Below are 56,679 nucleotides of genomic sequence, written 5' to 3'. Positions count from 1 at the left end.
CCGAAAGCGGCACCTCCGCCACCGGCTTGGCATCGGGGCGCTCGAAGGCGAGCGTCGCCGTCATGCCGAGGCCGATGAACTCGGGAGTGTCGACGGCGGTGAAGCGCGCCGGGTAGGTCCGGGTCACCGGATCGGCACTGGGCGACAGCTCACGCAGCCTGGCGACGTGCCGCTTGCCCGGATCGGACCACAGCTCGAAGCTCGCGCTCTCCGTCTGGCGCACCAGCTTCAGCTTGTGCTCGGGCACGCCGACCAGGATCTCGAGCTCGCTGGTGCGGGCGAGCTTCACCACCCCCTGACCTTGCGCCATGACCTGGCCGACCTCGGCCTGGACGGCGGTGACGACGCCCGGCGCATCGGCGCGCAGCGCGGTGTAGGCGAGGTTGTTCTCGGCCGTGGCAAGCTGGCTCCTTGCCTGCTCGACGCGCGCCAGCGCGGTTGCGGCGATCGCCTGCCGCTGTTCGAGCGTCTGCGGCATGAAGGCGGTGCTGCCGCGGAGCGCGAGGTAACGTTCGTGGTCGGCCTTGGCGCGGACATAGTCGGCCTCGGCGGAGGCGAGGGCGGCGCGCGCGTTGTCGACCGCAAGGCGGTAGTCGGCAGGATCGAGCTCGGCGATCAGGTCGCCGGCCTTCACCGTGGTGCCGACATCGACGACTCGGGAAACGATCTTGCCGGCGACGCGGAACCCCAGTGTCGTCTCGATGCGGGGGACGACGGTGCCGGCGAGGACAAGCGAACGGCTGCGCTGCTGGTAGACGATCTCGGTGACGCGTACCGGCCGCACGATCGGGTCGCTGCTTGCAGGCCGCGAGGCATTGGCGGCGGTCCAGGAGAGAGCGGCGAGGCCCGCGACAGCAACGGCGCCGATGCCGATGGCGGCCACCACGGCCTTTGCGGGGATCTTGCGGGGAAGCCGATTGAACGCGAGACGCATGGCGAACAGTCCTTCCGGGGTTTACAATGTTCAAAAGTTTATGAACATCGTTAACTGAACATTGATAACTTATCGTCGTTAAGCTACATGTCAAGGGGAAGGAGACAGTTTTGACCGTGTTCTCGGCAGTAGCAGCGACAGGACGGAAGCGGCGGGGCGAGGGGCATACACGCCGCGACGAAATTCTCCATGCCGCCAAGGAACTCTTCCTCGAGCAGGGCTACGATTCGACGACGATCCGTAAAATCGCCGACCGGGTCGGCATCTCGGCGCCGGCGCTCTACCTGTATTTCAAGGACAAGGAAGCGTTGATGCTGGCGCTGTGCGATCAGACCTTCGGGCACCTGATCGAGGCCATCAACGAGATCGAGAAGACCGTCTCGGATCCTCTGCAACGTGTGCGACGATTTGGCGAGGCCTATGCGCGCTTCGGCCTGACTCATCCGGACGAGTACCGGTTGATCTTCATGGGCGCGCACATCCCCGAGTCGCTGCGCAAGATCGGCCATCGCATGCCGACTGACGATCCGACCCGGCCGGGAGTCGGCGGCGCCATGGTGTTCAGCCGCCTGGTCGCGATCCTCAATCAGGTCGAAGCGTCTAGCGTCAAGCTGCGCTATCCCGCCGACACTTGCGCCGAGCTGTGCTGGATGGGCATCCACGGGGTCGTGGCCGCCATGATCATGAAGCCCGATTTCCCCTGGTCCAACCGCGACCTGCTGATCGAGGGCATGCTGGACATGGTGGCGAAGGGGATCGTACGAGGGGCGTGAGCGGCAATCAAAGGTAAAGGTCCCTCGCTGCGCTCGGGATCTTTACCTTCGAAACTTGAAGATAACCTCACCCTGAGCAGCCACGCGCAGCGTGGCATCTCGAAGGATGGGCGACAAACGTACCATATCCCACCAAGGGGCGAAGGCTACTTCGCCCGAATCGAGACGCGGCCTGCGGCCGCTCCTCAGGGTGAGGTTATTGTTGATCGCGACTCAAACTCGGAAAGTCCGCTCGGGCGTTTGCGCCTATGCGTTCTGCAGCACGTGGACGGCGCGGTTGGCGACGAGATCCTTGTTCTTCTCGCCGTAGGCCTTCATGTGCGCCGACGCGCCATGGGCCTTGAGATCGTCCATCGACGCCCACTTCTCGATCACGACGAAGGTGTCGGCGCCGAACTTCGCGAACGGGCCGCCGTCGGTGTCGATCGTGGCGCCGTACTCGATGCAACCCTTCTCGGCGTGCACGGCCGGGACGTTGGCCTTGAAGTTCTTGAGGATCTCGTCCCGCTTGCCGGGCTTGGCGGTGATGATGGCGACGACGTGAATCATGATCTTCTCCTCCTGAATTATGTCATCCCGAGCGTAGCGAGGGATCTTTATGGGACAGTAAAGATCCCTCGCTACGCTCGGGATGACAATCTCGGTGTCGGGATGACAATCTTGGTGTTGGAATGACAATCTCGGTGTCGGGGTGACAACGTTGGTCAGGCGGCGCGGCCATGCCGCAGCAGGCGACCCGGCAGGGGATCGTTGCTGGCGACGGTGTCCTTGCCGTTGCGACGGATCAGCTTGCCATTGACGATGACGGCGTCAATGCCGTTCGCTTCCGACACCAGGCGATCGGCCCCTGCGGGCAGATCGTAGACCCGCTGGAGCGGGCCGGGGCCAACCGTCTTCGGATCGAACACCACGACGTCGGCCGGCCGGCCTTCGGCCAGCAGGCCACGATCGGTGATGCCGAACATCTCGGCGGGCCGCTGCGTCAGGTTATGCACGGCCTGCTCGATCGTGAAGGTCTTGCGATCACGCACCCAGTGGCCGAGCAGGTAGGTCGCATAGCAGGCGTCGCACAGCTGGCTGGCATGCGCGCCGGCGTCCGACAGGGCGATGATGGTATGCGGATCGGTGATCAGCTCCGCCACTTCCTGCTCGTCGAAGTTCATCACGGCCATGCGGAAACGCGCCTGCAGGTCGTTGGCGAGCGCGAGATCGAGCGCCAGATCGACCGGGTCCTTGCCGAGCTTGCGCGCGGCCACGGCGAGCGGCTGCTCCTCGAGCTCGCGCGCTGACGGCGCCCAGGCGATGACCACGCGATCCCACCAGCTGCGGAAGAGGGGCGTCACCTCGCTGCGCAGCTTCTCGCGCCACGCGGGATCGGCATAGGCGCGGCGCCGCGTGCCGGGGGCCTTGGCGTCCTCGACCGCGAGCTCGTTCATGAACTTCATGACGTCGAAGATGAACGGCTCGGCGAAGGTGAACTCGAAGTTCAGCGGACGGCAGCTCACCTGCGGGATGACCAGCGCGCCCGACTTGCGCTGCTCGTCGGCGAGCGCCAGCTGCTTGCGATGGCCGCCCGGCCCGTACATGTAGGAGAGCAGGGCCGTCCAGGTGACCGGGATGCCGTATTTGCGGCTGACCTCGGCCATGTGCCGGGTCGAGAAATCGCGGCCGATCGTGACCTGCATCAGGCCACGCTTCAGCTCGCCCATGACCGAAGCCAGGGCGTCCATCTCCTCGACGGTGGCCTGGCGACTGGGGACGGGTTTGCCGGCGTATCCGTTGTGGCTCACCGCCACGGACGTGCCGAAGCCGATGGCGCCTGCGTCCATGGCCTCGCGCACCAGCTTCTTCATGGCGGCGATCTCGTCCGTCGTGGCGACACGCTCGGTCGATTCCTCGCCCATGACGTACAGGCGCAGCGGCGTATGGCCGAACAGGGCCGCGACGTTGATTGCCGAGCCGCGTTGCTCGAGCGCATCAAGATACTGCGGAAACGTCTCGAACGGCCAATCGGTACCCAACCCGGCCTGGAGCGCTTCGAGGCTCATGCCTTCGACCTTCTCAAGCGTCTGCATGATGAGCGTGCGATGGATCGCCCTGGTCGGCGCGACTCCGAAACCGCAATTGCCGATCACCGTGGTGGTCACGCCATGCCACGGCGAGATGGTCAGCATGCGATCCCACAGGATCTGCGCATCGTAGTGCGTATGCACGTCGACGAAGCCCGGCGAGACGACCTTGCCCGCCGCATCGATGGTTGTATCGGCCGGCCCGTCGGCCTTGCCGAGAGCCACGACCTTGCCGCCCTTGATGCCGAGTTCGCCGACGAAGCCCGGCTTGCCGCTGCCGTCGACGATCGTGCCGCCCGTGACCTTGATGTCGTAGCTCATGGCTGCTCCGCTGAACGATGGTTCATATTGGCAAGGGGCTCCTGCGGGGGCAATGCCGCGCACGCATGGCAAGGTCGCGGTGCGAGTGCACGTTCCGCACTGCCAGGACTATTGACCCTCTCGCGCATGACCCTCTCGCGCATGACCCTCTCGCGCAATAGTCGGTTCGGAATTGCTGTCATTCCGAGCGCAGCGAGGGATCTTTGCGGTGGCCCAAAGATCCTTCGCTGCGTTCGGGATGACAGGAGTTTCGTTGCGACGGGAGCGCGAATCGCTCTAGGTTCCGCGCCTCACACGGGAGGACCAGATGGCCAGGCACAAGATCGCACTCATTCCGGGAGACGGAATCGGCAAGGAGGTTCTGCCCGAGGGGGTGCGGGTGCTCGAAGCCGCCGGCCGCCGTTTCGGCTTCGAACTAGACTTCACCGATTTCGACTGGTCGTGCGATCGCCTGCTGCAGACCGGCAAGATGATGCCGGATGACGGCATGGAGCAGCTCAAGGCGTTCGAAAGCATCTTCCTCGGCGCGGTCGGCTGGCCGGGCGTGCCCGACCACGTTTCGCTGTGGGGCCTGCTGATCCCGATCCGCCGCGACTTCGACGAGTACGTCAATCTACGCCCAGTGCGCCTGTTCGAGGGCGTGCCGTCGCCGCTCGCCAACCGCAAGCCGGGCGAGATCGATTTCTGGGTGGTGCGCGAGAACACCGAGGGCGAGTACAGCCAGATCGGCGGCCGCATGTTCCAGGGCACCGACGCCGAGTTCGCCATCCAGGAGGCGATCTTCACCCGCAAGGGCGTCGACCGCGTGCTGAAATTCGCCTTCGAGTTCGCCAGCAAGACCAAGAAGAAGCACGTGACGTCGGCCACCAAGTCGAACGGCATCATCCACACCATGCCGTTCTGGGACGAGCGCTTCGCCGAGATGAAGAAGAACTATCCCGACATCAAGGCCGACCAGTATCACATCGACATCCTGACGGCGCACTTCGTGCGCAACCCCGACTGGTTCGACGTCGTGGTCGGCTCCAACCTGTTCGGCGACATCCTGTCCGACCTCGGGCCGGCGCTGACCGGTTCGATCGGCGTGGCGCCGTCGGGCAACATCAACCCGGAGCGCAAGTTCCCCTCGATGTTCGAGCCGGTGCACGGCTCGGCTCCCGACATCGCCGGCAAGTGGATCGCCAACCCGATCGGCCAGATCTGGTCGGGTGCCATGATGGTGCGCCATCTCGGCTACCCCGAGGCGGCCGAGGCGATCGAGCGGGCGATCGCGGCGTCCCTGGTCGAAGGCGGCCCGCGCACCCGCGACCTGGGCGGCAACGGCGACACTAAGACCGTGGGGGCCGCCATTGCGGAGCTTGTGAAGACGGTGTAGCAGCCTGCCGCCCGGCATTCGGACTGGGCAGGAGCCGCACATGAAAAGACGTAATCTGATCGCTGCCGCCACGGCGGCAGCGGGCCTCGCCGCCCTGCCGCAAGGCGCACGGGCGCAGGCCTATCCCACCAAGCCGATCACCGTGATCGTGCCGTTCTCGGCGGGCGGACCGACCGATGCTCTGGCCCGCATCCTCGGCCAGCGCATGGGCGAAATCCTCGGACAGCAGATCATCATCGACAACGTCGCCGGCGCCGGCGGCACGATCGGTGTCGCCAAGGCGACGCGCGCCGCACCCGACGGATACACGCTGCTGTTCGCCCACATGGGCACCCTTGCGGTCAACATCGCGCTCTACAAGTCGCTGCCTTACGACAGTCAGAAGGACCTCGAGCCGGTCGGCCTCGGCGGCACCAACCCGATGGTCCTGGTGGCCAGGAAGGACCTGCCGGCCAAGGACTTTCCCGAGTTCATGGCGTGGGTGAAAGCGAATCAGAAGAAGGCGCAGTATGGCATGGCCGGCATCGGCGCCGCCTCGCATCTGGGCGGCCTGATGCTGAACAGCATGATGAAGGTCGACGTGCTCGAGATCCCGTACAAGGGCACCGGGCCGGCGCTGAACGATCTTGTCTCCGGCCAGTTCGACTACATGGTCGATCAGGCCGTCAACGTGCTGCCGCAGATCCAGGCCGGCAATATCAAGGCGTTGGGCGTCAGCACCCTGAAGCGCCTGCCGCAGCTGCCCAACGTGCCGACCATCGACGAGGCGGGCCTCAAAGGCTACGAGGTCACGATCTGGAACGGCTTCTTTGCACCCAAGGGCACGTCCAAGGAGATTATCGGCAAGCTCAACCAGGCGCTGCTCACGACCCTGGCCGACGACAAGATCCGGGTGCGTTTGACCGAGCTGGCCGTCGATCTGCCGAGCGTGGCCGAAACCTCGCCGGACGCCCTGCGCGGCACGCTGAAGGCGTCGATCGACAAGTGGGTGCCGGCGGTACGCGCGGCAGGGGTCAAGCCGGAGTAGGGATCTGAAGCGAAGTTTGCTGCTTCGGTTTCCGATAGTGGCGAACGACGCCGGCGACAAAGATTCTGTCATCCCGAGCGCAGCGAGGGACCTTTAAGGCTGCGCTCGGGATGACAACTTTGCTGAATGTGCCGACCGTGCGAATTGTCGCTTGATTCGTGGGGTGGTCTGAACGACGCCTCACGCGCTGATTCCCAGGTCGTCGAAGGCGACGACCGCGGCGCGGCGGGTGTTGCCGCCCTCGTCGCGCAGCGCCAGGGTCAGCTTGCGTTCCCACCAGTCGATATCGGCGACGCCGAAATTGGCCGCCGCATAGAGCGGGCCCAGGCGATTGGGGCCGGGCTCCTTGGCCGCCCAGTAGACCATGTTGAGGCCGCTCGAGGTGACTTCGTAGAGCGGGTAGGAGCCTGGCGGAATCTCGCGATAGAGCGCGCCGACATGGCGGTCGCCCGACAGCAGCACGACGCCCTTGGCGCCGCTGTCGCGGATCGTGTCGAAAAGCTTCTGTCGCTCGAGCGGCAGGTTGCCCCAGCGTTCCCAGCCGTGGCCCTCGGCCAGCACCTGGGTGCTCGAGACGAGGAGGCGCAGCTCGGCCGGCTGGCGCAATTCCGCCGCCAGCCACTCCCATTGCTCGGGGCCGAGCATGGTCTTGGCCGGATCGGGGTCGGGGACGTAGCGCTCCTTGCCCGGGGCGCCGCGCTGGTCGGTCGGCTTGAGGGGCGAGCGGAACCAGCGCACGTCGAGCAGGATGACCTGCACGCGCATGCCGGGCGGACCGATGATGGAGGCGGTGTAGATGCCGCCGCGACCGCGCCGGACGTCGCCCGCGGGAACATCCCAGAACTTCAGGAAGAGGTCCTTGGCGATGTCCTTGTGGGCGAAGTTGCCGCCGCCGTCGTTGAGGCCGTAGTCATGGTCGTCCCACACCGCGAGGTGGGGGACCTCCCTGCGCAACCGGCTGTATCCCGTGATGTCGGAGGCGAGGTCGTAGGCACGCCGCAGGTTGATCGCGTCGGCCGAGCTGAAATCGCCGTAGACATTGTCGCCCATGAAGATGAACAGGTCGGGCTTGTAGGCCAGCACGGCGTCCCAGATGGGCTGCGGCTTGGCCTGGTCGGCGCACGAGCCGAAGGCGATGCGTGTCAGGGGCGGGCGTCCCTGCGCCTTGACAGCGGAGGGGGCGAGCGCGGCCGCCGCCATGAGCTGGGCTGCTGTGCGCCGGTTGAGGCTGGAACGACGATTTAACATTGGGCCACCGAAATGCCAGGATCGCAGGTCTAGTTTGCACTGACGTGAAACGCCATCTGAAACACGCCCTCGAACTGGCGTTCATCCCCATCGCCGCGGCGGTCGTCTTCGTCGAAGAGGTCCTGCTGCGCTACCTCGGCCTCGCCATGGCGGCGCTGGCCAGGTGGCCGCCCGTGGCCTGGGTCGAGGGCTGGCTGCGGCAGCTGCCGCCGTGGGCCGCCGTGCTGGCCTTCGCAGCACCGTCGCTGCTGGTGCTGCCGGTCAAGCTTTCCGCCGTCTGGTTCGCCTACCATCACCGCTATGGCCTCTCCCTCGCCAGTGTCATCGTCGGCAAGATGCTGGCGACGGCGTTGGTCGCGCGCCTGTACCGCGTGCTCCATCCGTCGCTTGAGAAGCTGAGCTGGTTCGTGCGCGCGGAAACCTGGCTGTTTGGCTGGCGTGACCGCATCTACGGCTTCGTGCGCGCCCTGCCGGCCTGGCAGAAGGCGGTGGCGCTCATTCGACAGCTGCGCTTCTGGGTGCGGGGCTTGGTATCGGCTGTCTGGTCGCGCTAGGCTCAGACATGCTGAACGTAGTCCCGTTGAACGGCGCCCTGGGCGCCCGCATCGAAGGTCTTGATCGGGCGCGGGCCAATGAGCCCGAGATCGCCGGCACGATCAGCCGGGCTCTCGCCAAGCATCTGCTGGTCGTCATTCCGGGTGAGCCGATGGCGCCGGCCGAGACGCGCCGGCTGGCCGAGGTGTTCGGCACGCCGCAGCGACAGCTGCTGCGCTACAAGCGCAGCGGCGAGGTGCCAGACGTGTCGATCATGGTGAGCACGCTCAAGGCCGACGGCTCGACCGACAAGACCGCCATCCGCGCCGAGGACTGGCATACCGACGATTCGTATTTCGCGACGCCCGCCAAGGCGACCTTGCTGCACGCCATCGAGATCCCGAGCCATGGCGGCTCGACCTGGTTCTGCAACATGCACAGCGTCTACGAATCGCTGCCCGAGGCGATGCGCAAGCGGATCGACGGCCTGCGGGCCATCCACGGCTACGACACGCCACGGGCGCGCAACCGGCCGTCGGCGCGCACGCCGCAGGAGATCGCCGAGACGCCCGATGTCGAGCATCCGCTGGTGCGCACGCACCCGGAGACGGGGCGCAAGGCGCTCTATCTCAACCCCAACCGCCTCGACCGCATCGTCGGCCTGGAGCGGGCGGAGAGCGACGCCCTGCTCGACGAGCTGGCCGATGCTGCCCGCCAGCCGCAGCACCATCACGGCCATACCTGGACGAAGGGCGATCTCGTGGTGTGGGACAACCGCGCCACCATGCACCGCGTCGTGATCGACTACCCGGTCGGCGAGAACCGCATCATGCAGCGCGTGCTGATCGAGGGGGACAGGCCGTACTAACGCTAACTCATGCACCTCCCCACTTCGGGCAGGGCATTCGCATATCTGGAGAGGCTAGCCCGATTTCTCAGAGGTGGGGTCGGCTCGTCAGTCCAGCAGCATGCGGGCGTCGACGATCGTGCAGCCATCTGCATTGAGAATGACCGGGTTGAGATCGATCTCGCTGATCTCCGGATAGGCCAGCGCAAGCCGCGACACGTCCAGCAACAACGAAACGAGCTTCTCCCGATCGACGGGTGGCCGGCCCCGTGTGCCGTCGAGCAGCGCCCGGCCATGGATCTCATCCACCATCGTCGCAGCTTCCTGTCGATCGATTGGCAGCGTCCGGAAGACGACGTCCTTCATCACCTCGACGAAGATCCCGCCGAGGCCGAACATCAGGACGCGCCCGAATTGCGGGTCATTGGTGACACCGATGATCACCTCGACGGCGGCCTTGGCCATAGGTGCGACGAGCACGCCAACGATATCGGCGTCCGGACAGGTCATGCGAATGTGCTGCAGCAGCGCCTCGCTCTGCGCTTCGATCGACGGCGCTCCGCGAACGCTCAGCCGGACTCCGCCGACGTCCGATTTATGCAGGATGTCCTTTGACACGATCTTGAGCGCGACCGGCCCCTGTTCGAGCATCGGTGCCAGGGATCGCGCGTCGGACGGCGCATGCAGCACGGCAAAGGGCGGCACGGCCACGCCCTCGGAGGCCAATAGCTCCAGGGCTTCCGGCTCCAGCAGGCTCCGCCGTCCGCTCGCGCGGGCCCCGGCGATCAGCTTCGCCGCCGTTTCGCGGCGTCGCGACAGTGGCGGAAGAGACGCGGCCGGCAGGGGGCCACTGGCCACGCGATGAAAGCGGTTGGCGCCGGCGAGGCAAGCGGCCGCAATTTCGATCGAGCGTACCACGACGATGTCAGCCGCCCGCAGGATGTCGATCGCCCCGGTCGCGAACTCGGCATAGTGGCACTGCACGATCACCGGCTTGCCCGATTGCCGGGCGAGATCCACCAGCTCGCGCGCCGCCGTGTTCTCGGCTTCGGCCAGCGCGCTGCCGTAGCGGACCTGGTAACCACCGAAATATCCGACGATCAGCAGCGCATCGACCGACGGGTCGGCCAGGATCGCTTCGGCGCAAAGGGGGAAATATCGTGGATGAGGATCCGTGCCACCCCCCGCGTCGACGGGATTGTCGAGCTGCGTGGCGTTCGGCGTGATCTTCTTCAGTCGCGCCTCGGTATCGGCGGAAAGCCGGGGCAGCTCCAGGTCGCGCTCGGCCAGCGCGTCGACGGCTTGCGAGATCGGCCCGCCACCTTCGGAGAGGATGGCGACGCGCCGTGTCGGGCGTCCGGCGGTGCGCGACGCCATGTCTGCGACCGCGAACACCTCGTCGGACCGTTCGACCACGATCGCCCCGGCCTGGCGCAAGGCCGCCTGCGCGACCGCGTAGTTGCCGGCCAGCGATCCGGAATGCGAGCGCGCGGCGCCTTCGCCCTTGCCGGTGCGGCCGGCCTTGTAAACGACGACGGGCTTGCGCACGGCGACCTCGCGCAACGCGGCGAGGAACGCGAGGCCGTCCTTGAAGCCTTCGACATAGACGATCACGGCGCCCGTATTCGGATCCTCGCCATAGAACCGGAGATACTCGTGGAAGCGGATATCGCCTTCATTGCCGACGCCGACGAAGGTGGTGAAGCCGGCATGGCCGTTCTTCTGGCTCTGCGCCAGGAAGCCGATGGCGACATTGCCGGACTGACAAAGCACGCCGATCTTGCCGGGATAGACGCCGGGCCAGCCGACAAGATTGCAGCCGGTGTAGGCGTCGAAGAGGCCGGCGGTATTGGGACCGATCACGCGCACGCCGCCTTTTTCGGCCGCCGCCATGCTGCGCGCTTCGAGATCCGCGCCCTCGGATCCCGCTTCGCTGAATCCGCCGGCCAGAACCAGCGCCGCCCGGACGCCGCGCGCGCCACAGGAGCCGATGACGTCCGGCACGGACCGCGCCGGAGTGCAGACCAAGGCGAGATCGATCTCGCCGGGCGCCGAGGCGAGGTCGGGATAGCAGGCGAAGCCCAGTATCTCCCTTTCCTTCGGGTTGATCGGCAGAACGTGCCCCGCATAGCCGCCGTCGATCAGCGTCTTGATCGCCCGGTAGCCGCGCTTCATGGGGTCGCGCGAAGCGCCGATCACAGCCACAGTGCGAGGCTTGAGGAAATCCAAAGCAGTTTTCACGTCGCTTATTCCACGGGAATCTTCGCGTCGGCGATGAGGGTGCGGAAGTCCGCGACCTCGCGCGCGATGAAGGCGCTGAACTCGGCCGGCGTCGAAAGCTTGATCCGGAGGCCAAGATCGACCAGCCGCTTGGTGATGGCCGGATCGGCGACCGCCTTGTGGACGGCCGCATTCATCTTGTCGATGATCGATTGCGGCGTGCCAGCCGGCGCCATCACGCCCAACCAGCCCCTTGAAACGAAACCCGCCAGACCGGCTTCGGCTACGGTCGGCACGTCGGGCAACTGGCCAGAGCGTTCCTCGACGGTGACGGCAAGCGCGCGGAGCTGGCCCGACTGGATGTAGGGAAGCGAGTTGGGGATGGTCTCGAACATCAGTTGAATCCGTCCGGCCACGAGATCGGCCATGGCTGGGCCGCCGCCCTTGTAGGGTACGTGGATCATCTCGATGCCGGTGCGGCTCTTGAACATCTCCGCCGCCAGGTGCTGGGAGGCCCCGATCCCCGAGGAGCCGAAATTGAGCTTGCCCGGGTTGGCCTTGGCGTAGGCGATGAGCTCCGTCACCGACTTCACGGGCAGCGAAGGATTGACCATCAGCACGTTGGGCTGCATCGCCACGAGCGAGATCGGCGCGAAATCCTTCAACGGATCGTAACCGATCGAGCGGTAGAGGCTGACATTGACGGCCAGGGTCGAACTGGCCATCCCCAGCGTGTAGCCATCGGGCTTCGCCTTGGCCACGGCCTCGAAGCCGATATTGCCGCCCGCGCCGGCGCGGTTTTCCACGACGACCGACTGGCCCAGATCCTCACTCAGCCGCTGCGACAGGATGCGGGCAACGATGTCGACGCTTCCGCCCGGCGCAAAGGGCACCACGAGCTTGATCGGCTTGCTGGGATAGTCGTCGGACTGGGCCGCCGGGCTGAACAGGAGCAGGAGGGACAGGGCGGCAGCACCCACAAATTTCCACATGACGCGCGCCCTTTCGGTCCGAAGTGCGGTACGCGGATGCTAGGAAGCGCCCTTTTTCATATCAAAGCCTATCTGATGCAGGATACTGATGCGGATTCGGCATGATTCCTGCGCGCGAGTGTTGCATGACGCGGTCGTCGTTATCTCAGCTTCCCAATCTGTCGATCAGGCAGCTCAGAGCCGTCGCCGCCGTGGCGAAATATTCAAGCTTCATTGCCGCGGCGTCGGAGATGGGGCTTTCCCAGCCGGGCCTCTCGCGCATGATCCGCGCAGCCGAAAGGGAATTGGGAAGCGCCCTTTTCGAGCGGACCACACGGCAGGTCAGCCTCACCAGCGTCGGCGTGGAATTCGTCCCCTTGGCGGAACGCATCCTCCACGATCTGGAACTGAGCTCGAACGCCATCCGGGAACTCAGCGAGCAGACCCGCGGCCATCTCGCGATTTCCTGTCCAATGGCCTTTGCGACCAACATGCTCGCGGACCTGATCACCAGCTACAAGCGCCTCAACCCGAACGTCATCCTTCACATCCACGAAGGCATCCAGAGCAGTACGCTTGGGCTGATTCGATCGGGACAGGTCGACTTCGGCATCGGCGCCTTGAGTGAGCCGAACGACGACCTGCTGGTCGAACATCTGTGCCAGAACTGCTATCATGTCGTCTTTCACAAGCGCCATCGTTTTGCCCGTCGGGACGAAATCAGTCTCGCCGATCTCAAGGGCGAGCCGCTGGTTTCCATGCCGCCATCCTCCAACCTCCGGCGGATATTCGACGGCGCAGCCGCCAATGCGGGCTTCCGACTGAATCACACCATCACGCTCAACACCTACAGCGCGCTGGCGCAGTTCGTGCGGCGCGGCGTGGGCGTCACCATCCTGGCCAGCACTTCGCTGCCCAACGATCCGCTGCTGCGGTCACTGCCCATCGATCCCGGGCTGTTCAATGGCAGCCTGGCCATGATGCGCCTGAAGGGACGGCCGATCTCGGCAGCCGCCAGCGGATTCCAGGACCTGGTGAGGCGTCGCTTCTCGGAGGCACCGCCGGCTGGACCAGGGGCTCGACCCTCATAGGCGCTAACTTCAGAACTCCTGACACAGGCCAGTGTGGGAATGTCCGGCGCTACCGGGAGCGGACACGTTTGGGTCCGCAGCCGATGTTGCAAAATCGCAGTGATTCCGCGGCCGACCCCTCGTTCAACGGAAAAAACCGGACAAGTATTGGTCCGCACCCGCACCAACGAGAACGCCCCTGTTTTCGGGCTTTTTGCCGGGTTGTGTCAGGAGTTCTGAACTTACTCAGCAGTCAGTAATATAGGCAACACTCGGATGTCTGAAGAATGATCGGACCAGGCTGGGTCTCCTGCCGATATCGGCGAGCTGGGCAGCCACCCGTTGCTCGAGGCGTTCGCCTTTGAGCAGTGGCCGGCGCGCGTTGCCGGTTCGTTTGGCATGGCTCCAGACGAGCTCGTCGGGATTGAGGTCCGGGGCATAGCCGGGCAGGAAGTGCAATGTCAGCTTGCCGTCGAGTTGGTCGACGTAGTCGCGCACGTCACGCGTCCTGTGTGCGGGCAGGCCATCGACGATCAGATGTAACGGCCGACGGCGCCCACGCATCATGCGGCGTAGCAAGCTGACGAATAGTGCGCCATTCAGGCCACCGGCGTAGGTGGCGAACCAGAACGCCCCCTTGGCACTGACCGCCGAAGCGGCGCTGATGCTTTGACGTTGGCCCGGCACCGACACCACCGGGGTCTGCCCTTTGGCGCCCCACGTCGTGCCTTTCACCGCATCGGCGCGAAAGCCCGACTCATCCCAGAAGTAGATATCAGCCTTGTCCCGCTTGGCTTGCTGGGCAATCGCCGGGTAGGTTTCCCGCTGCCAGCGCGCGATCGCCTCGGGGTCACGCTGATAAGCGCGCTGGAGCGGTTTCTGCGGCGTCAATCCCACCCGCGCCAGCAACGCTCCCACCGAGGCCAGGCTCAGCCTTACCGCAAACCGCTGGGCGATGAGGTCGCGCGCGACCTGGCGCGTCCACAGGCCAAAGTCGAAGCCGTACTGCATCGGGTTCTTGCCATTGATCCAACGAAATACCTGACGCTCCTGCGCTGGGCTCAGCGCGCGCGGCCGCCCGGTCGCCGGCTTCGAGGCAAGCGACTTCAGCCCCTTGCCGCGGCCCCGCGCAGCCTTCAGCCACCCGTAGATTGTGCAGCGATGCATGCCGAAACTGGCGATCACCTCGCTCGGCCGTTCGCCTTCGCGGACACGTTGAACCGCCATCTTACGGATGGTTTCCAGCGTCCCATGATCGAGTGTCCGGCCGTCGCGCTTCATCGTGACCCGAATACTCGCACATCTTCAATTTGTTGTCTAACTTTCTGATCTATGAGTAAGTTAAGTTGGCGCCCATGGTACGACCCATGACCCCTGCTGCGGCGTAAGGCGCCGACGCCTCTTCACTTCGTGGGCGGGAGAAGAGCTATCGGGCCGCCCCCGAGGCCAGCATGCCGTCGATGTCGGCCTCGCCGTAGCCGGCTTCCTTCAATATCTCGCGGGTGTTCTCGCCGAGCCGCGGGGCGTGGCGCTCGTGCTGGCGCTCCCCGCCGGAGAAGATGTTGGCGCGCCGGGTGCGGCGGATGCGGCCTTCACTCGGATGATCCTCCGGCTGGAAGAAGCCGACATCGGCAAGATGCGGGTCGCTCAGGAGATCGTCGATCGAGTTGTAGCGGGCGGCCGGCACATCGAGCTTGTCGAAAATCTCCAGCCACTCCGCCGTGGTCTTCTGGGCGAGGCCTTCCTTGCGCACCTCGAAGTAGGCGGCGGCGTTGACGGTGCGGTGGCCCGGCGTGTCGAAGCGCGGGTCGGTCTTGAGCTCGGGCCGGCCGATCGCGTCGAAGAAGGCGAAGGCCTGCGGATTGGTGTTGGGACCGACCGTGATGTAGCCGTCCCTGGTCGGCAGCGGCCGGTAGTCGGGACTGAGCAGGCGGCCGTCCCCGCTTGGGCCGACCGGCGGGTCGAAGGTCATGGCGCCCATATGCTCGCTCGACACGAACGACGCCATGTTCTCCAGCATCGGCACGTCGATTGCCTCGCCGCGACCGGTCTTCTCGCGGCGGTAAAGAGCGAAGCCGATGCACTGGGCGGCGATCAGGCCTGACGTGTGATCGCTCATCACCATGGGCACGAAGCGCGGCTCGCCGGTCGCCCGCGCCAGCGTGCCGGCGACTCCCGACAGGCTCTGCACGATCGGGTCGTACGCAGGCCGGTTGTAGTAACGGCCGCCGCGCCCGAAGGCCAGGATCGAGCAGTGGATCAGCCGCGGGTTCCTCGGCGCCAGGCTGGCGTAGTCGAGGCCGGCGCGCGCCAACCCCTCCGGCCGCACGTTGCTCACGAACACGTCGGCGCCGCCGATCAGGCGGTGCACGGCCTCGAGCGCCGCGGGCTTCTTGAAGTCGAGCACGATCGAGCGCTTGTTGCGGTTGAAGTTGATGAACTTGCCGGACATGCCGGGATTGCGGCTGCCTTGCGCCATGGTGCGCAGCAGGTCGCCGCCCGGCGCCTCGATCTTGACGACGTCGGCGCCATAGTCGGCCAAGGTGCGCGTGCAGATCGGCCCGACGACGACCGTCGTCAGGTCGATGATGCGCACGCCGGAGAGAGGGCCGTCGCTCACGATGCGAACTCCAGATCCATCTCGCCGCACAGCACGCCGTTCTTGTCGGCCGCCCAGATCGAGAGGCGGCCGTCCTCCTGCTCGCGGCCGCGCACGTCGATCAGGTCGCCAACCCAGATCGGATGGACCAGCCGGGTCGTGTAGTTGGTCAGCGTTCCCCGGCCGTGGCGCAGTGCGGCGTCGGTCATGAGATGCATGGACAGGCCGCCGTTCGAGACCAGCGCCGGATAGCCTTCCTCGCTGCGCGTGTAGTCGCCGTCGTAGTGGATGCGGTGGGCGTTCCAGGTGAGCGACGAGAAGCGGAAGTTGAGCGTGTTGGTGACGTTGGTCTTGTCGCTCCAGGCGTGATCGGTGCGCGCCTGAGTCGCGACCGTGGCCGTGGTCTTCTGGCCGGGCGGCACCGCCGGGCGATAGATGGCATCGTTCTCGTCGATGGCGATCACCTTGCCGTGCTGCTCGATCGTGTGACGCATGGTGAGAATGAAGATGTCGCCCGAGCGGCCGCTCTTGGGGACGATATTGGCGACCTCGGCCTTCTTGACCGCGGGCTCGCCAGCGCGCAGGCGGCCCTTGACCGTGACCCGGCGTCCCGCACCCATGCGGCGCGGCATCGGGATCGGCGGCAGCACGATGCCCTTGTTGGGATGGCCGTCGGGACCCAGCTCGCTCTGCACGATGGTCTCGGCGAAGAACAGCGTGAACCAGTGCGGCGGCAGCTCGGTGCCGCGCTCGAAGCTTGCCGGATCGAGATTGAAAGTGCTGGCGGCGCGCCGCACGGCCATGAGGCCGACATCGTCCTCGACGATGCGCACGCGCCCGATCCAGGGCTTGAGCTCCTTCATCGCCTCGTCCATCCAGCCTGACATCGCGCTCGTCCTCTTGTTAGCGGATCGGCGGAGACTTGCACGCACAGGCCAAAAGCAGAAGGGCCCGCTTTCGCATTCAGATTCCTCCCCGGCTTTGCCGGGGAGGTGCCCCGGCCAGATAGGAAAAGGGGGCCCGAAGGCCCCCTTGGCGATGATCTTCCGGCGATGCTCAGATGCTGTAGTACATCTTGTACTCGATCGGCGCCGGCTGGTGCTCCCAGTTGTAGACCTCTTCCCACTTGAGCTCCATGTAGGCGTCGATCTGATCGTCGGTGAACACGCCGCCCTTGGTCAGGAAGGTGCGGTCGGCGTCGAGGGAGTTCAGCGCCTCGCGCAGCGAGCCCGCGACCGTCGGGACCTTGGAGAGCTCCTCCGGCGGCAGGTCGTAGAGGTTCTTGTCCATCGGATCGCCTGGATGGATCTTGTTCTGGATGCCGTCGATGCCGGCCATCAGCATCGCCGCGAAGGCGAGATACGGGTTGGCCGACGGGTCGGGGAAACGGACCTCGACGCGCTTGCCCTTGGGCGAGGCCGAGTAGGGGATGCGGCACGAAGCCGAGCGGTTGCGCGAGGAGTAGGCCAGCAGCACCGGCGCCTCGAAGCCCGGGATGACGCGCTTGTAGGAGTTGGTGCTGGCGTTGCAGAAGGCGTTGAGCGCCTTGGCGTGCTTGATGATGCCGCCGATGTAGTACAGAGCCGTCTCCGACAGGTCGGCGTAGCCGGAGCCTGCGAACAGTGGCTTGTTGTCCTTCCAGATCGACTGGTGGGTATGCATGCCCGAGCCGTTGTCGCCATAGAGCGGCTTCGGCATGAAGGTCAGGGTCTTGCCGTAGCTGTGGGCGACGTTGTGCAGCGTGTACTTGTACTTCTGCACGTTGTCGGCGGTCTTCACCAGCGTGTCGAAACGGAAGCCGAGCTCGTTCTGGCTGGGCGCCACCTCGTGATGGTGGATCTCCATGACCAGGCCCATGTCGGTGCAGACCGACATCATCTCGGCACGCAGATCGTTCATCGAATCGACCGGCTGCACCGGGAAGTAGCCGCCCTTGACGCCGGGACGATGGGCCATGTTGCCGCCGTCGAACTCGGCGCCGCTGTTCCACGGCGATTCGCTCGAGGTCAGCCGATAGAAGCTGCCCTGCATCTGGACGTCGAAACGGACGTCGTCGAACACGAAGAATTCGAGCTCGGGGCCGAACACGGCGGTATCGCCGATGCCGGAGGACTTCATGAAGGCCTCGGCGCGCTTGGCCGTCGAGCGCGGGCAGCGGGCATAGAGCTGGCCGGTCGAGGGCTCGACCACGTCGCAGCTCACGATCAGGGTCGTCTGGGCGGCGAACGGATCGAGGACCGCGGTCGAGGGGTCGGGCATCAGGATCATGTCCGACTCGTTGATCGCCTTCCAGCCGGCGATCGAGGAGCCGTCGAACATCACGCCATCCTCGAAGGTGCCCTCGTCGGTGGCCGACGCCATGCGCGCGGTGTGCTGCCACTTGCCGCGCGGGTCGGTGAAGCGGAAGTCGACGAACTTGACGTCCTTCTCCTTGATCAGCGCGAGAACTTGCTTGGCATCCATCTGTCGTACTTCCCTCTCTTGTGGTTACCGTCCTCATGCCCCCAAAAAGGCCGAGGTCTCATACGGCTGCGTCTCCGCGCTCGCCAGTACGAATTCGAATTGCGTCGTCGATGTGCGACACGAAGATCTTGCCGTCGCCGATGCGGCCGGTGTGCGCCGAGCTGCGGATGGCCTCGACCGCCTTCTCGACCATGTCATCCTCGATGACGAGCTCGATCTTCACCTTGGGCAGGAAGTCCACGACATACTCGGCGCCACGATAGAGCTCGGTGTGACCCTTCTGGCGGCCGAAGCCCTTGGCCTCGAGAACGGTGATGCCCTTGAGGCCGATCTGGTTCAGGGCATCCTTCACCTCGTCGAGCTTGAAGGGCTTGATGATGGCTTCGATCTTCTTCATTTCCTTCCGGCACTTTCGCACGCAAACTCAGGCGCTGCCGTGGTGGCAGTCGTCGTACATCCTGCGGCAAGCAGCTTTCATGCCAGAGTTATCCACACTCTTGGGAAGTGGAACGGTGAGTCGAGTGGTCGAAAAATGAACCAGTTGGTCAAATAACATTCACAATGTTGCCCATAAATAAGTCAATCGAGATCGACGCATGAAGCTGGCCAACTCAACGATGACCGCCCTCGGCACCACCGTATTCGAGGTGATGTCGGCGCTCGCCCGCGAGCATCGATCGGTCAACCTCGGACAGGGCTTTCCCGACGACAAGGGACCCCAGGCCGTCCGGGCTGCCGCCGCCGAATACCTGATGGAAGGACACAACCAGTACCCGCCGATGATGGGCATCCCGGAGCTGCGCCAGGCGGTCGCCGATCACGCCAGGCGCTTCCAGGGCCTCGACGTCGACTGGCAATCCGAGGTGATGGTGACATCGGGGGCAACCGAGGCCTTGGGCGACTGCCTGTTCGGCTTGATCGAGCCGGGCGACGAGGTCGTGCTGATCGAGCCGCTGTATGATTCCTACCTTCCGATCGTGCGCCGGGCAGGCGGTGTTCCTAAGCTGGTGCGGCTTGAGCCGCCGACTTGGCGGCTGCCACGCGACGAACTGGCGGCGGCGTTCAGCGGGCGGACCAAGCTGATCCTGTTCAACACGCCGATGAACCCCTGTTCCAAGGTGTTCGATCGCGAGGAACTCGAGCTCATTGCCGGGCTCTGCGTGGAGCACGATGCCTACGCGGTGTGCGACGAGGTCTACGAGCACATCGTCTTCGACGACCGCGAGCACGTATCGATCATGGGCCTGCCGGGAATGCGGGAGCGGAGCGTCCGCATCGGGTCGGCCGGCAAGAGCTTCAGCCTGACCGGCTGGAAGGTCGGCTACGTCACCGCGGCCCCCGACCTCATGCGGCCGATCGCCAAGACTCACCAGTTCATGACCTTCACGACACCGCCGAACCTGCAATGGGGGGCCGCCGTCGGGTTGCGCCTGGGCGACGACTATTTCTCGACCCTGGCGCGCGACATGCAGGCGAAGCGCGACCGCCTGGACGGCGCCTTGCGGCAGATCGGCTTCGACGTGCTGCCCGCCCGTGGCACCTACTTCGTCACCACGGATTTCCGCCCGCTGGGGTTCAACGGCACCGATGAGGATTTCTGCCGCCACATCACCATCGAGGCTGGGGTCACGGCGGTGCCGGTCAGCGCCTTCTACGATCAGCCGGGCAGGGCGCCCCGTCATTTCGCGCGGTTCTGCTTCTGCAAGCACGATGCGACGCTGGACGACGCGATCGATCGGTTGCAACGGCACTTCCGCCGGTAAGATATCGAACCGAAGCGTGAGGGCGATCCGAACTGGTGCGGGATGGCTTGGCTTGTACGGGCGAGCGCCTATACTTGCTGCAGTGTGATTGCCAAATTCGGTGACCTGGTCACGCCAAGGCGGTCGGATCGGTGGCAACCAAAGCGGTGGTATCGGTGGCAAAGGGTACAGCTGACCTAGATTCCAACGACGCCTCGGGGCGTTCGGCGTCGCCGCCCCGGCCGACCCGCATCGACGGTCGTCGCCTGCGCAGCGAGCGGACGAAGCAGCTCATAATCGAAGCCTATCTGGCTCTCGTGCGCGAAAAGCCGGTGGTGCAGATGCCGACCGCGGCGCAGATCGCGGAGCGCGCCGGCTACTCCGTCCGCTCGATCTTCGAGCGCTTCCCCGATCTTAGCAAGTTGCGGGTGGCCGCGGCCGACTACAGCCTCGCACAGGCCGCAGCGCTCGCGCCGGCGCGCAATGTCGATGGCGACCGCGAGGCCCGGATCCGCTCCCAGGTCGAAACGCGGGCAGGAACCTGCGAGCGTGGCACCGCCTTGTGGCGCGTGCTCGTGTTCAGCGCACCGGAAGACGCCGAGTTGCGCCAGCGTGTTCGCCTCGCCCGGGAACGTACCGTCGATCGCTTCAGGGTGATGTATCGGCCGGAGCTCGCGACCCTTTCGGACCGCGAGCGTGAGCACTTGCTGATCGCGCTGGAGGCGATCACCGACCACGAGAGCTGGGCGCGCATGCGCGACCAGCATGGGTTGTCGATCGAGGAAGCCTGCTCGGTCTGGATCGAAGCCATCGATCGTCTCCTGCCGCCGACGCCGGGAGCTTCCGACCCGGGAGCTTCTGACTAAGGTATGCATCGGAAACTGTGGCGCCGCCGCTTCGTTCCAAGTAGGATTTGCCTTCCCGCGCTGGCGGTAATCCTGCTCCGGCATCACAGGCTTGATCTGGCCCGGTCCATCGCCGGCCGATGGTGTCGAAGCGGTTACCGGCAGCAGTCGACCGTATAGTTCATTGACCTCGAAGCAGAACCCCAAGTCCGCCCGGATCGACGGTCGTCGCCTGCGCAGTGCGCGCACCAAGCAGCTGATCGTGGAGGCGTATATTGATCTGCTGCGCAAGGACCCCAGAATCCCGACGGCAGCGCAGATCGCCGAGCGGGCGGGGGTCTCCGTGCGCTCGGTGTTCGAACGCTTCAGCGACCTGCACGAACTCAGGGTCGCAGCGACAGATCACACCTTCCTGCAGGCAGCGACGCTGGCCACCGGTGCCGACACGGAGGGCGATCGGGCGACCCGCTTGAAGAACCACATCGAGAGGCGCGGGGCGATCTGCGAGGCGTGGCTGCCCTTGTGGCGCGCCATGATGGTCAACAAAGGCGAGTCGCTGGAGCTGAACACCCGGGTGCTGCTGGCGCGGCAGGCAATCATCAAGCGCATCGAGATAATGTATCGCCCCGAGCTGTCGACTCTTTCCGAGGAGCGTCAGCGGCGTCTCCTGGTCGTGCTCGAGTCCCTGATCGATTTCGAAAGCTGGGCGCGCATGCGCGAGGACCATGGGCTGTCGTTCGCCGAGGCCTGCGAGGTCTGGACCAAGGCCATCGACCGGCTGCTGCCGCCGACCCCGCCGGTTTCTTGACGCTCCGGCTGGCCAAGCGTAGGAAAGCGCCCGTCGTCGGGAGCGACCTGTGATGGCGGCCGTAGCTCAGGTGGTTAGAGCGCCAGATTGTGATTCTGGATGTCGCCGGTTCAAGTCCGGTCGGCCGCCCCAGTCGCTCCCGCGTCGTCACTCCTGAAGCGCGGAAGCCCCGTGCGCGACCTTAGCGCCAGCAACGATCTCGTCCTGCTGCGATGCGCCGAGATGGCCGAGGCCGACGCTGGCGCCATTGCGCGGGGCATTCCGGGCACGCAGCTCATGGAGGCCGCCGGACGGGCGGTCGCGGCCGCGGTTGCGACTCACCATCGTCGCCGTCCGCTCGCAGTGCTGTGCGGGCCGGGCAACAACGGTGGCGACGGGTTTGTCGCCGCTCGTCACCTGCAGGAAGCAGGCTGGCCGGTTCGGCTGGCGTTGCTCGGGCCGCGTGAGGCCTTGAGAGGGGACGCGGCCTGGGCAGCACAGGGCTGGAAGGGCCCTGTGGAGGCGCTCTCGCCAGCCTTGCTGGAAGGCCGTCCGCTGGTCGTCGATGCCCTGTTCGGTGCCGGCTTGTCGCGACCCATCGAGGGACTCGCCGGCGAGGTCATCGACCGCATCAATGCCGAAGGGCTCGCCGTCATCGCCGTCGACGTGCCGAGCGGCCTGTATGGCGACAGTGGGCAGGTGATGGGTCGGGCGCTCTTAGCCGAGCGCACGGTAACCTTCTTCCGGGGCAAGCCCGGCCACTACGCGGTCGAAGGGTTGCGGCGCTGCGGCTCGCTGCACCTGGTCGATATCGGCATCCCCGCGGCGGTGCTCGACGCCATCGCGCCGCGGCTCTGGCTGAATGGGCCGTCCTTGTGGCGGCCATCGCTCGAGCGCGACGGATTGGCGGATCACAAATTCGCCCGCGGTCATCTCACCATCCTGGGCGGCGCTGCGGCGACCGGTGCGGCCCGCCTTGCCGCGCTGGCCGCCCGCCGTGCCGGCGCGGGACTCGTCACCATTGCCGCCCCGCGTTCGGCAATGCCGGTCTACCAGGCGGCCGAACCAGGCAATCTGATCGTCGAGAGCGAGGAGAGCGCCGCGTTCGGCAAGCTGCTCGGCGACCCGCGGCGCAATGCCGTGCTGCTGGGCCCGGGGTCCGGCGTCGACGACCGGACGCGAGCGGCCTGCCTGTCAGCCCTCGCCCTGCGACGTGCGGTGGTGCTCGACGCCGACGCCATCACCGCCTTCGCCGACGCACCGGGGCGGTTGTTCGAGGCCATTGCCGGTCCAGCCCTGATGACGCCGCACGAAGGCGAATTCCGCCGGTTGTTCGCCGACCTGGCCGACCTGCCGGACAAGGTCGAGCGGGCGCGACAGGCAGCGGCGCGCAGCGGCGCGACGATGCTGTTGAAGGGACCCAATACGGTGATTGCGGCCCCCGATGGTCGGGCCGTTATCAACGTCCACGCTCCCGCCAGCCTGGCGACGGCCGGCTCGGGCGATGTGCTGGCCGGCATCGCCGGCGCCTTGATGGCGCAGAACCTGTCGCCTCTGGCGGCAGCGGCGGCGGCCGCGTGGTTGCATGGCGAGAGTGGCTTTCGGTTCGGCCGGCGCGGCCTGATCGCCGAGGACCTGATCGCGCACTTGCCCGATGCTTTGCACGCGGCGCTTGCGATCAATTGACCGCTCGCCGGGCACAAGCTAAGAGGCCCGCGATTCGGCCCTCGCGGCGCGGTTCGCCGGCGCTGGCCCGAGAGACCGACAAGAGGGCCTCTCATTGGGCGGGCGTGGTGGAATTGGCAGACACGCGAGATTTAGGTTCTCGTGCCGCAAGGCGTGGGGGTTCGAGCCCCTCCGCCCGCACCAGAGGATCCAAATAACTGATTCCGAAGGCTTTTTGCCCACGAACATGGCGCAAGGCTTTCTCGGCTCAAGCAAGGACAGGGCTTGATGTTGCAGATGCTCCAACGAGTTCATGAACGTCTGGATCGGGCGGAGGTACGCTTGGAGCTGCGGGACCCGTAGCCATGTCTGCGCCCCTTTGTCTGCTTTAGGTTGACGTACTCCGCGAGCATGACCCTTGTGTCTGGACGCCAGTTCGGTCTAGAGCACGCTGCGATTTTGGGCGTGGGAAGGCACTGGCACCAAGGTTGGCGGGTGCCCGAGTGAACAAGCCGTTCCGCCCGCACCAATACAGAAATGGAAGTGTGACGATGCAAGTGACGGAACTCCCGGCCGAAGGCTTGAAGCGGCAATTCAAGATCGTGGTTCCTGCCGGCGACTTGGCGGCCCAGGTCGATTCTCGCCTGGCCGACATGGCGAAGACCGCCCAGATGCCGGGTTTCCGCCAGGGCAAGGTGCCGGTCGGGCTCCTGAAGAAGCAGTATGGCCAGGCGCTGTTCGGCGAGGCGCTCGAGCAGGCGGTCAATACGAGCACGGCCAAGGCGATCGAGGATCGCGGGCTGAAGCCCGCGCTGCAGCCCCGCATCGACCTGAAGCAGCTCGAAGAGGGCAAGGACGTCGAGTTCGAGGTCGCGATCGAGGTCCTTCCCGAGATCGGCAAGCTCGATTTCTCCGAAGTTGCGCTCGAGCGGCTGAAGGCCGTTGTGCCCGACAGCGATGTCGAGGAAGCGGTCAACCGGATCGCCAAGGCCAATCGCGAGCAGAAGCCGGTCGAGCCGCCGCGGCCGGCGCAGAAGGGCGATGCCCTCAAGATCGATTTCGTGGGCTCGGTCGACGGCGTGGAATTCCCGGGCGGCTCCGCCCAGGACTACATCCTCGAGATTGGCTCCGGGTCCTTCATCCCGGGCTTCGAGGACCAGCTGGTCGGCGCCGAGGTCGGCAAGGTGGTCGAGGTCAAGGTCACGTTCCCGGCCGACTACGGCAATGCCGAGCTGGCGGGCAAGGACGCCGTCTTCAAGTGCACGATCAAGGAGGTCCGCGAGCTGGTCGACCGGCCGGTCGACGATGAGCTGGCCAAGGCCAACAATTTCGAGAACCTCGACACCATGCGCAAGGCGGTCGCCGACCGGATCGGCCAGGATTACACCCGCATCTCGCGCTCGATGATCAAGCGGCAGCTGCTCGACAAGCTCGCCGAGGCGCACAAGTTCGCCGTTCCCGAGGGACTGGTCGAAGGCGAGTTCAACGCCATCTGGCAGCGCATCGAGGAGGCCAAGAAGAGTGGCCAGAAGCTCGAGGATGACGAGGAGAAGATGCGCAAGGAGTACCGCGACATCGCCGAGCGCCGGGTCCGCCTGGGCCTGCTGCTGGCCGACGTCGGGCGGTCGAACGGCATCGACGTCACGCCGGAGGAGCTGAACCAGGCGGTCGTGCGCGAGGCCATGCGCTATCCCGGCCAGGAGCGCCAAGTGATGGAATTCTACGCCAAGAACACCGAGCTCAAGGAGCAGCTGCGGGCACCGATTTTCGAGGACAAGACCGTCGATTTCATACTCGAGCTGGCCAAGGTCGGCGAAAGGTCGGTTACGCCGGAGGAACTGGTGAAGGCCGCCCGTGAAGCCGAGGAGGACAAGCCTGCGGAAGAGGGGCTCGCGAAAGAAGCAACGGCGAATTGATGCGTCGGCGGCGGTCTTGAACCGGACCGTCGGCGCTGCCACTTTCATTGTACAGTCACCAAGGGGGCCCGCGATGAGTCGCGAACGCGATCCGCTGGAAGTCTACAACAACTACTATGTGCCGATGGTCGTCGAGCAGTCGGCCCGCGGCGAGCGCGGCTACGATATCTGGTCGCGCCTGCTCAAGGAGCGGATCATCTTCCTCAATGGGCCGATCGAGGACAACGTCGCCGGCCTGGTCTGCGCCCAGCTGCTCTATCTCGAGGCCGAGAACCCGACCAAGGACATCGCCTTCTATATCAACTCGCCGGGCGGCGTCGTGACCTCGGGCCTCGCGGTGTACGACACCATGCAGTACATCCGCCCGCTGATCTCGACCCTGGTGTTCGGCCAGGCGGCGTCGGCCGGTTCGCTGCTGCTGATGGCAGGCGCCAAGGGCAAGCGCTTCTCGCTGCCCAATGCACGCATCATGATCCACCAGCCGTCGGGCGGCGCCCAGGGCCAGGCGACCGACATCGAGATCCACGCCCGCGAGATCCTGCTGACGCGGGCACGGCTCAACCAGATGTACGTCAGCCACACCGGCCGCACGATCGAGGAGATCGAGCGGGCCATGGAGCGTGACAAGTTCTTCTCGCCGGCCGAAGCCAAGGAGTTCGGCTTGATCGACGACGTGCTCGAAAAGCGGCCCACTCCGACGATTCAGGCGGCGGCTTCCTGAGAAATCACGACCAATTGTTTCTTTTTGACCGGCCTACACACCATATTTTGATGTTGTAGCGATCCGGGGGGCGAGTTTAACATAGAACAGCGAGCGGGCCCGCCGGAGCGGGCCACGCAAGCGGAGGTGCGTTACCGTCATGCCAGCCGCCAAGTCCGGGGGCGATTCCCGCAATACCCTCTATTGCAGCTTCTGCGGCAAGAGCCAGCACGAAGTCCGCAAGCTCATCGCCGGACCGACCGTGTTCATCTGTGATGAATGCGTCGAACTCTGCATGGATATCATCCGGGAGGAGAACAAGACCACCCTGGTGAAGTCCAAGGACGGCGTGCCGTCGCCGAAGGAAATCCGCCAGATCCTCGACGACTACGTGATTGGCCAGGACCAGGCCAAGCGAATCCTCGCCGTTGCGGTGCACAATCACTACAAGCGTCTGAGCCACGGTGGAAAGGCGAGCGACGTCGAGATCGCCAAGTCGAACATCATGCTGATCGGCCCGACCGGCTGCGGCAAGACGTTGCTGGCGCAGACCTTGGCGCGCATGCTCGACGTGCCCTTCACCATGGCCGACGCCACGACGCTCACCGAGGCCGGCTACGTCGGCGAGGACGTCGAGAACATCATCCTGAAGCTGCTGCAGTCGGCCGACTACAATGTCGAGCGGGCGCAGCGCGGCATCGTCTATATCGACGAGGTCGACAAGATAAGCCGCAAGTCGGACAACCCGTCGATCACGCGCGACGTATCCGGCGAAGGCGTCCAGCAGGCCCTGCTCAAGATCATGGAGGGCACGATCGCTTCGGTACCGCCGCAGGGGGGCCGCAAGCATCCGCAGCAGGAGTTCCTGCAGGTCGACACGACCAATATCCTGTTCATTTGCGGCGGTGCTTTCTCCGGCCTCGACAAGATCATCGCCATGCGGCGGCAGGGCACGTCGATCGGCTTCGGAGCCGAGGTGCGCGGGCCGGACGATCGCCGCACCGGCGAGGTGCTGCGCGATCTCGAGCCGGAGGATCTGCTGAAGTACGGCCTGATCCCCGAGTTCGTCGGTCGTCTTCCGGTTGTCGCCACGCTGGAGGATCTCGACGAGGGCGCCCTGATCGAAATCCTGACGCGGCCGAAGAACGCACTGCTGAAGCAGTACCAGCGCCTGTTCGACATGGAGAGCGTGAAGCTCAAGTTCTCCGAGGACGCGCTCAGGGCTGTCGCCCAGAAGGCCATCCTGCGCAAGACGGGCGCGCGTGGCCTGCGTTCGATCATGGAAACCGTCTTGCTCGACACGATGTACGACCTGCCGTCGCTCGACGGCGTCGAGGAGGTGGTGATCAATCGCGAGGTCATCGAAGGGCGTGCGCAGCCGCTCTATGTGCACGGTGAGCGCAAAGAAGGAATTGCGGCCGCGCCGGCATGAGTTTTGAAAGGCCGTCGGTGGCAGCCGCCGCCGGCGGCTTGGTGAAGAGGTCTTGAACTACCCCCTGTTCGGGCCAATTTCTGTGAAGAGTGCGCGAGCCTGCGGGCCGTGAATTGCCCGTACGGGAATCGCGGTCCGGAGTTCGGGTAGCTCTAACAGCGTAAGTTGCGAGGCATCATGAACGCCCCCACTCTTGGCACTACCTATCCAGTCCTGCCGCTGCGTGACATCGTCGTCTTCCCCGGCATGATTGTTCCGCTCTTCGTCGGTCGCGAGAAGAGCGTGAAGGCTCTGGAAGAGGTCATGAAGGACGATAAGCAAATCCTTCTGATCGCCCAGAAGAACGCCAGCCAGGACGATCCCGGCCCCAACGACATCTATGACATCGGCACGCTCGGCACCGTGCTGCAGCTCCTCAAGCTGCCCGACGACACCGTGAAGGTGCTGGTCGAGGGTGGCCGGCGCGTCAAGATCGTCGGCTACACCGGCAAGGCCGAATTCTTTGAAGCCAATGCTGTCGATATGGAAGAGGTGGCCGGCGAACAGGCCGAGCTGCAAGCGGCGGCGCGGACGGTCGTCTCGGAGTTCGAGAACTACGTCAAGCTGAACAAGAAAGTGCCGCCCGAGGTCGTCGTCTCGATCAACAAGATCGAGGAGCCGGCCAAGCTCGCCGACACGATCTCGGCCCATCTGGCCCTCAAGGTCGCCGAGAAGCAGCAACTCCTCGAGCTCGACTCGGTCTCCAAGCGGCTTGAGCGCATTCTCGGCCTGATGGAGGGCGAGATCGGCGTCCTGCAGGTCGAGAAGAAGATCCGCAATCGCGTCAAGCGTCAAATGGAGAAGACGCAGCGCGAGTACTATCTCAACGAGCAGATGAAGGCGATCCAGAAGGAGCTTGGCGAGACCGAGGACGGTCGCGACGAGCTTTCCGAGATGGAGAAGCGCATCAAGAAGACGCGTCTCAGCAAGGAGGCGCGCGAGAAGGCCAATGCCGAGCTGAAGAAGCTCCGGACCATGAGCCCGATGTCGGCCGAGGCGACGGTGGTGCGCAACTACCTCGACTGGCTGCTGTCGATCCCGTGGCGCAAGCCGACCAAGATCATCAAGGATCTGAAGTACGCCGAGGACATTCTCAATGCCGATCATCACGGCCTCGAGAAGGTCAAGGAGCGCATCCTCGAGTATCTCGCCGTGCAGCAGCGCGTCGACAAGATGAAGGGCCCGATCCTCTGCCTGGTCGGTCCTCCGGGCGTCGGCAAGACCTCGCTCGGCAAGTCGATCGCCAAGGCGACGGGCCGCAACTTCGTCCGCATGTCGCTGGGCGGCGTGCGTGACGAGGCCGAGATCCGCGGCCATCGCCGGACCTATATCGGCTCGCTGCCGGGCAAGGTCATCCAGAGCATGAAGAAGGTGAAGTCGTCGAACCCGCTGTTCCTGCTCGACGAGATCGACAAGCTCGGCGCCGATTTCCGTGGCGACCCGTCGTCGGCGCTGCTCGAGGTCCTCGATCCGGAGCAGAACTCGACCTTCAACGACCACTATCTCGAGGTCGACTACGACCTGTCGAACGTGATGTTTATCACCACGGCCAACTCGCTGCGCATGGCGCAGCCGCTGATGGACCGCATGGAGATCATCCGTCTGGCGGGCTACACTGAGGACGAGAAGCTGGCGATCGCGCGCAAGCACCTGATCGTCAAGCAGATCGAGGCCAACGGCCTCAAGGACGGCGAGCTCGACATCCACGACGATGCCGTGCGCGATCTCGTGCGCTACTACACGCGCGAGGCCGGCGTGCGCAATCTCGAGCGCGAGATCGCCAACCTGGCGCGCAAGGCCACCAAGGAAATCCTCATGAAGGGGACGACCAAGGTGAAGGTGACGCGCAAGAACCTCGACAAGTACGCCGGCGTGCGCCGCTTCCGCTTCGGCGAGGCGGAGCTCGAGGACCTGGTCGGCATCACGACCGGCCTGGCGTGGACCGAGGTCGGCGGCGAGTTGCTGCAGATCGAAGCCGTGCTGGTGCCCGGCCGCGGCCGCATGTCGGTGACCGGCAAGCTCGGCGACGTGATGCAGGAGTCGGTGCAGGCGGCCAACGCCTATGTCCGCTCGCGCGCCCATTCGTTCGGCATCAAGCCGGTGCTGTTCGAGAAGCGCGACATTCACATCCACGTGCCCGAGGGCGCCACGCCCAAGGACGGCCCGTCGGCCGGCGTGGGCATGATCACCTCGATCGTATCGGCGCTGACCGGCGTCGCGGTGCGCAAGGAAGTCGCCATGACCGGCGAGATCAGCCTGCGCGGCCGCGTGCTGCCGATCGGCGGCCTCAAAGAGAAGCTGCTGGCGGCCCTGCGCGGCGGCCTCAAGACCGTGCTGATCCCCAAGGAGAACGAGCGCGACCTGCCTGAGATTCCCGACAACGTGAAGAAGGGGCTCGAGATCGTGCCGGTGTCGACGGTGGACGACGTGCTGGCGCGCGCGCTGGTCAAGCCGCTGGTCGCCATCGAATGGCCCAACGACCTCGACTCCGTCACGGCCGCCAAGCCGGCGGAAGGCGCCGAGGTCCGGGCGCACTAGATTAGCCCGCCCTGGAACTGCTGAGGCGAAGCCCCGGAGGGAGACCTCCGGGGCTTTGTCATGTTTGGCCCTATGTATGTGGCTTCGTGCTCGGCAAGAATACAAAATGTGGTATTGTTGGTTGACGCCGTTTTCCTGGCGCCCGTAGACTTCCACCTGCCGGACCTTGCTGGGGTTGACCCGTGAACAAGCACGATTTGATCGCCGCCGTCGCCGCCTCGACCAACCTCACCAAGACGGACGCCGCCGGCGCCGTTGATGCGATGCTGACCGTCATCACCAAGTCATTGAAAAAGAAAGAGAAAGTTCTTCTGGTCGGATTCGGGACGTTCCAGGTCTCCAAGCGCAAGGCGGCGGAGGGGCGCAATCCGCGAACCGGCGAGAAGATCAAGATTGCAGCCGCCAGCGTCCCCCGCTTCAAGGCGAGCAAGCAGCTCAAGGACGCGATCAACTAGGGCGAAGCACCTGTCATCATCGACTTAACCTGTGCTACCACCAGCTCCGGGCGATTAGCTCAGCGGTAGAGCATTCCCTTTACACGGGACAGGTCGGCGGTTCGATCCCGTCATCGCCCACCAGCCTGCGCTCGCGAAGCGTGCGTAGGCTGCCGCGCCGAAGCCCGCAGGGCGAAGGCGGGCTGTGCGGCCAGCGAGCTACGGCTCGGCAAGCCGGGGACGCGCCTATGAACTACGTCCATATCCTTCGGAGTGTTGAGAAGCCCGAACGTCACTATGTCGGCGTGACGGTTGACCTGCGAGCGCGGCTAAAGAAACACAATGCCGGCGAGGTCTCCCATACGTCCAAGTATGCACCCTGCGGCCTCAAGACCTACATCGCATTTTCCGATGAAGGCCAAGCGTTCGCTTTCGAGAAGTACCTCAAATCGGCTTCGGGCCGGGCCTTTGCGAAGAAGCGCTTGTAGCATCGGAGGCACGCGAAGAAAGCTGCACAGGTCGGCATTTCTGCAACGTCGCGTGGTCCTATATCTCTCGCGCGCCGTTGGGGGCTATTGCGGGCGTAGTTCAGTTGGTTAGAACGCCGGCCTGTCACGCCGGAGGTCGCGGGTTCGAGTCCCGTCGCTCGCGCCAGCCCCAACGCTGGCCGCCCAAACAAAAAATCGGGCGCAAAAGGGGTGACGATGGAAGATCTTCTCAGGGAATACCTGCCGATCCTGATCTTCCTCGCCCTGGCACTCGGCTTGACGGGCGCCATGATCGGCGGTTCTTACCTGGTGGCCCGGCAGAATCCCGATTCGGAGAAATTGTCACCGTTCGAATGCGGCTTCGCGCCCTTCGATGACGCCCGTGGGCAGTTCGATGTACGCTTCTACCTGGTCGCCATTCTGTTCATTATTTTCGACCTCGAGGTGGCCTTTCTGTTCCCATGGGCCGTTGCGCTGGGGGATATCGGCCTGTTCGGCTTCTGGTCGATGATGCTCTTCCTGGCCGTCCTGACGGTCGGCTTCATCTACGAATGGCGCAAGGGAGCCCTGGAATGGGAGTGACCACCCAAGCCAAACCAAGCGCTGCTGCCGAAGCGGCGCTGTCGCGCGCGTTGAACGACGAGCTCGCCGACAAGGGCTTCATCGTCGCCCAGCTCGACAAGCTGATCACCTGGGCGCGCACCGGCTCGATGTGGGGCCTGACCTTCGGCCTGGCCTGCTGCGGCGTCGAGATGATCCATTGCTGGATGAGCCGTTACGATCTCGATCGCTTCGGCTTCGCGCCGATGCCGAGCCCGCGCTCGGCCGACGTCATGATCGTCGCCGGCACGCTCACCAACAAGATGGCGCCGGCGCTGCGCAAGGTCTACGACCAGATGGCCGAGCCGCGCTACGTGATCTCGATGGGCTCGTGCGCCAACGGCGGCGGCTACTATCACTACAGCTATTCGGTGGTGCGCGGCTGTGATCGCATCGTGCCGGTCGATGTCTATGTGCCGGGCTGTCCGCCGACCGCCGAGGCGCTGCTCTATGGCGTCCTGCAGCTCCAGAAGAAGGTTCGCCGGACGGGAACACTGGTGCGCTGATGGCGGTATCGCTTCAGGAGCTCGGCCAGCATATCAGCCAGGCCACGGCTGGCGCGGTCGTCGCCTCGAACGTTCGTCTCGGCGAGCTGATGCTAGAGACGACCCCGGAAAAGGTCGTCGGCTTGCTCACCTTCCTGCGCGACGACCCCAAGTGCCTGTTCAAGCAGCTCGTCGACGTTTGCGGCGTCGACTGGCCGGAACGCGAGAAGCGCTTCGACGTCGTCTACAACCTGCTCAGCCTCAAGAACAACCAGCGCATCCGCGTCAAGGTCGCGACCGACGAAGCGACGCCGGTGCCGTCGGCTGCGCCGGTCTACAGCGCGGCAGGCTGGTTCGAACGCGAGACCTACGACCTCTACGGCGTGTGGTTCTCCGACCACCCGGATCTGCGGCGCATCCTCACCGACTACGGCTTCGAGGGACATCCGATGCGCAAGGATTTCCCTCTGACCGGCTTCGTCGAGGTGCGCTGGGACGACGTTCAGAAGCGCGTGGTGTACGAGCCTGTCAAGCTTACCCAGGAGTTCCGGCGCTTCGACTTCCTGAGCCCCTGGGAGGGCGATCATCGTCCCCTGCCGGGCGACGAGAAGGCCGGGGAGAAGGGCAAGGCCAGCTGACATGTCCGACGTCGAGATCAAGACTCTGACGATGAATTTCGGGCCGCAGCATCCGGCGGCCCACGGCGTGTTGCGCCTGGTCGTCGAGATGGACGGCGAGATCGTCGAGCGCTGCGATCCGCATATCGGCCTGCTCCATCGCGGCACCGAGAAGCTGATCGAGTACAAGAGCTACCTGCAGGCGGTGCCCTACTTCGACCGGCTCGACTACGTCTCGCCGATGAGCCAGGAGCATGCCTACGCGCTCGCCGTCGAGAAGCTGCTGGGCATCACGGCGCCGGAGCGCGGCCAGTACATCCGCGTGCTGTTCGCCGAGATCACCCGCATCCTCAACCACCTGCTGAACGTCACGACGTTCGCCATGGACGTCGGCGCGCTGACGCCGCCCTTGTGGGGCTTCGAGCAGCGCGAGCTCCTGATGGAGTACTACGAGGGCGTGAGCGGCTCGCGCATGCATGCGGCGTACTTCCGTCCCGGCGGCGTCCACCAGGACCTGCCGGCCGGCATGCTCGATTCGATGGATGGGTGGCTGAAGCAGTTCTACCCGTTCCTCAAGGACATCGAGAAGCTGCTGAACGAGAATCGCATCTTCCGCATGCGCACGGTGGACATCGGCGTCGTCGACCAGCAGCAGGCCTTGGATTGGGGCTTTTCGGGGCCGCTGATCCGCGCCTCGGGCATTCCCTGGGATCTGCGCAAGTCGCAACCGTACGACGTCTATGACCGCATGGATTTCGACATCCCGGTCGGCAAGACCGGTGACTGCTTCGCCCGCTACCTGGTGCGGATCGAGGAGATGTACCAGAGCGCGCGCATCATGGAGCAGTGCGTGGCCGCCCTGCGCAAGGTGGAAGGCCCCGTTCGCATCGACGACCGCAAGATCTCCCCGCCACGGCGCGGCGAGATGAAGGGCTCGATGGAGGCCCTGATCCATCATTTCAAGCTCTATACCGAAGGCTACAAGGTGCCGGCCGGCGAGACCTATACCTCGGTCGAGGCGCCCAAGGGCGAGTTCGGCGTCTATCTCGTGTCCGACGGCACCAACAAGCCGTATCGCTGCAAGATCCGCGCGCCCGGCTTCCCGCATCTGCAGGCTCTCGACATGATGACCAAGGGACATCAACTGGCCGACATGTCGGCCAACATCGGCTCGCTCGACATCGTGTTCGGCGAGATCGATCGGTAGGAGACGCTTCGATGTCGATGGTCACCGCCGATCCCAAGGACGTGCCGCAGGTCGCGCATTTCGCTTTCACGCCGGAGAATCTCGCCAAGGCGCAAGCCCTGATGGCCAACTATCCGCCCGGCCGGCAGGCCAGTGCGGTGATCGGCGTGCTCGACCTCGCGCAGCGCCAGCAGGGTTGGCTGCCGCGCGTGGCGATGAACGAGGTCGCGAAGCTCCTCGATATGGCGCCGATCCGCGTCTACGAGATCGCGACCTTCTACACGATGTTCCAATTGCGGCCGCGCGGAAAGCACCTGCTGCAGGTCTGCACCACGACGCCGTGCTGGTTGCGCGGCTCGGACGCGATCATGAAGGCGTGCGAGCACGCGGCGGACGGCGAGACCTTCAGCGTCCAGGAGGTCGAATGCCTGGGCGCCTGCGTGAATGCGCCGGTCGTGCAGATCAACGACGATTTCTACGAGGACCTCGACGAGGCTTCCTTGAAAAAGGTGCTCGATGCATTTCGTCGCGGCGAGACACCCAAGCCGGGACCGCAGGTTGATCGTCAGACATCCGCGCCCGAGGGCGGCCCGACGACGCTCAGGAGCGAGTAGCGATGCTTGCCGACAAGGACCGCATCTTCACCAATCTCTACGGCTATCACGACTGGCGGCTCGACGGCGCGCGCAAGCGCGGCGCCTGGGACGGCACCAAGGCGCTGATCGAGCGCGGCCATGACGCCATCATCGAGGAGATGAAGAAGTCCGGCCTGCGCGGCCGCGGCGGCGCCGGCTTCCCGACCGGCCTGAAATGGTCCTTCATGCCCAAGGAGGTCAAGGACCGGCCGCACTATCTCATCGTCAATGCCGACGAGTCCGAGCCGGGCACGTGCAAGGATCGCGACATCATGCGGCACGATCCGCACCTTCTCGTCGAAGGTTGCCTGATCGCGGGCTTCGCGATGCGCGCCAATGCCGGCTACATCTACGTGCGCGGCGAGTTCTACAACGAAGCCCAGCATCTGATGGCGGCGATCCGCGAGGCCTATGACGCAGGCCTGCTCGGCAAGAACGCCTGCGGCTCGGGCTGGGATTTCGATCTCTACGTCCATCGCGGCGCCGGCGCCTATATCTGTGGCGAGGAGACGGCGCTGCTCGAAAGCCTCGAGGGCAAGAAGGGCATGCCGCGGCTGAAGCCGCCGTTTCCGGCCGGCGCCGGCCTCTATGGCTGCCCGTCGACGGTGAACAACGTCGAATCGATCGCCGTCGCGCCCACCATCCTGCGCCGCGGCGCGCCGTGGTTCGCGGGGATCGGCCGGCCGAACAACACCGGCACCAAGCTGTTCTGCATCTCGGGGCACGTGAACAAGCCCTGCAATGTCGAAGAGGAGATGGGCATCCCGCTGCGCGAGCTGATCGATCGGCATTGCGGCGGCGTGCGCGGCGGCTGGGACAATCTGCTGGCGGTGATCCCTGGCGGGGCGTCGGTGCCGCTGCTGCCCAAGTCGATCTGCGACACCGTCCTGATGGATTTCGACTCGCTGCGCGACCAGAGGTCGGGTCTCGGCACGGCAGCCGTCATCGTCATGGACAAGTCGACCGATGTCGTGAAGGCGATCGCCCGGCTCAGCCAGTTCTACAAGCACGAGAGCTGCGGCCAGTGCACGCCGTGCCGCGAAGGCACCGGCTGGATGTGGCGCGTCATGGAACGCATGGTGACGGGCAATGCGCGCCTCGACGAGATCGACGCGCTGGAGGACGTCACCAGGCAGGTCGAAGGCCACACGATCTGTGCGTTGGGGGACGCCGCGGCGTGGCCGATCCAGGGGTTGATCCGGCATTTCCGGCCCGAGATGGAGCGCCGTATCCGCGCGCGCACCGAAAAGCTGGCAGCCGAGTAGGGCAGGGAGCAGTCAATGCCCAAGATCAAGATCGACGGCGTCGAGATGGAGGTGCCGGCTGGCATCACCATCCTGCAGGCCTGCGAGCTGGCCGGCCTCGAAGTGCCGCGTTTCTGCTACCACGAGCGCCTCTCGATCGCCGGCAATTGCCGCATGTGCCTGGTCGAGGTGAAGCCCGGCCCGCCCAAGCCGCAGGCGAGCTGTGCGCTGCCGGTCGCCGACAAGCAGGAGATCTTCACCACGACGCCGATGGTGCAGAAGGCGCGCAAGGGTGTGATGGAGTTCCTGCTGATCAACCATCCGCTCGACTGCCCGATCTGCGACCAGGGCGGCGAGTGCGATCTGCAGGACCAGGCGATGGGCTACGGCTTCGACCGTAGCCGCTTCCACGAGAACAAGCGCGCCGTGCCCGACAAGGAACTGGGTCCGCTGGTCAAGACGTCGATGAACCGCTGCATCCATTGCACGCGCTGCATCCGCTTCGCCACCGAGGTGGCGGGCGTCGAAGAGCTGGGCGCGACGGGCCGCGGCGAAAGCATGGAGGTGACGACCTACGTCGAGCATGCGCTGAGCACCGAGCTGTCCGGCAACCTGGTCGACCTTTGCCCGGTCGGCGCGCTCACCTCCAAGCCCTACGCCTTCGAGGCGCGCTCGTGGGAGCTCACCAAGACCGAATCGATCGACGTCCTCGATGCGCTGGGCAGCAACATCCGTATCGATACGCGCGGCGCGCAGGTCATGCGTGTCCTGCCGCGGCTGAACGACGATGTGAACGAGGAGTGGATCTCCGACAAGACGCGGCACGCGATCGACGGGCTGCGCTATCAACGCCTCGACCGGCCGTACCTGCGGCGCGGCAACAAGCTGGTGGAAGCGACCTGGGCCGATGCGTTCGGCGCCATCGCAGCCAGGCTCGAAGGCCTCGACGGATCGCGGATCGCGGCGATCGCCGGCGATCAGTGCGACGCCGAATCGATGGTTGTCCTCAAGGACCTGATGGCGGCCCTGGGCTCGCCCAATATCGACTGCCGTCAGGATGGTGCGAAGCTCGAGGCGGGCGTGCGCGGCAGCTACATCTTCAACGCCGGCGTCCGCGGCATCGACCAAGCCGACGCCATCCTGCTGATCGGCACGGACCCGCGGCGCGAATCGCCGGTGCTGAACGCCCGCATCCGCAAGCGCTACTTGCACGGCCAATGTGCCATCGGCAGCGTCGGCCCGGTTTCGGATCTCACCTATCCGGTCGAACGGCTGGGCGCTGGCCCGGCAAGCCTGCGCGACCTCGTCGACGGCAAGTCGAGCTTCTCGGACAAGCTCAAGGCGGCCAAGCACCCGCTGATCGTCGTCGGCATGGGCGCACTGGCGCGCGACGACGGCGCCGCCGTGCTGGCGCTGGCCCGCGAGCTCGCCGACAAGCTGGGCGCCGTGCGGGCCGATTGGAACGGCTTCGCCGTGCTCCACACGGCTGCGGCGCGCGTGGGCGGCCTCGATCTCGGCCTGGTGCCGGGGCCCGAGGGCCGCGATGTGGCCGGTATCCTGGGCGGCTGCGAGAAGAAGGAGATCGACTTCGTCTATCTCCTGGCGGCCGACGAGATCGACACCAGGCGGCTCGGCAAGGCGTTCGTGGTCTATCAGGGCCATCACGGCGATGCCGGCGCGCAGCGTGCCGACGTGATCCTGCCGGGGGCAGCCTACACCGAGAAGCCTGCGACCTACGTCAACACCGAAGGCCGTGTGCAGCGTGCTTTCCGCGCCGGCTACCCGCCGGGCGAGGCGCGCGAGGATTGGGCGATCCTGCGTGCCCTGTCGGAGCGCCTCGGTAAAAAGTTGCCGTACGATTCGCTCGATCAGGTGCGCGCCCGGCTGGCCGCCGTCAACAAGAGCTTTGCCGACGTCGATCAGCAGGCGGCTGGGGCGTGGGGCGACTTCGGCAAGGCGGGCAGCCTTTCCGATGCGCCGTTCGTCTCGCCGATCGCGAATTTCTACATGACCTGCCCGATCAGCCGGGTGTCGCGGACGATGGCCGAATGCACGGCCTCGCGCGCCCAGCTCCTGGCGGCGGCGGAGTAGGGCATGAGCGCCGACCTGATCCATTTCTTCACCACTAACTGGCTGGGCCAGGCGATCGTGATCCTGGCCGAGTGCCTGTTGGTCACCGTGCCGCTCCTGCTGGCCGTGGCCTACATGACCTACGCCGATCGCAAGATCTGGGCGTCGATCCAGCTGCGCCGGGGCCCCAATGTGGTCGGCCCATTCGGGCTGCTGCAGCCCATGGCCGACGGTCTGAAGCTGGTGCTGAAGGAAACCATCGTCCCGTCGAGCGCCAACACCGTGCTGTTCCTCGTGGCGCCGATGATCACCTTCATCACGGCCTTGATCGCCTGGGCGGTGGTGCCGTTCGACGACGGCTGGGTCATCGCCGACATCAATGTCGGCATCCTGTACCTGTTCGCCATCTCCTCGCTGGGCGTTTACGGCGTCATCATCGCCGGCTGGGCGTCGAACTCGAAGTATGCCTTCCTGGGGGCGTTGCGGTCGGCGGCCCAGATGGTGTCTTACGAGGTCTCGATCGGCTTCGTGCTGATCACCGTCCTGCTCTGCGTCGGTTCGCTCAATCTTTCGAAGGTGGTGATGGCGCAGTCGGGCTGGTTCTGGAACTGGTTCTGGCTGCCGCTGCTGCCGATGTTCGTCATCTTCTTCGTGTCGGCGCTGGCGGAAACCAACCGCACGCCTTTCGACCTGCCGATGTCGGAGGCCGAGCTGGTCCAGGGTTTCCAGACCGAATATTCGTCGATGCCCTTCGCCCTGTTCTTCCTGGGCGAATACGCCAACATGATCCTGCTGTCGGCGCTGGGCGCGGTGCTGTTCCTGGGCGGCTGGATGTCGCCGATACCGTTCGCGCCCTTCACCTGGATCCCGGGCCTCGTCTGGTTCGCCCTCAAGATCGCGTTCCTGCTGTTCGTGTTCAGCTGGACCAAGGGAACGCTGCCCCGCTACCGCTACGACCAGCTGATGCGGCTGGGCTGGAAGGTCTTCCTGCCCGTGTCGCTGGGCTGGGTCGTCCTCACCGCCGCTGTCCTGCAGTTCGGCGGCTGGGTTCCGAAACTCTAGGGAGATCGCATCATGGCCTCTCTCGACCGCACCGCACGCTCGTTCCTGCTCTCCGAGCTGGTGACGGGCTTCGTCCTCACCTTGAAATACATGTTCAAGCCTAAGGTGACGGTGAACTATCCCTACGAGAAGGGACCGCTCAGCCCGCGCTTCCGCGGCGAGCATGCGCTGCGCCGCTATCCCAATGGCGAGGAACGCTGCATCGCCTGCAAGCTCTGCGAGGCGATCTGCCCGGCCCAGGCCATCACCATCGAGGCCGAGCCGCGCGACGACGGCAGCCGGCGCACGACTCGCTACGACATCGACATGACGAAATGCATCTACTGCGGCTTCTGCCAGGAGGCCTGCCCGGTCGATGCCATCGTCGAAGGCCCGAATTTCGAGTTCTCGACCGAGAACCGCGAGGAGCTGATGTACAACAAGGAGAAGCTGCTCGCGAACGGCGACCGCTGGGAGCCGGTGATCGCAGCCAATCTCAAGTCTGACGCAGCGTATCGCTGAGCCGGGGCGGTAGGGGGAGAACATGCTGCTCCAGGCTTTGGCCTTCTACGTCTTTGCGTTCGTCGTCATGACGTCGGCGACCATGGTCGTCGTATCGCGCAATCCGGTCTATTCGGTCCTGTTCCTGATCCTGGCCTTCTTCAATGCCGCGGCGCTGTTCATCCTGATCGGCGCCGAGTTCATCGCCATGATCCTGGTGATCGTCTATGTCGGCGCGGTGGCCGTGCTGTTCCTGTTCGTCGTGATGATGCTCGACATCAACCTGACGCAGCTGCGCGAAGGCTTCCTGAAGTATCTGCCGGTCGGCGCGCTGATCGGCCTGGTGCTGTTTCTGGAGATCCTGTTCGGGATCGGCGTGCTGGGCAGCGATTCGATGGCCATGGCGGGGCTCAGCAAGGCGGGGCCCCAGATCGGCACGATCGACAACACAAGGGCGATCGGCCGGGTGCTCTATACCCAGTATTTCTATCTCTTCCAGGCAGCCGGCGTGGTGCTGCTGGTAGCCATGATCGGCGCCATCGTGCTCACCCTGCGCAGCCGGCCGGGCGTGCGGCGCCAGCGCATCGACGAGCAGCTTTATCGCCCCAAGGACCAGACCATCACCGTGGTCAAGGTGCCGACGCGGGAGGGCGTGTGATGACCATCGGGCTCGGCCACTACCTCTTCGTTGCCGCGGTGCTGTTCACCCTCGGCATCCTGGGCATCTTCCTGAACCGCAAGAACGTCATCGTCATCCTGATGTGCGTCGAGCTGATGCTGCTCGCGGTGAACATCAACCTGGTGGCCTTCTCGATCTTCCAGGGCAACATCGTTGGCCAGGTCTTCGCCATGCTGGTCCTGACCGTGGCGGCCGCGGAGGCGGCCATCGGGCTTGCCATCCTGGTGGTCTATTTCCGCAACCGCGGAACGATCGAAGTCGAAGACATCAACGCGATGAAGGGCTAGGGGCGCGCAGCCATGGATCTCGCCATCAAGCTGATCGTCCTGCTGCCGCTGCTGGCGGCGGCCATCGCCGGACTGTTCTGTCGCGTCATCGGCGACCGGCCGGCCCAGTTCGTGACCTGCGCGGCGCTGCTCATTGCCGCCGCCCTCTCGATCTTCGTCTTCATCCGCATCGGCTTTGGTCCCGAGAATGCCAAGCTGGTCGTCGTCAAGCTGTTCTCCTGGATGGACTCGGGGACCCTGGCAGTCACCTGGTCGCTCCGCGTCGATACCCTGACCGCGGTCATGCTGATCGTCGTCACCGGCGTGTCGTCGATGGTCCATGTCTACTCGGTGGGCTACATGGCCGAGGATCCCAGCATCCCGCGCTTCATGGCCTACCTCAGCCTGTTCACCTTCTTCATGCTGATGCTGGTGACGTCGGACAACCTGGTGCAGCTGTTCTTCGGCTGGGAGGGGGTCGGCCTCGCTTCGTATCTGCTGATCGGCTTCTGGTACGACAAGAAGTCGGCCAACGACGCGGCGATGAAGGCGTTCATCGTCAACCGGGTCGGCGATTTCGGCTTTGCGCTCGGCATCTTCGCGGTGTGGATGCTGAGCGGCTCGGTGAACTTTGCCGATGTCTTCGCCAAGGGTCCGGAGATGGCCCAGGCGCGTATCCATTTCCTCGGCATGGACCTGCCGGCGCTCGAGACCGCCTGCCTGCTGCTGTTCGTCGGCGCCATGGGCAAGTCGGCCCAGCTCGGCCTGCACACCTGGCTGCCCGACGCTATGGAGGGCCCGACCCCGGTGTCGGCCCTGATCCATGCCGCGACCATGGTGACGGCGGGCGTGTTCATGGTCTGCCGCCTGTCGCCGATCTTCGAGCTGGCACCGATCGCGCTGCAGGTCGTCACCCTGGTCGGCGCGGCCACGGCGTTCTTCGCCGCGACTGTCGGCCTGACCCAGTTCGACATCAAGCGCGTGGTCGCCTATTCGACCTGCAGCCAGCTCGGCTACATGTTCTTCGCTGCCGGCGTCGGCTCGTACTCGGCGGCGATGTTCCATCTCACGACCCACGCCTTTTTCAAGGCGCTGCTGTTCCTCGGCTCGGGCTCGGTCATCAACTGCCTGCATCACGAGCAGGACATGCGCAAGATGGGCGGCGTCAAGGAGAAGGCGCCGCAGACCTTCTATCTCATGTGGGTCGGCACGCTCGCGCTGTCGGGCATTGGCGTGCCGTTTCTCCTGGGCAACGGCATCGGCTTCGCCGGCTTCTACTCCAAGGACATCATGCTCGAATCGGCCTACGGGGCGCATTCGGTGGTCGGCATGATCGCCTTCTGGCTGGGCACGATCGCCGCCTTCATGACGGCGTTCTACTCGACCCGCCTGATGTTCATGACCTTCTACGGCAAGTATCGCGGCGACCATCACACCTGGGACCACGCCCACGAATCGCCGGCGGTCATGCTGATCCCGCTCTACGTGCTGGGTATCGGTGCGGCGCTGTCTGGCCTGGTGGCCTACGACTGGTTCGTCGGCCACGACTGGAAGCACTTCTGGGGAACCGCGTCGATCGCTGTGAAGTCGACCGAGGAAGTGCTGCACCACGCTCACGAGGTGCCGCTGTGGGTGAAGCTCGCACCGCTGGTCTTCGCGCTCTCGGGCATTGCGCTCAGCTACTACTACTACATCGTCCGCACCGAGCTGCCGGCGCTGACGGCGAAGCGTTTCCCGGGTCTCTACGACTTGTTCTACAACAAGTGGTACTTCGACGAGCTCTACGACGCGATGTTCGTCAGGCCGGCGCTGCGCCTCGGCCAGGCTTTCTGGAAGAAGGGCGACGAGGCCACGATCAACGGGCTGGGGCCGGACAACATCGCTGCGCGTGCCCAGGACATGGCCGGCGTGCTGAGCCGCTTCCAGAGCGGCTATCTCTATCATTATGCGTTCGCGATGCTGGTCGGCGTGGCCGGCCTCGTGACCTACTTCATGCTGTCGGCGAGGTAAGGCCCGATGTCGAGCTGGCCGATCCTGTCGCTGGTCACCTTCCTGCCCCTGGTCGGGGCGCTGTTCTGCCTTGTAGTGAACGGCCCGAAGGAGGCCGTCGAGCGCAACTGCAAGAGCATCGCGATCGTCACGTCGCTGGTGACGTTCCTGATCTCGCTGCTGCTGTGGGCGCGCTTCGACGTCACCAAGGCGGGCTTCCAGTTCGAGGAGAAGGCCGACTGGGTGCCGGCGCTGCATGTCGGCTATCACATGGGCATCGACGGCATCTCGCTGTTCTTCGTCCTGCTGTCGACCCTGCTGACGCCGATCTGCATCCTGGCGAGCTGGGAAGCCATCCATGTCCGCGTCAAGGAGTACATGGTCGCCTTCCTGGTGCTCGAGACCTTCATGGTGGGGATGTTCTGCGCCCTCGACCTGGCGCTATTCTACATCTTCTTCGAAGGCGTGCTGATCCCGATGTTCCTGATCATCGGCGTGTGGGGCGGCCCGCGGCGCGTCTATGCTGCCTTCAAGTTCTTCCTCTACACGCTGCTCGGCTCGGTGCTGATGCTGCTCGCCATCATTGCCATCTACTGGCAGATCGGCACGACCGACATCGTGACGGCGATGGAGAAGCTCGAGCTGCCCTTCATCTGGCAGTGCTGGCTGTGGCTCGCCTTCTTCGCCTCGTTCGCCGTAAAGGTGCCGATGTGGCCGGTCCATACCTGGCTGCCCGACGCCCACGTCGAGGCGCCGACCGCGGGCTCGGTCATCCTGGCCGGCGTGCTGCTGAAGATGGGCGGCTACGGGTTCCTGCGTCTGTCGATCCCGCTGCTGCCCGAGGCGACTCAGTATTTCGCCCCGCTGGTCTTCGGCCTGTCGATCGTGGCGGTGATCTACACCTCGCTGGTGGCGCTGGTTCAGGAGGACATGAAGAAGCTGATCGCCTACTCGTCGGTGGCGCACATGGGCTTCGTGACGATCGGCGCCTTCGTCCTCAACATGCAGGGCGTGCAGGGCTCGCTGTTCCAGATGCTGAGCCACGGCATCGTCTCGGCCGCGCTGTTCCTCTGCGTCGGCGTGGTCTACGACCGCATGCACACGCGCGAGATCGCGGCCTATGGCGGCCTGGTCCATCGCATGCCGCGCTATGCCTTCACCTTCATGTTCTTCACCCTGGCCAGCGTCGGCCTGCCCGGCCTGTCAGGCTTCGTCGGCGAGTTCCTGGTCCTGCTCGGCACCTTCAAGGTCAACACCTGGGTGGCGGCGCTGGCGGCGACCGGCCTGATCCTGGGCGCGGCCTATGCGCTGTGGCTCTACCGCAAGATCGTCTTCGGCGAGCTTACCAAGTCCTCGCTGCAGGCCATCCTCGACATGAACCGGCGCGAGATCGCGGTGTTCCTGCCGCTGGTCCTGCTGACCCTGTGGATGGGTATCTATCCCAACTCCTTCCTCGATCCGATGGCGCCGGCGGTCGACAAGCTGGTTGCCGATTATCAGAACGCAATCAAGCTCGCCCGCACCGCGGCGCTGGCGCCGTGAGCGGGCGGGAGTGACGGACATGATCATCGGTCTCGAATCCTGGACGCTGGCCCGGCCCGAGCTCTTCCTGGCGGCGGCGACGGCACTGCTGCTGGTCTACGGCGTGGTGCGCGGCGAGGTCGCCACCAACTTCGTGTCGCTGGCGACGTCGGCGGCCCTGCTGGTGACGGCGGTGCTGCTGTTCGTGCCCTACCGGGAGGGCACGGCCTTTGCCTCGCTGTTCATCGTCGACCGGCTGACGGCGACCATGAAGGTGCTGGTCCTGGTCGGCGCCTCGATCGCCATCCTGATGTCGCGCGCCTATTTCGAGCAGGTGAAGGCTTGGCGCTTCGAGTATCCGCTGCTGGTCGCCCTGGCGACGCTCGGCATGATGCTGATGATCTCGGCCAACGACCTGATGGCGCTCTATGTCGGGCTCGAGCTGCAGTCGCTGGCGCTCTACGTCGTCGCCGCCTTTCAGCGCGACACGGTCCGCTCGACCGAGGCTGGCGTGAAATATTTCGTCCTGGGCTCGGTCGCGTCGGGGATGCTGCTGTTCGGCGCCTCGCTGATCTACGGCTTCTGCGGCGGTACGGCGTTCGTGCAGATTTCGCGCGCCTTGCTCGACGGGCGAGGCGCCGAGCTCGGCACCGTGATCGGCCTGGTGTTCGTGGTCGCAGGTCTCGCCTTCAAGGTGTCGGCGGTGCCGTTCCATATGTGGACGCCCGACGTCTACGAGGGCGCGCCGACGCCGGTCACGGCATTGTTCGCCGTTGCCCCCAAGATCGCCGCGCTGTCGCTGATGGTCTCGGTCCTGATGGGGCCGTTCAAGCCGCTGTTTGCCCAGTGGCAGCAGATCGTCGTCGTCGCCTCGGTGCTGTCGATGGCGCTGGGAGCGTTCGCCGCGCTGCGCCAGCAGAACATCAAGCGCCTGATGGCCTACTCCTCGATCGGCAACGTGGGCTACATCCTGCTGGGGCTGGCGAGCGGCAGCGAGAAGGGCATCCAGTCGGTGGTGTTCTATCTCGCGATCTACATGGTCATGACGCTGGGCGTCTTCGCCACCATCCTGATGATGAAGCGGCGGGACGTGATGGTGGAGAACATCGACGATCTCTCCGGCCTGGCGCGCAACCAGCCGATGATGGCGTTCGCCCTGCTGATCTTCATGTTCTCGCTGGCCGGCATCCCGCCGCTCGCCGGCTTCTGGGGCAAGCTCTACATCTTCATCGCCGCCGTCGAAGCCAAGCTCTACGTGGCCGCCGTGCTCGGCGTGCTGGCTTCCGTGGTTGCGTCGTACTACTACATGCGCATTGTCAAGGTGATGTACTTCGACGAACCGGCCGAGGCGCTCGACCGGCCGGTGTTCGGCGTCAATCGTGCCGTCGCCCTGGCCGCCGCCCTGCTGGTGGCGGTGTTCTCGCTGGCGCCGCAGCCGCTCAGCTTGGTTGCCGCTGCAGCGGCCAAGGGCCTGTTCCCGTGAGCTCGCCGCCCGTCCTGCCGGACGGGTGGACTTTGGTCGCCCTTGAGACCGTCGGCAGCACCAACGACGAGGCCGCCCGTCTCGCCGATTGCGGCGCGCCGGAAGGCACCGTCGTGTGGTCGCGCGAGCAGACCGGTGGCCGCGGCCGGCGCGGCCGGCGCTGGTCCTCGCCGATCGGCAATCTCTACAGCTCGACCATCCTGCGGCCGGAGTGCGCCGCCGCGCAGGCGGCAGAGCTGGGATTCGTTGCTGCCCTGGCCGTCGCCGACATGGTGCCGCCCGGTCGGCAGGTGCGGGTGAAATGGCCGAACGATGTGCTGGTCGACGGCGGCAAGATCGCTGGCATTCTCCTGGAGAGCGCGGTGGCGAACGGCGGGAGGGTGCTGTACGTCGTGGCCGGCATCGGCGTCAATGTGGGCTTTGCACCGCAACTGCCGGAGATGCGCTATCCCGGCGCCGCCTTGGGCGGCACGGTCGAGACCGCGCTCGAGACGCTCGCGGCCGCGCTGGCTCGGCGCCTCGCCGACTGGCGGCGCGACGGCTTCTTTGGGGTGCGCGAGGCGTGGCTTGCCCAGGCCGGTCCGCTCGGCGCCGAGGTCGACGTGAAGTTGGGTGACGGCCTGGTGCGCGGCCGCTTTGCCGGCATCGACCAGGAGGGGGCCCTGTTGCTCGACACCGCCGACGGCCCTCGGCGGATCGTGTCGGGCGAGTTGCTGGGCCGGGCGGCCTGAGAGAGGGACAAGGGATGCTGCTTGCCATCGATGTCGGCAACACCAACTCGAAGTTCGCCGTGTTCGACGGCGACAACCTCGTGTCGCAGTTCCGGTTGCGCACCGAGGCCAAGCGCACTGCCGACGAGTATGCCGCCTGGCTCACCCAACTGATGCACCTGCAGGGCTTCGATCCCCGGTCGATCAAGGGGGCGATCCTCGCGAGCGTGGTGCCGGCGGTGAACATGCACCTGCGCCGCCTGTGTGAGACTTACTTTCACACAAAGCTGCTGGTGGTCGGCGAGCCTGACTGCAAGCTCGGCATCAAGGTCCTGATCGACCGGCCGCAGGATGCCGGCGCCGACCGGCTGGTCGGCGTGATCGCCGGCTTCAAGAAACATGGCGGTCCGCTGATCACTATTGATTTCGGCAGCGCCACGACCTTTGACATGGCCGACAAGGACGGCAATTTCGTCGGCGGCGTGCTGGCGCCCGGCGTCGAGCTGACGATCGAATCGTTCTATCTGATGACGGCGCGCCTGCCACGTATCCGGGTGGAGAAGCCTGCGAACGTGATCGGCAAGTCGACCGTGCCGGCCATGCAGTCCGGCATCTTCTGGGGCTATGTCGGGTTGATCGAAAGCTTGATCAAGCGTATCCGCGCCGAGTATGGCGAACCCATGAAAGTCGTCGCAACCGGTGGCCTGGCCGAGGTGTTCAAGGATGAGATCGGGCTGTTCGACGCGATTGAGCCGGACCTGATGTCGCTTGGCCTTCTGGAGATCTGGCGGCGCAACCGCTCATGACCGTTCCATCCCACGACGAGCTGTTGTTCCTGGCCCTTGGGGGGGCCGGGGAGATCGGCATGAACCTCAACCTCTACGGCCACGCCGGCAAGTGGTTGATGATCGATCTCGGCATAGGCTTCGCCGACGGGACGATGCCGGGCATCGAGGTGGTGATGCCCGATCCGGCCTTCATCGAGGAACGCCGTGACCAGCTGGTCGGCATCGTGCTGACCCATGCACACGAGGACCATCTCGGTGCCGTCGCCGATCTGTGGCCGCGCCTGCGGGCCCCGGTCTATGCGACGCCGTTCGCCGCCTCGGTGCTGAAGCGCAAGCTGACGGAGGCGGGCCTCGTGGAAACCGTGCCGGTCACCGAGATCCCGCTGAGCGGCCGTTTCAGCCTGCCGCCCTTCGAGCTCGAATTGATCACCATGACCCATTCGATCCTCGAGCCCAATGCGCTGGCGATCCGCACGCCGCTCGGGACCGTGTTCCATACCGGCGACTGGAAGATCGATCCCGAGCCGCTGCTGGGAGACGTGACCGACGAGGCGGTGCTGCGGCGCATCGGCGAGGAGGGGGCCCTCGCCATGGTGTGCGACAGCACCAATGTCTTCGTCGAAGGCGAGGCGGGCTCCGAATCGACGGTGCGTGCAAATCTCGAGAAGGTGGTCAAGGCTGCCAAGTGCCGGGTCGCGGTGACATGCTTCGCCTCCAACCTGGCCCGCGTCGAGAGCATTGCACTGGCGGCGGTGGCGGCTGACCGGCATCCCGTGCTGTCGGGACGGGCGCTGGTGCGGATGGTCGAGGCGGCCCAGGAATGCGGCTATCTGCTGGACTTCCCGGCGTGCATCCCGGAGAGCCAGGCAGGGTTCCTGCCGCGCGACAAGGTCGTGCTGATCTGCACCGGCAGCCAGGGCGAGCCGCGCGCGTCGATGGCCAAGCTCGCCAAGGGCGATCATCGCGACCTCGTTCTCGAAGCCGGCGACACGGCGGTCTTCTCCTCGCGTGTCATCCCCGGTAACGAGCACTCGGTGGGCCGGCTGCAGAACGCGCTGCTGGCGCGCGGCGTCGAGATCGTCACCGACAGCGACGTGAACGTGCACGTCTCGGGCCATCCGGCCCGCGACGAGCTGGTGCAGGTCTACCAGTGGATCCGGCCGAAAATTGCGGTCCCCGTGCATGGCGAGCTGCGGCACATGGTGGAGCATGCCAGCCTGGCGCGTGCTTGCCAGGTTCCCGAGACCATCGTGGCGCCGAACGGCACGCTGGTTCGCTTGGCGCCGGGACCGGCCGAGATCGTCGATCATGTCCCGGCCGGGCGGCTGGCGCGCGACGGCGACGGGGTGGTGCCGATCGACGGCGCGTCGCTGCGCGAGCGGCGCAAGCTCCTGTGGAATGGCGCGGCCGCGGCGACCCTGGTGGTCGACGGCAAGGGCCAACCGATGGCGCCGCCCAAGGTGACGCTGCGCGGGTTCGAGGACGAGGAGGGTGTGCTCGGCAAGGCCGTGGTGGCCGGGCTCGAGGAGATGCTGGGCGACCTCAAGGCGGCGGACCGGGCCGATGACGAGCGGCTGGAGCAGGCGGTGCGCACGGTCGTGCGGCGCGTTGTCCGCACGCACCTCGGCAAGAAGCCGTTGACGGACGTTCATATCGTCCGCATCTAAAGCGCATGATCGGACGCCTGAACCACATCGCCATCGCCGTGCCCGACCTTGCCAAGGCGGCCAATCTCTATCGCGACGTGATGGGCGCCAAGGTGAGCGAGCCCAAGCCTCAGCCAGCGCACGGCGTGACCGTGGTCTTCGTCGAGCTGCCGAACACCAAGATCGAGCTGCTGCATCCGCTCGGCGAGAAGTCGCCAATCGCCAATTTCCTGGCCCGAAACAGCGACGGCGGTATTCATCACGTCTGCTACGAGGTCGAGGACATCTACGCCGCCCGGGACAAGCTGAAGTCGCAGGGCGCCCGCGTGCTGGGCGACGGCGAGCCCAAGATCGGCGCCCACGACAAGCCGGTGCTGTTCCTGCATCCCAAGGACTTCACCGGAACGCTGATCGAGCTCGAGCAGGTTTGAGGTACCGCCCATGAGCTGGGCGACCGGCCTCATGGTCTACATCGTGATCTGGTGGACCGTGCTGTTTGCCGTCCTGCCGCTCGGCGTGCGCCGCGTCGACAAGCCCGGCCGCGGCGAGGACCACGGCGCCCCGGAACGGCCCGAACTCCTGCGCAAGGTGATCATCACGTCGGCAGTCGCCGCCGTCGTTTGGCTCGGCTTCTTCGTCCTTCATCAGCTCGACGTGTTCAGCTTCCGCCGGCTGGTGGAGTGAAACGATGACCAGCGGACAATCGCATCAGACCGATGTCGTAATCGTGGGTGCCGGCCCGGTCGGCCTGTTCGCCGTGTTCGAATGCGGCATGGTGCGGCTGCACTGTCACGTCATTGACGTGCTCGCCGACGCTGGCGGCCAATGCACGGCGCTCTATCCGGAGAAGCCGATCTACGACATTCCTGGCTTCCCACGCATCGACGCGGCCGAGCTAATCGTTCGCCTCAAGGCGCAGGCTGCGCCGTTTCGCCCGGTCTATCACCTCGGCGAGCAGGTTCAGGCGCTCGAGCCCTTGAGTGGCGGCTCTTGGCAGGTGACGACCGCCAAGGGGACCGTCGTGCGGGCGAAGGCGGTGATCATCGCCGCGGGGGTCGGCGCGTTCGGCCCGAACCGGCCACCGTTGCCCGGCATCGAGGCGTACGAAGGCACGAGCGTCTTCTACTACGTGACGCAGCGCGAGAGTTTCCGCGGCAAGCGGATCGTGATCGCAGGTGGCGGCGACACCGCCGTCGACTGGGCGCTGTCGCTGGCCGAGATCGCGGCGCATGTCTCGGTGATCCACCGCCGCAACAAGTTTCGCGCAGCGCCCGAGAGCGAGGCGCGACTGAAGGAACTCGCCAAGGCGGGCAAGATCGAGCTGGTCGTTCCCTATCAATTGCACGGCCTCGAAGGTGTCGGCGGCAAGTTGGAGGCCGTGGTCGCAGCGACGCTCGATGGTGGGCAGAGGCGCGTCGAAGCGGATGCGCTTTTGCCGTTCTTCGGCCTGTCGATGTCGCTCGGTCCGATCGCGGAGTGGGAGCTGGCACTCCACCAGAACCAGATCGCCGTCGATGCTTCGACGACGGCAACCAGCAGGCCCGGCATCTTAGCCATTGGCGACGTGGTCACCTATCCTGGCAAGCTCAAGCTCATCCTCACCGGCTTCGCCGAAGCGGCTATTGCGGCACGCTCGGCCTACGCTCTGGTCCATCCCGAGACGCCGCTGCACTTCGAATACTCGACAACGTCGGGCGTGCTGTCGGGGTGATTCATGATCCTCCTCCCCAGCGAAGCTGGGGAGGAAGGCGAATCAAGCCGCCGCGAGCTTGCGCAGCGCCGCCAGGCGGCGTGCATAGGGTGGCTCCGCCTCGGAGACGAGGGTGGGAGCGGTGATGCTTTCGGCGAAGTGGCAGGCCACGATCTGGCCCGAGGTGCCGATGGGGCGCAGGGCGGGCTCCTCGGTCCGGCAGCGTTCCTGGGCGTGACTGCACCTTGTGTGGAAGCGGCAACCGGGCGGCGGATTGAGCGGGCTGGGCACGTCGCCGGCCAGTCGGATTCGGGCGCGCTGGGCGGCCGGATCGGGAACTGGCACCGCCGAGAGGAGGGCCTGCGTGTAGGGATGGCGCGGCATCGCGAACAGGGAGCGCTTGGGGCCGAGCTCGACGATCTTGCCGAGATACATGACGGCGACGCGATCGCTGATGTGGCGCACCACGGCGAGATCGTGGGCGATGAAGATGTAGGCGAGGCCGAGACGACGTTTGAGGTCCTGAAGGAGATTGATTACCTGCGCCTGGATGGAGACGTCGAGCGCCGAGACCGGCTCGTCGCACACGATCAGCCGCGGCCGCGAGGCGAGGGCGCGGGCAATGCCGATCCGCTGGCGCTGGCCGCCCGAGAACTCGTGCGGGTAGCGCAGGGCGTGCCAGGGCGAGAGACCGACCTCGCCGAGCAGCTCGTCGATGCGCCGGCGCAGCGTCGCCCCCGACGCCAGGCCATGCAGGCGCAAGGGTTCAGCGAGGGCGTCGCCCACCGAAAGGCGCGGATTGAGCGAGGCGAAGGGGTCCTGAAAGATGATCTGCATGTCGCGGCGAAGCTCGCGCAGCGCGCCGCGGTCGAGGCCGCGAACGTCCCGGCCGGCGAACTGGATCGTTCCCGCGGTCGCCTCGATGAGGCGCAGGACCAGACGCCCGGTCGTGGACTTGCCGCAGCCCGATTCACCCACGAGCGCCAGCGTCTCGCCCGGCGCCACGTGGAAGCTCAGGCCATCGACGGCGCGGACGGTGCCGACGATGCTCTGGAAGATGACGCCGCGCCTGGCCGGGAAATGCTTGGCGAGGTCGGCGACGGACAGGAGATGGGCGGTCATGGTTTGGCCCGGACATCCAAGGCGTCGTCGATGGGCGCTTTCCAGCAGGCGGCGCGATGGCCGGGGCGGAGGTCGCGCAACGCGGGGACTTCGTTGCGGCAGCGGGCGTCAGCCAGGGCACAGCGCGGGCTGAAGCGACAGCCTGGTGGCAGAGCGAAGGGATTGGGCACGACGCCCTCGATCGCGGTCAGCCGCTCGTCGCCGTCGCTGCCGAGCCGCGGGATCGAGCCCAGCAACCCGAGCGTATAGGGATGCTGTGGATCGGCGAACAGCGCGTCGACCGGCGCCTCCTCGACGATGCGGCCGGCATACATGACGATCACGCGATGAGCGAGCTCGGCGACAACGCCGAGGTCGTGGGTGATCAGCATGATCGCCGTTCCGGTGCGCTCGCGCAGATCGCGCAGCAGGTCGAGGATCTGGGCCTGGATGGTGACGTCGAGCGCGGTGGTCGGCTCGTCGGCGATCAGGATCTTGGGGTCGCAGGCCAGCGCCATGGCGATCATCACGCGCTGGCGCATGCCGCCGGAAAGCTGGTGCGGATACTCGTCGAGCCTCGTCTCGGGCGAGGGGATGCGCACCAGCTTCAGCATCTCGAGCGCACGCGCCCGCGCCTCTGCCGACGCCACCGGGCGATGCAGGCGGATGGCCTCGATGATCTGCTCGCCGACCGTCTGCACCGGATTGAGGCTGGTCATCGGCTCCTGGAAGATCATCGACACGGTGTCACCGCGCACGGCGCGCATGTCGCTTTCCGGGAGATCGAGGAGATTGCGGCCCTGCAGCCTGATCTCGCCCGCCGCGATGCGGCCGGGCGGCGACGGCACCAGCCGCATGATGGAGAGCGACGTCACCGACTTGCCGCAACCCGATTCGCCCACGATGCCCAGGGTCTCGCCCTCGGCCAGCGAGAAGCTCACGCCGTCGACGGCGGCGAACACGCTGCCGCCGGACCGGAACTCGGTGCGCAGGTCGCGGATCTCGAGGAGGGGAGTCATGCGTTGATCTTTTCCTCCCCAGCTTCGCTGGGGAGGTGTCGCCGTCTTACGGCGACGGAGGGGTCATGAGTCATGGGTTCCGCCGTGTCTCATGACCCATGACCCCTCCGTCCGCGAAGACGCGGACACCTCCCCAGCTCTGCTGGGGAGGGAAATGAGGAGGCCGTGTCCCAGCCCTGATCCATCACGTCACCGGCCTCGACTGCGGCAGGCGGTCCTTCTTGCCGTAGACCGGCGGGGCGAGCTGCTCGGCGGTGCGGCCGGCCCAGTCGCGCTTGCTGACGGTCGCCAGGCGCTTGCGCTGGCCCTCGATCAGGCCGGCGGTCGCCGCCTCGACATCGACCGTCAGCACCTTGCCGTCCTTCACGACCTGGACGCCGTCGACATAGACGTGACGGATGGCACGCTCGCTCGCCGAGTAGATCAGGCTGCGTACCGGCTCGTGCGCCGGCTGCATGTAGGGATGATCGAGGTCGACCAGGGAGAAGTCCGCCTTGCTGCCCGGCGCAAGCCGCCCGAGGTCGGGGCGGCGCAGGATCCTGGCGCCACCAATGGTCGCCGCCTCGAAGGCATGCCGCGTCGTGCCCATCTTGTAGTTGCTGGTGAACACGCGGGCGACGTAGCAGGCGAGCCTGATCTCATCGACCATGTTGTGCGGGAAGGTGTCGGTGCCGATGCCGACCGTGATGCCGGCATTCATGTAGCGGCCGATCGAGTTCAGGACCATGCCGCGGCGGGCGAACACGGTCGGGCAGTGCGCCACGGCCGCGCCCGAGTCCCGGAGCCTCTCGAAGTCGTTGGTGTGCGGATAGTGGATCTGCGGGTGGTCGTTCAGGAAGATGCCGTGGCCGATCACCAGGTCGGGTCCGAGCACGCCGATCGAGTCGAGCCATTCGATCGGCGTCTTGCCGTGGCGATGGACCATCTCATAGAACTCGACGACGGCCTGGCAGGCGTGCGTCTGCATCGGGATATTGCGCCGCCTGGCTTCCTGGTGCGCCTCCTTGAAGTAGCCTTCGCCGCAGGTATCGATCTGCGACGGGCCGACCATGGCGGAGATGCGGCCGCTCGGATGCTTCATCGCCTCGTCGATGGTCTTCATCGCCGCCGCGAAGGCCTTCTCGCCGGCCTTCTCGTCCCACGCGTACTCCACCGTGTGGCCGTTCTTGGTGTACCAGTGGCCCTGCCGCATCATCGGGCAGACGACGGCGCGGATGCCGATCGCCGCGAGATCGTCGACCCAGCCATCGCGGCTCATCGACAGGTCGGAGATCGTGGTGACGCCGCTCTTCAGCAGCTCCGACATCGCCACCATGGTCGACGGACCTGCATCCTCGGGATCGAGGCCGAACACCGGCAGGTACTCGTAGAGCGAGCTCTGGCCCAGCTTGTCGCTGCCGTACTCCTCGGTGAGGCCCTTGTTGGCCGGCTCGGAGAAGGGATGGCTGTGCACGTTGACGAAGCCCGGGATCGCCATGAACCCGGCGCCCTCGATCGTGGCGTCGACCGGGCCGGTGTAGGCCGGCCCGACATGGATCACCTCGTTGCCGCGGAACACGAGGTCGCTGTCGTCGAGATAGACATGGCGCTGCTCGGCCTCGTCCCAGGCGACGACGTGATCGAGCCCGGCGATTCTGGTTGTTCTTGTCATGGTGAGAGTCTTCCCGTGTTGATGAGGCGGTCATCATTCTCCTCCCCAGCTCTGCTGGGGAGGTGTCGCCGTCTTACGGCGACGGAGGGGTCATGAGCCTCAGACTGAGGCCTATGACCCCTCCGTCCGCGATTACGCGGACACCTCCCCAGCAAAAAGCTGGGGAGGAAGAAAGAGGCCTACTTGAACGCGATGCCCAGCCCCTTGTAGAGGCCGCAGCCGTAGTTGCCGTGCGCCTTGATCGGCTTGAGCTTGGGGCCGGCGACGACGAACAGCGGCTCGTGGTACAGCGGGATCCAAACGGCGGCGTCGTGCACCTTCTTCTGGACGGCGGCATAGGCCGCGCTGCGCACGGCCGGGTCGAGGGCGGTCGAGCCCTTGTCGAGAAGCTCGTCGGTCTCCTTGTCCTTCCAGTTCATGCGATTGGGCGTCGGCGTATTGGCCGAGCGGAAGTAGAGGTTGAGGGCGTCGCCGGCGCTGACATAGGGGAAGCTCATGCCGAAGGCGTCGAACTCCTGCGTCGCGAGCTTGCCCCAGGCGACCGTCGAATCGAACAGCTGGATCTGCAGGTCGATGCCGACCTTGCGCAGGTCGCCTTGCACCGCTTCGGCGATCTCCTTGAAGGCGCCGTTGATGCCGTAGACGATGGGCGCCAGCTTCTTGCCGTCCTTGTAGCGGAAGCCGTCGGAGCCCTTCTTCCAGCCTGCCTCGTCGAGCAACCGTTCGGCTTCCTTGACGTTCTCGCCGTAGATCGCGCGATCGACGTTGGGATTGAAGTCGAGCACGCCGGGCATCAGCATGGTCGAGGCCGGCTCGGCGAAGCCGAAGGTGACGGCTTCGGCGATCGCCTTCTGGTCGACCGCGAGATTCATCGCCCGGCGGACGCGGACGTCGTTCATCAGCTCCTTGTCGACCTTGAAGCCGATGAAATAGGTCCAGAAGTAGTTCTCGGCCTTGGTCACCGAGAGCGACTTGTTGGCCATCAGCTGCTTGATCGACCAGTAGGGCACGTACTGGCTGGCGTCGGCCTGGCCGGCCTCCAGGGCGGTCACGCGCGTATTCTCCTCGGGCACGACCTTCCAGATCACCTTGTCGACTTGCGCTTCGGTCGCGTCGTAGATCGGCGGCCCCCACTTGTAGCCTTTGTGCTTGCTGAGCACCGTGGAATCGCGCGGCGTCCAGCTCTCGAAGCAGAACGGACCCGTGCCGTCGATCCCCTTGATGCCGAAATCGGCGCCGAGCTGCTTCGCCTGCTCGACGTTGAGGATCGTGTGGAAGTACTGCGTCATCTGGTAGAGCAGCTCGGAAAACGGCTTCTTGAGCTTGTACTCGACCGTGTAGTCGTCGAGCGCCGTGATCTTGTCGACGTCGCCCATGCGCCACTTTACCAAGCCCTTGGTCTCGGGATCGGCCCAGCGTTCATAGGTCGTCACGACATCCTTGGCGGTCATCTTCTTGCCGCTGCAGAAGGTGACGTCGTCGCGCAGCTTGAAGACGTAGGTCAGGCCGTCTGGCGACACCGTCCAACTCGTCGCCAGGCCCGGCTTGAGCGTCTTCATGTCGTAGTCGAGGTTCACCATCGTGTCGCCGATCATGTACATGACCTCGGCGCCAGATCGCGACGTCGATCTGTGCGGATCGTAGCGGTCGGTATCGATCTCACGCACTATGGTCACGGTCTTCTGCGCCATGGCCGGCGTCGCCATCGTGCCGATCGCCGACGCGGCGAGCAGCGCCGCCGCCCATCTCACCCGTCTACGTGTCATCCGGTTGGTCATTCACACACCTCCTATTGCCTGAGCTTGGGGTCGAGGGCGTCGCGCAAGGCGTCTCCCAGGACGTTGAATGCGAGAACGATGAGGAAGATCGCGGCGCAGGGCAGCGTCGATACCCAGGGCGCGATCTGCAGGAACTTGCGGCCGTCGGCGGCCATGCTGCCGAGCTCCGCCGTCGGCGGCTGGGCGCCGAGGCCGAGGAACGACAGGGCGGCGCCGAGCAGGATCGCCTGGCCGAGCTGCAGGGTCATGTAGATCAGGATGGTCGGCCAGCAGTTGAGCGCCAGATAGCGCCACAACAGCGCGCCATCGCCCAGCCCGACGGCGCGGCCGGCCTCCATGTATTCCTGCTGCATGATCGATTGGGCGGCGCCGCGGGCTATGCGGGCGATTGACGGGATGGCGGCGACGCTGAGCGCGATCACCAGCGACACCAGGCCGGTTCCCATCACGGCGGCGATGGCGAGCCCGAAGAGGATCGAGGGGAAGGACAGCAGCACGTCGACCAGCCGCATCAATGGCGTGTCGAGGCGCTTGAAGTAGGCCGCGCTCAAGCCGATCAGGGCGCCGAGCCCGCCGCCGACGGCGACGGCCAGGACGCCCATGCCGAGTGTCGCGCGCAGGCCGAAGATGATGCGACTCAGCATGTCGCGACCCTGGTTGTCGGCACCCAGCAGATACGCCGTGCAACGTTCGCCGCCTGGCGGGCAGAGGCGCAGCCGCATGGCGTTGGCATAGGGATCGAAGGGAGCGACCCACGGGGCGAAGACCGCCGCCAGCACGACGATCAGCAGGAACAGGGCGGCCACCGCCGCCGGCGGATCGCGCAGGATGCGCCGCCACACGGCATTCTTGCGCCGCAGTGCCGCGATGGCCTTCCGGTCGGCCTCGCTTTGCAGGGTCAGGGCGGCGTCGGTCATGTTCCTCCGGACCGCTGGGGGCGCG

At 65.5% G+C, this 56,679-nt stretch carries 52 protein-coding genes and 4 tRNA genes (1 of these 56 only partly in view); 40 read left to right on the top strand and 16 right to left on the bottom strand.

Annotation, left to right across the window (positions count from 1 at the left end; all coding sequences use genetic code 11):
- Positions 1–934 carry the 5' portion of an efflux RND transporter periplasmic adaptor subunit gene (locus ACILR9_RS15440; protein ID WP_395710829.1) on the bottom strand. The gene continues 221 nt to the left of window position 1, outside the view, so only the first 934 of its 1,155 coding nucleotides appear in the window; the start codon lies at positions 932–934; its stop codon lies beyond the left edge, outside the window.
- A gap of 116 nt (positions 935–1,050) precedes the next feature.
- Here ACILR9_RS15440 and ACILR9_RS15435 point away from each other — a divergent pair, with 116 nt between their 5' ends.
- Positions 1,051–1,707, top strand: coding sequence for a TetR/AcrR family transcriptional regulator (locus tag ACILR9_RS15435; RefSeq protein WP_395710828.1), 657 nt, complete (start codon positions 1,051–1,053; stop codon positions 1,705–1,707).
- A 246-nt stretch (positions 1,708–1,953) separates the two neighbouring features.
- On the opposite strand, the gene ACILR9_RS15430 is transcribed toward ACILR9_RS15435, so the two are convergent.
- Both ACILR9_RS15430 and ACILR9_RS15425 read right to left on the bottom strand, forming a co-directional pair.
- The gene (locus tag ACILR9_RS15430) at positions 1,954–2,256 is read right to left on the bottom strand and encodes a putative quinol monooxygenase (RefSeq protein ID WP_395710827.1); all 303 of its coding nucleotides are present in this window, start codon (positions 2,254–2,256) and stop codon (positions 1,954–1,956) included.
- A 155-nt stretch (positions 2,257–2,411) separates the two neighbouring features.
- On the bottom strand, positions 2,412–4,097 hold the full coding sequence (locus ACILR9_RS15425; RefSeq protein ID WP_395710826.1) for an amidohydrolase family protein: 1,686 nt from the start codon (positions 4,095–4,097) through the stop codon (positions 2,412–2,414).
- A 307-nt stretch (positions 4,098–4,404) separates the two neighbouring features.
- On the opposite strand from ACILR9_RS15425, the gene ACILR9_RS15420 reads away from it, so the two are divergent.
- Together ACILR9_RS15420 and ACILR9_RS15415 are read left to right on the top strand one after the other, a co-directional pair.
- Positions 4,405–5,472, top strand: a complete 1,068-nt coding sequence (locus ACILR9_RS15420) for a tartrate dehydrogenase (protein ID WP_395710825.1) — start codon at positions 4,405–4,407, stop codon at positions 5,470–5,472.
- 40 nt (positions 5,473–5,512) lie between these two features.
- Positions 5,513–6,499 carry a tripartite tricarboxylate transporter substrate-binding protein gene (locus ACILR9_RS15415; protein ID WP_395710824.1) on the top strand — a complete coding sequence of 329 codons (987 nt, stop codon included), beginning with the start codon at positions 5,513–5,515 and terminating at the stop codon, positions 6,497–6,499.
- 180 nt (positions 6,500–6,679) lie between these two features.
- Here the strand turns inward: ACILR9_RS15415 and ACILR9_RS15410 are convergent, their stop codons facing one another.
- Positions 6,680–7,699 carry an alkaline phosphatase D family protein gene (locus ACILR9_RS15410; RefSeq protein ID WP_395710823.1) on the bottom strand — a complete coding sequence of 340 codons (1,020 nt, stop codon included), beginning with the start codon at positions 7,697–7,699 and terminating at the stop codon, positions 6,680–6,682.
- 92 nt (positions 7,700–7,791) lie between these two features.
- Between ACILR9_RS15410 and ACILR9_RS15405 the strand changes: the two genes are divergently transcribed.
- Both ACILR9_RS15405 and ACILR9_RS15400 read left to right on the top strand, forming a co-directional pair.
- Positions 7,792–8,301, top strand: coding sequence for a hypothetical protein (locus ACILR9_RS15405; protein ID WP_395710822.1), 510 nt, complete (start codon positions 7,792–7,794; stop codon positions 8,299–8,301).
- An 8-nt stretch (positions 8,302–8,309) separates the two neighbouring features.
- A complete protein-coding gene (locus ACILR9_RS15400) occupies positions 8,310–9,149 on the top strand; it encodes a TauD/TfdA dioxygenase family protein (RefSeq protein ID WP_395710821.1) in 840 nt (279 codons plus the stop codon).
- Positions 9,150–9,236: 87 nt separating this feature from the next.
- Here the strand turns inward: ACILR9_RS15400 and ACILR9_RS15395 are convergent, their stop codons facing one another.
- Both ACILR9_RS15395 and ACILR9_RS15390 read right to left on the bottom strand, forming a co-directional pair.
- The gene (locus ACILR9_RS15395; RefSeq protein WP_395710820.1) at positions 9,237–11,369 is read right to left on the bottom strand and encodes an acetate--CoA ligase family protein; all 2,133 of its coding nucleotides are present in this window, start codon (positions 11,367–11,369) and stop codon (positions 9,237–9,239) included.
- A 5-nt stretch (positions 11,370–11,374) separates the two neighbouring features.
- The gene (locus tag ACILR9_RS15390) at positions 11,375–12,340 is read right to left on the bottom strand and encodes a Bug family tripartite tricarboxylate transporter substrate binding protein (RefSeq protein ID WP_395710819.1); all 966 of its coding nucleotides are present in this window, start codon (positions 12,338–12,340) and stop codon (positions 11,375–11,377) included.
- Between the two features lie 125 nt (positions 12,341–12,465).
- On the opposite strand from ACILR9_RS15390, the gene ACILR9_RS15385 reads away from it, so the two are divergent.
- Positions 12,466–13,410, top strand: a complete 945-nt coding sequence (locus ACILR9_RS15385) for a LysR family transcriptional regulator (protein WP_395710818.1) — start codon at positions 12,466–12,468, stop codon at positions 13,408–13,410.
- A 225-nt stretch (positions 13,411–13,635) separates the two neighbouring features.
- Here the strand turns inward: ACILR9_RS15385 and ACILR9_RS15380 are convergent, their stop codons facing one another.
- The 5 genes from ACILR9_RS15380 to ACILR9_RS15360 all read right to left on the bottom strand — a co-directional run bounded on the left by ACILR9_RS15380 (position 13,636) and on the right by ACILR9_RS15360 (position 18,848).
- Entirely contained in the window at positions 13,636–14,670 is a 1,035-nt protein-coding gene (locus ACILR9_RS15380) for an IS630 family transposase (protein ID WP_395710817.1), read from the bottom strand.
- 145 nt (positions 14,671–14,815) lie between these two features.
- Positions 14,816–16,009, bottom strand: coding sequence for a CaiB/BaiF CoA transferase family protein (locus ACILR9_RS15375; protein ID WP_395710816.1), 1,194 nt, complete (start codon positions 16,007–16,009; stop codon positions 14,816–14,818).
- On the bottom strand, positions 16,006–16,875 hold the full coding sequence (locus ACILR9_RS15370; RefSeq protein WP_395710815.1) for a hypothetical protein: 870 nt from the start codon (positions 16,873–16,875) through the stop codon (positions 16,006–16,008). Before ACILR9_RS15370 ends, ACILR9_RS15375 begins: the two co-directional genes overlap by 4 nt.
- A 169-nt stretch (positions 16,876–17,044) precedes the next feature.
- Positions 17,045–18,451: a type I glutamate--ammonia ligase gene (glnA, locus tag ACILR9_RS15365; RefSeq protein ID WP_395710814.1), complete on the bottom strand. Its 1,407-nt coding sequence runs from the start codon at positions 18,449–18,451 to the stop codon at positions 17,045–17,047.
- 58 nt (positions 18,452–18,509) lie between these two features.
- Entirely contained in the window at positions 18,510–18,848 is a 339-nt protein-coding gene (locus tag ACILR9_RS15360; RefSeq protein ID WP_395710813.1) for a P-II family nitrogen regulator, read from the bottom strand.
- A 199-nt stretch (positions 18,849–19,047) separates the two neighbouring features.
- On the opposite strand from ACILR9_RS15360, the gene ACILR9_RS15355 reads away from it, so the two are divergent.
- The 34 genes from ACILR9_RS15355 (at position 19,048) to ACILR9_RS15190 (ending at position 50,209) form a co-directional block, all read left to right on the top strand.
- A complete protein-coding gene (locus ACILR9_RS15355; protein ID WP_395710812.1) occupies positions 19,048–20,214 on the top strand; it encodes an aminotransferase in 1,167 nt (388 codons plus the stop codon).
- A 131-nt stretch (positions 20,215–20,345) separates the two neighbouring features.
- On the top strand, positions 20,346–21,059 hold the full coding sequence (locus ACILR9_RS15350) for a TetR/AcrR family transcriptional regulator (protein WP_395710811.1): 714 nt from the start codon (positions 20,346–20,348) through the stop codon (positions 21,057–21,059).
- A gap of 163 nt (positions 21,060–21,222) precedes the next feature.
- Positions 21,223–21,846, top strand: coding sequence for a TetR/AcrR family transcriptional regulator (locus ACILR9_RS15345; protein ID WP_395710810.1), 624 nt, complete (start codon positions 21,223–21,225; stop codon positions 21,844–21,846).
- Between the two features lie 55 nt (positions 21,847–21,901).
- Positions 21,902–21,978, top strand: a tRNA-His gene (locus tag ACILR9_RS15340).
- A 90-nt stretch (positions 21,979–22,068) separates the two neighbouring features.
- A complete protein-coding gene (locus tag ACILR9_RS15335; protein WP_395710910.1) occupies positions 22,069–23,511 on the top strand; it encodes an NAD(P)H-hydrate dehydratase in 1,443 nt (480 codons plus the stop codon).
- 98 nt (positions 23,512–23,609) lie between these two features.
- Positions 23,610–23,694, top strand: a tRNA-Leu gene (locus ACILR9_RS15330).
- Between the two features lie 347 nt (positions 23,695–24,041).
- Complete coding sequence (gene tig, locus ACILR9_RS15325; RefSeq protein WP_395710809.1) at positions 24,042–25,406, top strand: trigger factor; 1,365 nt, start codon at positions 24,042–24,044, stop codon at positions 25,404–25,406.
- A 73-nt stretch (positions 25,407–25,479) separates the two neighbouring features.
- The gene (locus ACILR9_RS15320) at positions 25,480–26,127 is read left to right on the top strand and encodes an ATP-dependent Clp protease proteolytic subunit (protein ID WP_395710808.1); all 648 of its coding nucleotides are present in this window, start codon (positions 25,480–25,482) and stop codon (positions 26,125–26,127) included.
- A 139-nt stretch (positions 26,128–26,266) separates the two neighbouring features.
- A complete protein-coding gene (gene clpX, locus ACILR9_RS15315; RefSeq protein WP_395710807.1) occupies positions 26,267–27,538 on the top strand; it encodes an ATP-dependent Clp protease ATP-binding subunit ClpX in 1,272 nt (423 codons plus the stop codon).
- A 177-nt stretch (positions 27,539–27,715) separates the two neighbouring features.
- The gene (gene lon / locus ACILR9_RS15310; protein WP_395710806.1) at positions 27,716–30,115 is read left to right on the top strand and encodes an endopeptidase La; all 2,400 of its coding nucleotides are present in this window, start codon (positions 27,716–27,718) and stop codon (positions 30,113–30,115) included.
- Between the two features lie 182 nt (positions 30,116–30,297).
- Entirely contained in the window at positions 30,298–30,570 is a 273-nt protein-coding gene (locus ACILR9_RS15305; protein ID WP_395710805.1) for an HU family DNA-binding protein, read from the top strand.
- Positions 30,571–30,618: 48 nt separating this feature from the next.
- Positions 30,619–30,693, top strand: a tRNA-Val gene (locus ACILR9_RS15300).
- Positions 30,694–30,797: 104 nt separating this feature from the next.
- The gene (locus tag ACILR9_RS15295; RefSeq protein WP_395710804.1) at positions 30,798–31,037 is read left to right on the top strand and encodes a GIY-YIG nuclease family protein; all 240 of its coding nucleotides are present in this window, start codon (positions 30,798–30,800) and stop codon (positions 31,035–31,037) included.
- 89 nt (positions 31,038–31,126) lie between these two features.
- Positions 31,127–31,203 (top strand) — tRNA-Asp (locus tag ACILR9_RS15290).
- A gap of 50 nt (positions 31,204–31,253) precedes the next feature.
- Positions 31,254–31,619 carry an NADH-quinone oxidoreductase subunit A gene (locus tag ACILR9_RS15285; protein ID WP_395710803.1) on the top strand — a complete coding sequence of 122 codons (366 nt, stop codon included), beginning with the start codon at positions 31,254–31,256 and terminating at the stop codon, positions 31,617–31,619.
- A complete protein-coding gene (locus ACILR9_RS15280; protein ID WP_395710802.1) occupies positions 31,610–32,143 on the top strand; it encodes a NuoB/complex I 20 kDa subunit family protein in 534 nt (177 codons plus the stop codon). The genes ACILR9_RS15285 and ACILR9_RS15280 overlap by 10 nt, the downstream gene beginning before the upstream one ends.
- Positions 32,143–32,760 (top strand): NADH-quinone oxidoreductase subunit C, encoded by a 618-nt coding sequence (locus tag ACILR9_RS15275; RefSeq protein WP_395710801.1) that lies wholly within the window; start codon positions 32,143–32,145, stop codon positions 32,758–32,760. The genes ACILR9_RS15280 and ACILR9_RS15275 overlap by 1 nt, the downstream gene beginning before the upstream one ends.
- 1 nt (position 32,761) lies before the next feature.
- Positions 32,762–33,946: an NADH-quinone oxidoreductase subunit D gene (locus ACILR9_RS15270; RefSeq protein ID WP_395710800.1), complete on the top strand. Its 1,185-nt coding sequence runs from the start codon at positions 32,762–32,764 to the stop codon at positions 33,944–33,946.
- 11 nt (positions 33,947–33,957) lie between these two features.
- Complete coding sequence (gene nuoE, locus ACILR9_RS15265) at positions 33,958–34,539, top strand: NADH-quinone oxidoreductase subunit NuoE (RefSeq protein ID WP_395710799.1); 582 nt, start codon at positions 33,958–33,960, stop codon at positions 34,537–34,539.
- 2 nt (positions 34,540–34,541) lie between these two features.
- The gene (gene nuoF / locus ACILR9_RS15260) at positions 34,542–35,825 is read left to right on the top strand and encodes an NADH-quinone oxidoreductase subunit NuoF (RefSeq protein WP_395710798.1); all 1,284 of its coding nucleotides are present in this window, start codon (positions 34,542–34,544) and stop codon (positions 35,823–35,825) included.
- A 15-nt stretch (positions 35,826–35,840) separates the two neighbouring features.
- Entirely contained in the window at positions 35,841–37,895 is a 2,055-nt protein-coding gene (gene nuoG, locus ACILR9_RS15255; protein WP_395710797.1) for an NADH-quinone oxidoreductase subunit NuoG, read from the top strand.
- A 15-nt stretch (positions 37,896–37,910) separates the two neighbouring features.
- Positions 37,911–38,936 carry an NADH-quinone oxidoreductase subunit NuoH gene (nuoH, locus tag ACILR9_RS15250; protein WP_395710909.1) on the top strand — a complete coding sequence of 342 codons (1,026 nt, stop codon included), beginning with the start codon at positions 37,911–37,913 and terminating at the stop codon, positions 38,934–38,936.
- A gap of 12 nt (positions 38,937–38,948) precedes the next feature.
- A complete protein-coding gene (nuoI, locus tag ACILR9_RS15245; protein ID WP_395710796.1) occupies positions 38,949–39,437 on the top strand; it encodes an NADH-quinone oxidoreductase subunit NuoI in 489 nt (162 codons plus the stop codon).
- A gap of 22 nt (positions 39,438–39,459) precedes the next feature.
- Positions 39,460–40,074: an NADH-quinone oxidoreductase subunit J gene (locus ACILR9_RS15240; RefSeq protein WP_395710795.1), complete on the top strand. Its 615-nt coding sequence runs from the start codon at positions 39,460–39,462 to the stop codon at positions 40,072–40,074.
- Positions 40,074–40,382: an NADH-quinone oxidoreductase subunit NuoK gene (gene nuoK, locus ACILR9_RS15235; RefSeq protein WP_395710794.1), complete on the top strand. Its 309-nt coding sequence runs from the start codon at positions 40,074–40,076 to the stop codon at positions 40,380–40,382. Before ACILR9_RS15240 ends, nuoK begins: the two co-directional genes overlap by 1 nt.
- A 12-nt stretch (positions 40,383–40,394) precedes the next feature.
- Complete coding sequence (gene nuoL, locus ACILR9_RS15230; RefSeq protein ID WP_395710793.1) at positions 40,395–42,371, top strand: NADH-quinone oxidoreductase subunit L; 1,977 nt, start codon at positions 40,395–40,397, stop codon at positions 42,369–42,371.
- A 6-nt stretch (positions 42,372–42,377) separates the two neighbouring features.
- Entirely contained in the window at positions 42,378–43,892 is a 1,515-nt protein-coding gene (locus ACILR9_RS15225; protein ID WP_395710792.1) for an NADH-quinone oxidoreductase subunit M, read from the top strand.
- A gap of 19 nt (positions 43,893–43,911) precedes the next feature.
- Complete coding sequence (nuoN, locus tag ACILR9_RS15220; RefSeq protein WP_395710791.1) at positions 43,912–45,354, top strand: NADH-quinone oxidoreductase subunit NuoN; 1,443 nt, start codon at positions 43,912–43,914, stop codon at positions 45,352–45,354.
- The gene (locus tag ACILR9_RS15215; RefSeq protein WP_395710790.1) at positions 45,351–46,085 is read left to right on the top strand and encodes a biotin--[acetyl-CoA-carboxylase] ligase; all 735 of its coding nucleotides are present in this window, start codon (positions 45,351–45,353) and stop codon (positions 46,083–46,085) included. The genes nuoN and ACILR9_RS15215 overlap by 4 nt, the downstream gene beginning before the upstream one ends.
- A gap of 14 nt (positions 46,086–46,099) precedes the next feature.
- Positions 46,100–46,870: a type III pantothenate kinase gene (locus tag ACILR9_RS15210; protein ID WP_395710789.1), complete on the top strand. Its 771-nt coding sequence runs from the start codon at positions 46,100–46,102 to the stop codon at positions 46,868–46,870.
- On the top strand, positions 46,867–48,519 hold the full coding sequence (locus ACILR9_RS15205) for a ribonuclease J (RefSeq protein WP_395710788.1): 1,653 nt from the start codon (positions 46,867–46,869) through the stop codon (positions 48,517–48,519). The genes ACILR9_RS15210 and ACILR9_RS15205 overlap by 4 nt, the downstream gene beginning before the upstream one ends.
- Before the next feature lie 5 nt (positions 48,520–48,524).
- Positions 48,525–48,929: a methylmalonyl-CoA epimerase gene (mce, locus tag ACILR9_RS15200; protein ID WP_395710787.1), complete on the top strand. Its 405-nt coding sequence runs from the start codon at positions 48,525–48,527 to the stop codon at positions 48,927–48,929.
- Between the two features lie 10 nt (positions 48,930–48,939).
- Entirely contained in the window at positions 48,940–49,182 is a 243-nt protein-coding gene (locus tag ACILR9_RS15195) for a DUF1467 family protein (protein ID WP_395710786.1), read from the top strand.
- Positions 49,183–49,186: 4 nt separating this feature from the next.
- Positions 49,187–50,209: an NAD(P)/FAD-dependent oxidoreductase gene (locus ACILR9_RS15190; protein WP_395710785.1), complete on the top strand. Its 1,023-nt coding sequence runs from the start codon at positions 49,187–49,189 to the stop codon at positions 50,207–50,209.
- A gap of 42 nt (positions 50,210–50,251) precedes the next feature.
- On the opposite strand, the gene ACILR9_RS15185 is transcribed toward ACILR9_RS15190, so the two are convergent.
- The 5 genes from ACILR9_RS15185 to ACILR9_RS15165 all read right to left on the bottom strand — a co-directional run bounded on the left by ACILR9_RS15185 (position 50,252) and on the right by ACILR9_RS15165 (position 56,654).
- Positions 50,252–51,310 carry an ABC transporter ATP-binding protein gene (locus tag ACILR9_RS15185; RefSeq protein ID WP_395710784.1) on the bottom strand — a complete coding sequence of 353 codons (1,059 nt, stop codon included), beginning with the start codon at positions 51,308–51,310 and terminating at the stop codon, positions 50,252–50,254.
- Positions 51,307–52,308: an ABC transporter ATP-binding protein gene (locus ACILR9_RS15180; RefSeq protein ID WP_395710783.1), complete on the bottom strand. Its 1,002-nt coding sequence runs from the start codon at positions 52,306–52,308 to the stop codon at positions 51,307–51,309. Before ACILR9_RS15180 ends, ACILR9_RS15185 begins: the two co-directional genes overlap by 4 nt.
- Before the next feature lie 184 nt (positions 52,309–52,492).
- Entirely contained in the window at positions 52,493–53,959 is a 1,467-nt protein-coding gene (locus ACILR9_RS15175; protein ID WP_395710782.1) for an amidohydrolase family protein, read from the bottom strand.
- 179 nt (positions 53,960–54,138) lie between these two features.
- Positions 54,139–55,737, bottom strand: coding sequence for an ABC transporter substrate-binding protein (locus ACILR9_RS15170; RefSeq protein ID WP_395710781.1), 1,599 nt, complete (start codon positions 55,735–55,737; stop codon positions 54,139–54,141).
- Positions 55,738–55,748: 11 nt separating this feature from the next.
- Positions 55,749–56,654 (bottom strand): ABC transporter permease, encoded by a 906-nt coding sequence (locus ACILR9_RS15165; RefSeq protein ID WP_395710780.1) that lies wholly within the window; start codon positions 56,652–56,654, stop codon positions 55,749–55,751.
- Between the last annotated feature and the right edge of the window lie 25 nt (positions 56,655–56,679).

The organism is Reyranella sp. (assembly GCF_044224635.1).
Classification (GTDB): Bacteria; Pseudomonadota; Alphaproteobacteria; order Reyranellales; family Reyranellaceae; genus Reyranella.
Note: the sequence above shows the minus strand (reverse complement) of the source record. Positions and strands in the feature narration are given on the sequence as shown.

Excerpts from the sequence above, each read along its gene's own strand:
- ACILR9_RS15430 (WP_395710827.1), bottom strand. The coding sequence starts at position 2,256 with ATGATTCACGTCGTCGCCATCATCACCGCCAAGCCCGGCAAGCGGGAC.
- ACILR9_RS15425 (WP_395710826.1), bottom strand. The coding sequence starts at position 4,097 with ATGAGCTACGACATCAAGGTCACGGGCGGCACGATCGTCGACGGCAGC.
- ACILR9_RS15420 (WP_395710825.1), top strand. The coding sequence starts at position 4,405 with ATGGCCAGGCACAAGATCGCACTCATTCCGGGAGACGGAATCGGCAAG.
- ACILR9_RS15415 (WP_395710824.1), top strand. The coding sequence starts at position 5,513 with ATGAAAAGACGTAATCTGATCGCTGCCGCCACGGCGGCAGCGGGCCTC.
- ACILR9_RS15410 (WP_395710823.1), bottom strand. The coding sequence starts at position 7,699 with ATGGCGGCGGCCGCGCTCGCCCCCTCCGCTGTCAAGGCGCAGGGACGC.
- ACILR9_RS15400 (WP_395710821.1), top strand. The coding sequence starts at position 8,310 with ATGCTGAACGTAGTCCCGTTGAACGGCGCCCTGGGCGCCCGCATCGAA.
- ACILR9_RS15390 (WP_395710819.1), bottom strand. The coding sequence starts at position 12,340 with ATGTGGAAATTTGTGGGTGCTGCCGCCCTGTCCCTCCTGCTCCTGTTC.
- ACILR9_RS15385 (WP_395710818.1), top strand. The coding sequence starts at position 12,466 with ATGACGCGGTCGTCGTTATCTCAGCTTCCCAATCTGTCGATCAGGCAG.
- ACILR9_RS15380 (WP_395710817.1), bottom strand. The coding sequence starts at position 14,670 with ATGAAGCGCGACGGCCGGACACTCGATCATGGGACGCTGGAAACCATC.
- ACILR9_RS15370 (WP_395710815.1), bottom strand. The coding sequence starts at position 16,875 with ATGTCAGGCTGGATGGACGAGGCGATGAAGGAGCTCAAGCCCTGGATC.
- glnA (WP_395710814.1), bottom strand. The coding sequence starts at position 18,451 with ATGGATGCCAAGCAAGTTCTCGCGCTGATCAAGGAGAAGGACGTCAAG.
- ACILR9_RS15360 (WP_395710813.1), bottom strand. The coding sequence starts at position 18,848 with ATGAAGAAGATCGAAGCCATCATCAAGCCCTTCAAGCTCGACGAGGTG.
- ACILR9_RS15355 (WP_395710812.1), top strand. The coding sequence starts at position 19,048 with ATGAAGCTGGCCAACTCAACGATGACCGCCCTCGGCACCACCGTATTC.
- ACILR9_RS15335 (WP_395710910.1), top strand. The coding sequence starts at position 22,069 with ATGGCCGAGGCCGACGCTGGCGCCATTGCGCGGGGCATTCCGGGCACG.
- tig (WP_395710809.1), top strand. The coding sequence starts at position 24,042 with ATGCAAGTGACGGAACTCCCGGCCGAAGGCTTGAAGCGGCAATTCAAG.
- ACILR9_RS15320 (WP_395710808.1), top strand. The coding sequence starts at position 25,480 with ATGAGTCGCGAACGCGATCCGCTGGAAGTCTACAACAACTACTATGTG.
- clpX (WP_395710807.1), top strand. The coding sequence starts at position 26,267 with ATGCCAGCCGCCAAGTCCGGGGGCGATTCCCGCAATACCCTCTATTGC.
- lon (WP_395710806.1), top strand. The coding sequence starts at position 27,716 with ATGAACGCCCCCACTCTTGGCACTACCTATCCAGTCCTGCCGCTGCGT.
- ACILR9_RS15295 (WP_395710804.1), top strand. The coding sequence starts at position 30,798 with ATGAACTACGTCCATATCCTTCGGAGTGTTGAGAAGCCCGAACGTCAC.
- ACILR9_RS15285 (WP_395710803.1), top strand. The coding sequence starts at position 31,254 with ATGGAAGATCTTCTCAGGGAATACCTGCCGATCCTGATCTTCCTCGCC.
- ACILR9_RS15280 (WP_395710802.1), top strand. The coding sequence starts at position 31,610 with ATGGGAGTGACCACCCAAGCCAAACCAAGCGCTGCTGCCGAAGCGGCG.
- ACILR9_RS15275 (WP_395710801.1), top strand. The coding sequence starts at position 32,143 with ATGGCGGTATCGCTTCAGGAGCTCGGCCAGCATATCAGCCAGGCCACG.
- ACILR9_RS15270 (WP_395710800.1), top strand. The coding sequence starts at position 32,762 with ATGTCCGACGTCGAGATCAAGACTCTGACGATGAATTTCGGGCCGCAG.
- nuoE (WP_395710799.1), top strand. The coding sequence starts at position 33,958 with ATGTCGATGGTCACCGCCGATCCCAAGGACGTGCCGCAGGTCGCGCAT.
- nuoF (WP_395710798.1), top strand. The coding sequence starts at position 34,542 with ATGCTTGCCGACAAGGACCGCATCTTCACCAATCTCTACGGCTATCAC.
- nuoG (WP_395710797.1), top strand. The coding sequence starts at position 35,841 with ATGCCCAAGATCAAGATCGACGGCGTCGAGATGGAGGTGCCGGCTGGC.
- nuoI (WP_395710796.1), top strand. The coding sequence starts at position 38,949 with ATGGCCTCTCTCGACCGCACCGCACGCTCGTTCCTGCTCTCCGAGCTG.
- ACILR9_RS15240 (WP_395710795.1), top strand. The coding sequence starts at position 39,460 with ATGCTGCTCCAGGCTTTGGCCTTCTACGTCTTTGCGTTCGTCGTCATG.
- nuoK (WP_395710794.1), top strand. The coding sequence starts at position 40,074 with ATGACCATCGGGCTCGGCCACTACCTCTTCGTTGCCGCGGTGCTGTTC.
- nuoL (WP_395710793.1), top strand. The coding sequence starts at position 40,395 with ATGGATCTCGCCATCAAGCTGATCGTCCTGCTGCCGCTGCTGGCGGCG.
- ACILR9_RS15225 (WP_395710792.1), top strand. The coding sequence starts at position 42,378 with ATGTCGAGCTGGCCGATCCTGTCGCTGGTCACCTTCCTGCCCCTGGTC.
- nuoN (WP_395710791.1), top strand. The coding sequence starts at position 43,912 with ATGATCATCGGTCTCGAATCCTGGACGCTGGCCCGGCCCGAGCTCTTC.
- ACILR9_RS15210 (WP_395710789.1), top strand. The coding sequence starts at position 46,100 with ATGCTGCTTGCCATCGATGTCGGCAACACCAACTCGAAGTTCGCCGTG.
- ACILR9_RS15205 (WP_395710788.1), top strand. The coding sequence starts at position 46,867 with ATGACCGTTCCATCCCACGACGAGCTGTTGTTCCTGGCCCTTGGGGGG.
- mce (WP_395710787.1), top strand. The coding sequence starts at position 48,525 with ATGATCGGACGCCTGAACCACATCGCCATCGCCGTGCCCGACCTTGCC.
- ACILR9_RS15195 (WP_395710786.1), top strand. The coding sequence starts at position 48,940 with ATGAGCTGGGCGACCGGCCTCATGGTCTACATCGTGATCTGGTGGACC.
- ACILR9_RS15190 (WP_395710785.1), top strand. The coding sequence starts at position 49,187 with ATGACCAGCGGACAATCGCATCAGACCGATGTCGTAATCGTGGGTGCC.
- ACILR9_RS15185 (WP_395710784.1), bottom strand. The coding sequence starts at position 51,310 with ATGACCGCCCATCTCCTGTCCGTCGCCGACCTCGCCAAGCATTTCCCG.
- ACILR9_RS15180 (WP_395710783.1), bottom strand. The coding sequence starts at position 52,308 with ATGACTCCCCTCCTCGAGATCCGCGACCTGCGCACCGAGTTCCGGTCC.
- ACILR9_RS15175 (WP_395710782.1), bottom strand. The coding sequence starts at position 53,959 with ATGACAAGAACAACCAGAATCGCCGGGCTCGATCACGTCGTCGCCTGG.
- ACILR9_RS15170 (WP_395710781.1), bottom strand. The coding sequence starts at position 55,737 with ATGACCAACCGGATGACACGTAGACGGGTGAGATGGGCGGCGGCGCTG.
- ACILR9_RS15165 (WP_395710780.1), bottom strand. The coding sequence starts at position 56,654 with ATGACCGACGCCGCCCTGACCCTGCAAAGCGAGGCCGACCGGAAGGCC.